The sequence below is a fragment of the Ancylomarina euxina genome (assembly GCF_003863355.1).
Lineage (GTDB): Bacteria > Bacteroidota > Bacteroidia > Bacteroidales > Marinifilaceae > Ancylomarina > Ancylomarina euxinus.
Genome location: NZ_QQWG01000003.1, coordinates 173,014 through 230,684 on the forward strand (window position 1 = coordinate 173,014; position 57,671 = coordinate 230,684).

Annotated in this window: 40 protein-coding genes (2 of these 40 only partly in view); 17 read left to right on the plus strand and 23 right to left on the minus strand. The window is 35.0% G+C overall.

Going from position 1 to position 57,671, the window contains the following annotated elements:
• The 9 genes from DWB61_RS04520 to DWB61_RS04560 form a co-directional block, all read right to left on the minus strand.
• Positions 1–970 carry the 5' portion of an endonuclease/exonuclease/phosphatase family protein gene (locus tag DWB61_RS04520; RefSeq protein WP_125029703.1) on the minus strand. Its footprint begins 20 nt before the window's first position, so the window shows 970 of its 990 coding nt (coding positions 1–970); its start codon is at positions 968–970; its stop codon lies beyond the left edge, outside the window.
• A 93-nt stretch (positions 971–1,063) separates the two neighbouring features.
• The gene (locus DWB61_RS04525) at positions 1,064–2,431 is read right to left on the minus strand and encodes a hypothetical protein (protein ID WP_125029704.1); all 1,368 of its coding nucleotides are present in this window, start codon (positions 2,429–2,431) and stop codon (positions 1,064–1,066) included.
• Positions 2,432–2,461: 30 nt separating this feature from the next.
• Complete coding sequence (locus DWB61_RS04530) at positions 2,462–3,511, minus strand: PorP/SprF family type IX secretion system membrane protein (protein WP_125029705.1); 1,050 nt, start codon at positions 3,509–3,511, stop codon at positions 2,462–2,464.
• A 37-nt stretch (positions 3,512–3,548) separates the two neighbouring features.
• The gene (locus DWB61_RS04535) at positions 3,549–12,998 is read right to left on the minus strand and encodes a T9SS type B sorting domain-containing protein (RefSeq protein ID WP_125029706.1); all 9,450 of its coding nucleotides are present in this window, start codon (positions 12,996–12,998) and stop codon (positions 3,549–3,551) included.
• 425 nt (positions 12,999–13,423) lie between these two features.
• Complete coding sequence (locus DWB61_RS04540) at positions 13,424–14,695, minus strand: hypothetical protein (protein WP_125029707.1); 1,272 nt, start codon at positions 14,693–14,695, stop codon at positions 13,424–13,426.
• A gap of 139 nt (positions 14,696–14,834) precedes the next feature.
• A complete protein-coding gene (locus tag DWB61_RS04545) occupies positions 14,835–15,125 on the minus strand; it encodes a hypothetical protein (protein WP_125029708.1) in 291 nt (96 codons plus the stop codon).
• Between the two features lie 44 nt (positions 15,126–15,169).
• Positions 15,170–17,599 (minus strand): ABC transporter permease, encoded by a 2,430-nt coding sequence (locus DWB61_RS04550; RefSeq protein WP_125029709.1) that lies wholly within the window; start codon positions 17,597–17,599, stop codon positions 15,170–15,172.
• A gap of 37 nt (positions 17,600–17,636) precedes the next feature.
• A complete protein-coding gene (locus tag DWB61_RS04555) occupies positions 17,637–18,299 on the minus strand; it encodes an ABC transporter ATP-binding protein (RefSeq protein WP_225423353.1) in 663 nt (220 codons plus the stop codon).
• A 70-nt stretch (positions 18,300–18,369) separates the two neighbouring features.
• Positions 18,370–20,718 (minus strand): ABC transporter permease, encoded by a 2,349-nt coding sequence (locus DWB61_RS04560; RefSeq protein WP_125029711.1) that lies wholly within the window; start codon positions 20,716–20,718, stop codon positions 18,370–18,372.
• A gap of 515 nt (positions 20,719–21,233) precedes the next feature.
• On the opposite strand from DWB61_RS04560, the gene DWB61_RS04565 reads away from it, so the two are divergent.
• The 3 genes from DWB61_RS04565 to DWB61_RS04575 all read left to right on the plus strand — a co-directional run bounded on the left by DWB61_RS04565 (position 21,234) and on the right by DWB61_RS04575 (position 24,513).
• Positions 21,234–22,610, plus strand: a complete 1,377-nt coding sequence (locus DWB61_RS04565; protein WP_125029712.1) for a sigma-54-dependent transcriptional regulator — start codon at positions 21,234–21,236, stop codon at positions 22,608–22,610.
• Between the two features lie 91 nt (positions 22,611–22,701).
• Positions 22,702–23,958, plus strand: a complete 1,257-nt coding sequence (locus tag DWB61_RS04570) for a sensor histidine kinase (protein WP_225423354.1) — start codon at positions 22,702–22,704, stop codon at positions 23,956–23,958.
• Between the two features lie 195 nt (positions 23,959–24,153).
• Positions 24,154–24,513, plus strand: coding sequence for a DoxX family protein (locus DWB61_RS04575; protein ID WP_125029714.1), 360 nt, complete (start codon positions 24,154–24,156; stop codon positions 24,511–24,513).
• A 70-nt stretch (positions 24,514–24,583) separates the two neighbouring features.
• Here the strand turns inward: DWB61_RS04575 and DWB61_RS04580 are convergent, their stop codons facing one another.
• On the minus strand, positions 24,584–26,026 hold the full coding sequence (locus DWB61_RS04580) for a monomeric [FeFe] hydrogenase (protein ID WP_125029715.1): 1,443 nt from the start codon (positions 26,024–26,026) through the stop codon (positions 24,584–24,586).
• A gap of 183 nt (positions 26,027–26,209) precedes the next feature.
• On the minus strand, positions 26,210–27,622 hold the full coding sequence (locus DWB61_RS04585) for a CCA tRNA nucleotidyltransferase (protein WP_125029716.1): 1,413 nt from the start codon (positions 27,620–27,622) through the stop codon (positions 26,210–26,212).
• 279 nt (positions 27,623–27,901) lie between these two features.
• Here DWB61_RS04585 and trxA (DWB61_RS04590) point away from each other — a divergent pair, with 279 nt between their 5' ends.
• The 7 genes from trxA (DWB61_RS04590) to DWB61_RS04620 all read left to right on the plus strand — a co-directional run bounded on the left by trxA (DWB61_RS04590) (position 27,902) and on the right by DWB61_RS04620 (position 35,151).
• A complete protein-coding gene (trxA, locus tag DWB61_RS04590; RefSeq protein ID WP_125029717.1) occupies positions 27,902–28,261 on the plus strand; it encodes a thioredoxin in 360 nt (119 codons plus the stop codon).
• Between the two features lie 57 nt (positions 28,262–28,318).
• On the plus strand, positions 28,319–28,765 hold the full coding sequence (trxA, locus tag DWB61_RS04595) for a thioredoxin (protein ID WP_125029718.1): 447 nt from the start codon (positions 28,319–28,321) through the stop codon (positions 28,763–28,765).
• A gap of 384 nt (positions 28,766–29,149) precedes the next feature.
• Positions 29,150–31,621 carry a TonB-dependent receptor gene (locus DWB61_RS04600; RefSeq protein WP_125029719.1) on the plus strand — a complete coding sequence of 824 codons (2,472 nt, stop codon included), beginning with the start codon at positions 29,150–29,152 and terminating at the stop codon, positions 31,619–31,621.
• Positions 31,622–31,692: 71 nt separating this feature from the next.
• The gene (gene pnuC / locus DWB61_RS04605; protein WP_125029720.1) at positions 31,693–32,292 is read left to right on the plus strand and encodes a nicotinamide riboside transporter PnuC; all 600 of its coding nucleotides are present in this window, start codon (positions 31,693–31,695) and stop codon (positions 32,290–32,292) included.
• Positions 32,293–32,328: 36 nt separating this feature from the next.
• On the plus strand, positions 32,329–32,955 hold the full coding sequence (locus tag DWB61_RS04610; RefSeq protein ID WP_125029721.1) for a thiamine diphosphokinase: 627 nt from the start codon (positions 32,329–32,331) through the stop codon (positions 32,953–32,955).
• 127 nt (positions 32,956–33,082) lie between these two features.
• The gene (locus DWB61_RS04615; protein WP_125029722.1) at positions 33,083–33,667 is read left to right on the plus strand and encodes a porin family protein; all 585 of its coding nucleotides are present in this window, start codon (positions 33,083–33,085) and stop codon (positions 33,665–33,667) included.
• A gap of 221 nt (positions 33,668–33,888) precedes the next feature.
• Positions 33,889–35,151, plus strand: a complete 1,263-nt coding sequence (locus DWB61_RS04620) for a DcaP family trimeric outer membrane transporter (protein ID WP_125029723.1) — start codon at positions 33,889–33,891, stop codon at positions 35,149–35,151.
• A gap of 573 nt (positions 35,152–35,724) precedes the next feature.
• Here the strand turns inward: DWB61_RS04620 and dacB are convergent.
• From dacB to DWB61_RS04640, 4 genes are all read right to left on the minus strand, one after another.
• Positions 35,725–37,152 carry a D-alanyl-D-alanine carboxypeptidase/D-alanyl-D-alanine endopeptidase gene (gene dacB, locus DWB61_RS04625; protein WP_125029724.1) on the minus strand — a complete coding sequence of 476 codons (1,428 nt, stop codon included), beginning with the start codon at positions 37,150–37,152 and terminating at the stop codon, positions 35,725–35,727.
• A 62-nt stretch (positions 37,153–37,214) separates the two neighbouring features.
• The gene (gene xseB, locus DWB61_RS04630) at positions 37,215–37,415 is read right to left on the minus strand and encodes an exodeoxyribonuclease VII small subunit (RefSeq protein ID WP_125029725.1); all 201 of its coding nucleotides are present in this window, start codon (positions 37,413–37,415) and stop codon (positions 37,215–37,217) included.
• A gap of 59 nt (positions 37,416–37,474) precedes the next feature.
• Complete coding sequence (gene xseA / locus DWB61_RS04635; protein ID WP_125029726.1) at positions 37,475–38,848, minus strand: exodeoxyribonuclease VII large subunit; 1,374 nt, start codon at positions 38,846–38,848, stop codon at positions 37,475–37,477.
• Positions 38,849–38,905: 57 nt separating this feature from the next.
• On the minus strand, positions 38,906–39,709 hold the full coding sequence (locus DWB61_RS04640; RefSeq protein ID WP_125029727.1) for a toxin-antitoxin system YwqK family antitoxin: 804 nt from the start codon (positions 39,707–39,709) through the stop codon (positions 38,906–38,908).
• A gap of 241 nt (positions 39,710–39,950) precedes the next feature.
• Between DWB61_RS04640 and DWB61_RS04645 the strand changes: the two genes are divergently transcribed.
• The 3 genes from DWB61_RS04645 (at position 39,951) to DWB61_RS04655 (ending at position 43,052) form a co-directional block, all read left to right on the plus strand.
• Positions 39,951–40,778 carry a thioredoxin family protein gene (locus tag DWB61_RS04645; protein WP_125029728.1) on the plus strand — a complete coding sequence of 276 codons (828 nt, stop codon included), beginning with the start codon at positions 39,951–39,953 and terminating at the stop codon, positions 40,776–40,778.
• 89 nt (positions 40,779–40,867) lie between these two features.
• Entirely contained in the window at positions 40,868–42,340 is a 1,473-nt protein-coding gene (locus DWB61_RS04650; protein WP_125029729.1) for a DUF5687 family protein, read from the plus strand.
• 4 nt (positions 42,341–42,344) lie between these two features.
• Positions 42,345–43,052, plus strand: coding sequence for an ABC transporter ATP-binding protein (locus DWB61_RS04655; protein ID WP_125029730.1), 708 nt, complete (start codon positions 42,345–42,347; stop codon positions 43,050–43,052).
• Between the two features lie 118 nt (positions 43,053–43,170).
• Here the strand turns inward: DWB61_RS04655 and dnaK are convergent, their stop codons facing one another.
• Entirely contained in the window at positions 43,171–45,072 is a 1,902-nt protein-coding gene (gene dnaK / locus DWB61_RS04660; RefSeq protein WP_125029731.1) for a molecular chaperone DnaK, read from the minus strand.
• A gap of 404 nt (positions 45,073–45,476) precedes the next feature.
• On the opposite strand from dnaK, the gene panB reads away from it, so the two are divergent.
• Positions 45,477–46,295, plus strand: coding sequence for a 3-methyl-2-oxobutanoate hydroxymethyltransferase (gene panB, locus DWB61_RS04665; protein ID WP_125029732.1), 819 nt, complete (start codon positions 45,477–45,479; stop codon positions 46,293–46,295).
• Positions 46,296–46,334: 39 nt separating this feature from the next.
• Complete coding sequence (locus DWB61_RS04670) at positions 46,335–47,048, plus strand: RluA family pseudouridine synthase (protein WP_125029733.1); 714 nt, start codon at positions 46,335–46,337, stop codon at positions 47,046–47,048.
• A 96-nt stretch (positions 47,049–47,144) separates the two neighbouring features.
• Here the strand turns inward: DWB61_RS04670 and cdd are convergent, their stop codons facing one another.
• Positions 47,145–47,630, minus strand: a complete 486-nt coding sequence (gene cdd / locus DWB61_RS04675; protein WP_125029734.1) for a cytidine deaminase — start codon at positions 47,628–47,630, stop codon at positions 47,145–47,147.
• Between the two features lie 254 nt (positions 47,631–47,884).
• Here cdd and DWB61_RS04680 point away from each other — a divergent pair, with 254 nt between their 5' ends.
• On the plus strand, positions 47,885–48,799 hold the full coding sequence (locus tag DWB61_RS04680) for a glucosaminidase domain-containing protein (protein WP_125029735.1): 915 nt from the start codon (positions 47,885–47,887) through the stop codon (positions 48,797–48,799).
• A gap of 90 nt (positions 48,800–48,889) precedes the next feature.
• Here the strand turns inward: DWB61_RS04680 and DWB61_RS04685 are convergent, their stop codons facing one another.
• Both DWB61_RS04685 and DWB61_RS04690 read right to left on the minus strand, forming a co-directional pair.
• Complete coding sequence (locus DWB61_RS04685; protein WP_125029736.1) at positions 48,890–49,279, minus strand: hypothetical protein; 390 nt, start codon at positions 49,277–49,279, stop codon at positions 48,890–48,892.
• Positions 49,280–49,290: 11 nt separating this feature from the next.
• Complete coding sequence (locus DWB61_RS04690) at positions 49,291–49,848, minus strand: RNA polymerase sigma factor (RefSeq protein ID WP_125029737.1); 558 nt, start codon at positions 49,846–49,848, stop codon at positions 49,291–49,293.
• A 247-nt stretch (positions 49,849–50,095) separates the two neighbouring features.
• On the opposite strand from DWB61_RS04690, the gene DWB61_RS04695 reads away from it, so the two are divergent.
• A complete protein-coding gene (locus DWB61_RS04695; protein WP_125029738.1) occupies positions 50,096–50,467 on the plus strand; it encodes a hypothetical protein in 372 nt (123 codons plus the stop codon).
• 71 nt (positions 50,468–50,538) lie between these two features.
• Here DWB61_RS04695 and DWB61_RS04700 read toward each other — a convergent pair whose 3' ends face one another.
• The 4 genes from DWB61_RS04700 to DWB61_RS04715 form a co-directional block, all read right to left on the minus strand.
• Positions 50,539–52,323: an acyl-CoA dehydrogenase family protein gene (locus tag DWB61_RS04700; protein ID WP_125029739.1), complete on the minus strand. Its 1,785-nt coding sequence runs from the start codon at positions 52,321–52,323 to the stop codon at positions 50,539–50,541.
• Between the two features lie 61 nt (positions 52,324–52,384).
• Positions 52,385–53,560: an acetyl-CoA C-acyltransferase gene (locus tag DWB61_RS04705; RefSeq protein WP_156190177.1), complete on the minus strand. Its 1,176-nt coding sequence runs from the start codon at positions 53,558–53,560 to the stop codon at positions 52,385–52,387.
• Between the two features lie 51 nt (positions 53,561–53,611).
• Positions 53,612–56,014, minus strand: coding sequence for a 3-hydroxyacyl-CoA dehydrogenase/enoyl-CoA hydratase family protein (locus DWB61_RS04710; protein WP_125029741.1), 2,403 nt, complete (start codon positions 56,012–56,014; stop codon positions 53,612–53,614).
• Between the two features lie 35 nt (positions 56,015–56,049).
• Positions 56,050–57,671, minus strand: the 3' portion of a protein-coding gene (locus DWB61_RS04715) for an AMP-dependent synthetase/ligase (RefSeq protein WP_125029742.1). The gene runs 151 nt beyond the window's last position; 1,622 of the gene's 1,773 nt are visible here — the last part of the coding sequence; the start codon falls outside the window, past its right edge; the stop codon is at positions 56,050–56,052.

A 57,671-nucleotide genomic window follows, 5' to 3' on the forward strand; every position in this document is an offset into this window, starting at 1 on the left:
CCCGCCAAAGATCAAGATAGATCGGAAGGTGATCACTAAATCCACCATGATATTTATAACCGATATAGGTTCTAAAAGGGCGTCTACCCTTATATGAATTATCTGTTTCTAATAAATAATCAGGAGCAAATAGATGCATGTTTTTAGGCTGTACTTGTAAAATACCATTTGCATTCATCAGAGCACCTGAAACTATAAACTGGTCTAACATACCCCAAACACCTTGGTATTTGTGAGATGCTATTGAGTTATTTTTTTCTAGAAAAGAGGCTAAGTTATATAGATCATTATCTTTAAATTCTTTGTTCGGAACACTAGCTTTTAACGTTTTAGAAAGGGATTTATTGTTGGGGTAATCGTTAAAATCACCCATGATGATAATTTTTGCCTTTGAACATTGGTTGAATATTGAATCGACCTTCCTCCTGAGGAGGTTAGCAGCAGCTAATCGTTTATATTCTGATTCGAGTTGTCCTCCCCATCTTGATGGCCAATGATTGACAAATAGGTGTAATGTATCGTCGGTGTGTGTTGCCCCTTTTACATATAATATCTCTCGAGTGGTGGAGTGATCAGAACCGTCATACGTTAGTTTTAGGAATAATGTATCGAGAGGGAAGAAGCGATCTTCTTGATATAATAGAGCAACATCGATACCTCTATGATCGGGAGATTCTTTGTGAATGATTTTATACCGAGCTTTTTTTAAGGGTGTAGCGTATAAAATTCCATTTAAAGTTCTTTTGTTTTCTATTTCGCATAATCCGATAATTTCGGGAAGTTCCCAACCTCCGACTGCCATAATAACTTTTGCGATTTTTGAACATTTGTCTTGGTATTTCTTCCAAGTCCAAAATTTTTTACCTTGAGGTAAGAATTCGGCATCATTTTTTAAACTGTCATCTTTGGTATCGAAAAGATTTTCAACATTGTAAAATAGAATTCGATAATCTGATCGTAACTCGTCCATTTCCGATTTTGATTGGGAAAAGGAGTTAAATGTGGAAATTAAAATCAATAAAAAACAGAGATTATTTTTCATTGTAAGTTCAATAAAATGAGATTATTCGTTCACTTCAATATATTCAAAACTCCCAATGTCTGGAGCTGTGTCAAAGAGTCGTGAATTACCATTGAAATCTAGAGGGTAGAAATTGGCGATGTTGAGTTTAGCCTTGTTGATGAGAGGTGAATTAGAACGTATATTATAATTGTGTTCATTTTTATTCATAAATTCAGGATCGGTATTGAAAATGCAGTTCTCTAAAATATTGGAAAAGTTATTCTGCTTTTCTTGACTCAGTCTGATTAATGTGTTTTTAATTTCAATGCCACCAGTTTGACAGAGTTCTATTTCATCAGACTTAGTTCCCCAAATAATACTATTATAAAGTTTTAATTCTTTCCCAGAATTCTCATTTGCTAAATAGCAGAAACTAGCATCCGTTCTTGATGAAAGTTGCCAGTAGTTGATAAAATTACAATGTGAGAATTCAAAATTGCCTTCACCTTCGAGGAAAACTGTTTGTTTTCCACAATTTGATATGATGACATCATGCATCTTTAAGTTAAAATTTTCACTTTTAATCCCTGTCGTGGTGAAGTTGAGGAATTGAGAATATTCAATTTCCAGATTGTTATCGTTTATTTCAGATTGAGCACTAATACCTTTTATTGCATTCTCCAATTGAAGATGAGAAATGAAATTGGCTTTACTTTCTGAATAAAAGAAAAGACCTTCCCATTGACCAGGAACATTATCATACAACTCCTCACGTCGATGTGAACCAAAAAAAACTGGCTCTTCAAAACTTCCTTGGATATTAAGATTACCACTAATATGCAGACCTGCACCTTTCTGAAAATAGACTTTTGTACCAGCTTCTATTGTCAGGTTTTGAGTTTTTCCTAAGAATAAATTCTCATCGATAAAATAAGGGCGATTTCTTGTCCATCCCTGAGTTTGAAGTTCATTGTTTTTAAAGCGAATAACGTCTTGAGCCCAGCTTTTAAGGAGGAATTTTTGAACCCTTGAATTGAATTGAAATTGTATATAATCTTCAATTAATCGGGGTGAATCTTGATTTTTGTCTTGCACGCTTAATTCAATAAAAATATAAAGACTATCCTTTGCCGGAATATAGACCTGTTTCGCCTTATTCCCAACCAATCCATTAATGTTTAATTGATAAGTTTCATCATCATTTACAAGTTCAATATTATCAATATAAATTGCTTTTGAAGATCGATTATAAACTTTCAGTTGTTTGGTTATTGAAGGAATTCCCGAGAAAATGGTATCGAAAGTTAAACTGTCTAATGAAAAGTTCAAGCGAAATTTAGGATCGTTGTTAAACTCTTCTTTATCATCACAAGCAATAATAAGGAGTATAAATGAAAGTATAATTAATGAGCGATTAGGAAATTTCATTCAGTTAAAATTTAAACGAAAAATAATTTTTTAGAAGAACATAAATTCATTAGTTTTCTTTTGTCTGATCTTACGACGTGTTTTAGCCGCTTCGTTTCTATTACGTCTCATCAAGTCTCGAATCATTGTTTTAGGGACATCAAAATTAAGACCAAAAGTAATTTCGTGAGTTCCGTTACTATTGTTGGCCAGTAGATTATTTGAATAATAATCGTATGAATAGCCTAAATAATATTTTGCAAAATTAACACCAAGCATTCCTACAAGTTGGTCATTGCTTCTATAGGATAGGGCAAGCCAAAAACTTCTTACATAAAGTTTAGCAGTAAGGTCAATATAATTTTGAGAATCAAGGGTTCTTCGAACTATAGCTGAGGGTTCTAATGCGACCTGATTGTTGATATTAAATGTATAACCAGCAGTAAAATAATAGTGTCTCAACATGATGTCATTGTTGAAACCAGCATCGCCCATCTTCACTGAAGATTCAAATAAGTGAGCAATTGATAAACCGATAAAATAGTCGTTATTATAAAGGTAAACTCCAAAATTTGCATCAGGAATATAAGATACAATATCACCACCTGTGTAAAGTGGGTCTCCTACAGGAATATAATCGCCATCGAATTTGTATTGGTAAAATACACCACCTAAACCGAAGGATAATCGCGTTCCTATTTTTCCAAAATACTGGCGGTTGAACTCCAGATGATATGCATAGGATAATTCTATACCCGTACGTGAGATAGCTCCATAATTATCATTGAAAACATAAGCACCCATTCCCAAGCCTCTTTGTGTATTCCTTTGAGCAAGAGGGTTTCCCACTGCATCGCAGGCTGTAGACCTTTCACCAAAGTTACGGTGAACACTTAAGGCTTGTGTTTCCGGAGCACCTTCAATACCTGCCCATTGTTTACGCATGGTTAAACGCAGAGGTGTGTATATTCGAGTTCCAGCCATGGCTGGATTGAATAAAAATCCATTCTCGACATATTGACTATACAAAGGGAGTTGTTGTGCCTTTGTCGAAACATGTAATGCAAATATGAATATTAGAGTTATAAAAAAATTTCTCATATAGTATGTTAGAGGCCTATGTGTCGATTAGTTTAATTTAACGTGCTATGGTTACTGTTCCTGTTAATGGTTTTGAATCATCAGCTTCAATTGCATAATAATAGGAACCGATAGGTAAATGTGATTTATTGTTTTTACCTGTCCAAGGATTTCCCTTGTATTCATTTCCTGTACCTGAGAATTGATAAACACTTGCTCCAAGTCGGTCGTAAATGACAATTGTGAGTCTTTGGATATATTCAATCCTTAGTATATCCCAGTAATCATTATAACCATCTTGGTTAGGTGTAAATGCCTTAGGTATCTCAATTATTCTATCATATAGATATTCTAAATTAATGATTGTGTCTGTTGCACATGAATTAACATCGCTAAGTGTTAATCTGTATTTTCCTCTATCAAGATCTGTAATTTCAAGATCGGTTTCTGTTAGAGGAGACCACATGTCAGCACCTGTTTCAATTTCCCAGCTTGCTGTATAATCAGGAATACCTCCAAATGCTTTTGAGAATATTGCGCCATCATTAGCACCCTCAACAGTTGGTCTGTTAGCTTCAACTCTTAGTAATAATTCCTCAGGCTCTTCAATGACAACGCTTGCTGTATCCTGACAATCATTCTGATCTGTTACAAGTAATTCGTACTTTTTAGGACGTAAATCACTAATATCTTTTGTTGTTTCACCATTTGACCAACTAAATCGATATGGAATTGTTCCACCGCTTACTGCTGCAGAAGCTTCTCCATTATTTTGAGCATAACAAATCACATCGTTAAAGATATTAATTTCTGCGATAAGTGTATCAGGTTGAGTTAAACTGACTGTATAAGTAAACTTACAATCTTCATTGTCGATAACAGTATAAGTGTAAGTACCAAATCTTAGATTGTAAATGTTCTGAGTTACCGCACCTGTACTCCAGCTTACAGTGTATGGCGTAGCACCTGATATAATTTCTAACTCAACCTCACCATTTTTATCGCCGTAGCATAAAGGCTCTTTTATTGTGTGACTGCCAGCAAATAGTTCTGGTTCTTTAACTTCAAAAGTATATTCTTCAGACATACAAGCTCGGGAATCTGTAACCCTTACTTTATATATTCCTGGACTTAAGTCACCCTGATCTTCTTTATCTAGACGACTAGGATCTATTCCTGTCCATGCGTAAGTATAATTAGGAGTACCTCCTTTGGGATAAATATTGATATAGCCATCAGTAAGACCATAACAAGAGATCTGATCGATTCCATATTCAACTTCAACCAGATCCGGTTGCTTTACTTCTTGATAAAATTTAATAACTTCTGTCGTAACATTATCAGTAATAGTAAGGATGTAGTTTCCTGCTTTTAGATTGTCGATTTTAAGTGGAGCATCTTTGTTTTTATAATAATTATCTGCTTCCCATGATAAGGTGTAATCACCGCTACCATCTTCTACAAGAACTTCAATAGAACCTTCAGTTCCACCATGACAAGTCGGTGTTGTTTTTGCAACAAGAGAAACAACCATTTTCTCAGGTTCGTATATTCTGGTTTCAATAATAGCTCTACATTCATTTGCATCAAGAACTTCAATGATATAAACGCCTTGTTCTAATATCCCAACAGTATAAATACCAGTTAGGTTGTTAAATGACTTTTTAGAATATTCATTCGGACCTGATATAAAGATGGTGTATGGCGGTGTACCTCCCGTAGAGGTAGCGGTAATGGTTCCATCACGTAAGCCAATATCACTAATATCGGTATGTGTTTCAGTAACTGAAACAGCATCCGGTTCATTTATGGTTACTGAACTGGATATGATACAACCTCTGGCATCAGTTACCTGATAGTTGTAATCTCCTTTGGCTAAATCGTAAATTTTATCGGCATGTGAGTAAAGACCTCTATCACCTTCCCATAGGATCGAATAAGGCTGGGTTCCACCAGAAATATCAAGTTGAATAGTTCCATTTGGTTCGTTAAAACAAGCGACGTCAGTTGAGCTAGTAGTTGTAACCAATGGGGTTGGCTCTAGAATGATAGTTTGGTCAGTCGCGGTTTGACCTGCCGATTGAACGCTTAGGTTATATGTTCCTGCAATTAAGGCAGAAATTGATTTGGTATTTGCTGTAAAACCAGATGGACCAGTCCATGAATAAAAGTATGTTCCATTGCCACCAATAGCGGTCGCATTTAGAGCGCCATCATTATAGGCTGTACAAGACACATCTTCCTGATCAATTATCTGAGCAACCAAAAGGTCGCCTTCAGGCAGCATAATGTCTTTTGTGATACTTCCACATGAGCTCTCGTCAGTAATTGTAACAGTATAAAGACCGCCGATTAAGTTTTCAAATAGAGCCTGATTTTCATCGAAGAAGGTTGGGCTAAATCGAGAATAACCATTGGGTCCTGTTACGGTGTAGGTATATGGAATAGCACCTCCCAAAATCTCTAATCTAAAGCTTCCGTCATTGGCACCAACTATACTGACTTCTTCTTCTACGACAAGCCCCAGTTGCAGTGGAGGGCTTTTTATGAGGCTAACTGTCCCTTCATAAGCACATTCCTTTTTATCCTTAAGAAGAAGGGTGTACTCACCAAAATCTAAACTCGTGTTGTTTTTAGTGTATGATCTGAAATCGTTAGGACCAGACCATGCAAAATTATAATCGCTGTTACCACCGTAAGGAACAATATTAATAATACCATCCTTCAGATTATTACAAGTTGGAGATATATTATCAGAGATGACAAATCCCAATTCAATTGGCTCTTTAATAGTGATATCTTGTAGTTTGATACAAGCATTCTTATCAGTCACTTGTAAAGAGTAAGTATTGGCAGTTAAATCGGTGAACTGACCTGTGATATTTGTTATCGTATTTAGTGTGTATTTATATGGAGCAGTACCTTTATCAGCTTCAACAAATAGTTCACCTGTTGCTTCGCCAAAGCAATTTGCATCGCTTACTGTAAGTTTATCTATGACGATGGCTTCTGGTTCAACAAGTTCAAATATGTCAGAGTAAACACAATTATTTGCATCGGTAATTTCAATGGTGTAATTTGCTCCTTCAACATCAGTAAGAGTAGGATTACTAGAGCTGAATCCCTTATCTGAAGTCCAGTTGTATGTATAAGGTATTATACCACCATTAACCTGTGGATCAATACTACCATTATTATCACCAGCACATAATATACCTGATGAGGCAAAATCGAATGTAATTTCTTCAGGAGATAATAATTCAACACTTTCTTCGTCAGATTTACAATCATTACCATCTTGTAAGTGTACTAGATACTCATCTGCTGATAAACCAGTATTATTCGCTGCAGCAAGACCACCATTGAGGTAATAGCTTAAGGTTCCAGATCCACCTGATGCATCAATAGCAATTTCACCATCCGATACATTAAAACACTTTAGATCTTTTTGAGTGATGCCATTAATGAACATTTCATAGGCATTAAATACGTCTACAGAACTTGTTTGATCACAACCCTTATCATCTTTAACCTGAACGAAATATTTACCAGGAGCAAGACCTGAAGCAAAACTTTCACCAGTCAGAATATTTGTTGAAGGAAAAATGTCATTATCATCAGAATCTGTCCAGAAGAAAGAGTAAGGCGCATTTCCATTCTGAGCTACAGCTTTAACAAAACCATCTTCATCACCATAACACTTTACATTAGTGGTTGTGAATTCTATGACAATATTCGAAGTTGTATTCATAACAACCTCGATAGTCGAGTAAAGTAAACAAGGTATACCACTTGGGTTATTATAGTTCAACTCAACTCTATAGAAACCTGATTGGTTAACAGCTATAGTTGCTGAAGTTTCTCCCGTTAAATCCGAGAAAGATAATGGTGCAGGAGCAGGTTCACTAAAAGCCCATTGGAATGTAGTTCTATCATTAATAGGGAAATAAGTCACGTGATCGAGTGTTGCAGTATTGCTACACCATTCCTCACGAACTGGTAATACATCCTTGAATGAAGGTGGTTCTTCATCATTATCATTAGCTGTTGATTCTAACCAACCTTGGGTGCTGCCATCTACATTGATAAAATTTCCAATAACCCTATGCGGAACATTAGCATCTGTCATTTTTATATTTTCTAGCGAGGCATGATAAATGATTTGTGGTTTGGTAGAATTAATGAAAGCGAGCTGACCATCTTCACTAGATTTTAAGTGGACATAGGAACAGTTAACACCTTCCATAGTAAGTTCATTGGTCAGGTTGATTGTTCTGCCAGCTTGTATTGTGTTCTCTCCATATCCTAATGTGAATTCAAGATTTGAAATGGTATGATCTCCAAATATCTGACCTTGTTGGCGGAAAATAATGGTTTTAAATTCTCCTTTACCCGTTTCAAAACCATTTCCATTGATATTAATCTCACCGTAAGCATCAAAAATAGCATCACCAAACTTCACATCATTTGTGCTCTCACAATAAATTCCTCCTTTTTTAGGGAAGTATAGCTCAGAATTCGTTGCTGTGAATACCAATGGAGAGCCTAGGAAAATCATATTCCATGATTTGAATTTCTCTGCATTAATAGTAATAATCGAACCTGAAATTGTAAGTGATCTGTTTGCTATTGGAGATGCGTTTAAAGATGTGAAACTCGAAATAGACATTTTCTTACCCTTAGTATTAAGAGAACCATTATCTAAAAATAGATCTCCTGTTGTCGTTAAAGCATTTTGTAGGATCCAAGATTGATCATCTCCATCGAAATAGACATCTCCATCTAAAGCTTTCCCTGCGAAATCAATAGGCTTGTCAGCTGTTAAACCATCACCCTTGAATTTTAGATCACCTGACATTTCTAAAGTCATATTTTCACTGAAATCAAGTAGTCCATGAACATCTAATTGATTTTGAACTTTGAAAATTGATGATGGATCTACATCGTCAGTCCATGTGATATTGTGGCATCTTGAATCGGAGTTGACAAGAACTGTTTTACTACCCAGGAATGAATTAGAGTCGAAAAAGACATTATCAAGTTCGGTAGGTATACATCCTTCAGATACTCCTCCGGAAGTTTTACTCCAGTTCAGGTAATTAGACCATTCATCGTTTAATCCGTTACCTACCCAGTATAAATCAACTGTCGTAATTGAGTTGACTGTCCAGTTTGTAACATTAGTGTGTTCTATAGAGTTGTTGGCTAAATAAGCTACTGAAGAACCAACACCATTAATATCCGTTAGTATAACAAAGTTTACGTTTATACTTGTTTTAACTTCTAAGTCAGCCTGCTTGCCACTTTTACTTCCTTGTATATCTATTGGGAAATTACAAGATCCAAGAGCTGTGAATTCTTCAATTGGAAAAGTTATGTTTGATTCAAATTTAAATGTATTTGGTTTTGTCCCTTTGTTAAGAGTTAGTTTACCAATGTCAACAGTTCCATTTAATTCTCCTCCTTGTTCAAAAGTAATATCATTGATTCGAGTTAAAAGATTTTCCGATTTAAAGCTACCCTCATTATTAAAAAGAATCACATTAAATGTGGCACTACTTGAAAATGCACCACCAATAAAGAATGCTTTTTCACTTTCTACGATAATCTGACTACCATCAGCTAAAAGTGTTAAAGTCTGTCTGGCGTTGATATCGGCAGCATCGATATTTACTGAAAAGCTATTCTCGTATCCAAGTACCGTAAATAATGAGTTCTGTATGTCTAAGGTTCTTTTTTTACCAGCAAAGCTTAAGTCAGATGATTCAAAATAGTTACATGATATATCGAAGCCTCCTGAGATAAAATGGCCATTGTCTAAAATTAAGTTTCCATCGACATCCAAATCGTTAGCGAGAGTCCATTCACCGTCAATTCCATCAAAAGTTACATTGTTTGGGAAATTAAAAGTATGAAGTTCCAGGCTGTTCCCTTTTTCTGTTGATCGGAAATAAAAGTCAACATCAGGAATGTCAACCGTTAAGGTTGGATTAAGATAGAGCGAGCCATAAATATAAACACTAGAAATATCTACAAGTCCCATTTGGAAGATAGGAGAGGTTCCTTCAGATCCTCTCCAATCCATCGTTCTGCATCGTATATCACCACTACCAGTGGAGACAATCTGATTCTTGCCAGTGAATGAATTAATGTCAAAGTAGACATTATCAAGAGCTGTCGGCACACAAGCTCCAGGTGATCCTCCAGATGATGTTGACCAGTGATTGGGATCGTCCCAGGTTCCAGCTCCACCTACCCAGAATAGATCTCTGGTTGTAGGTGTTGTTGCAAATGTCCAGCCATCATTGTGACCTAAGTCAATTGAGTTATTCGCTGTAAAAGTCGCTGCTGGTGTTGCAAAAACATCAAGCAAATTGACTTGAGTCACATTTATAGGATCACCATTTTTGCTGTTAAAAGTTGTTTCAGCACCTGCAGATAAACTGGAAATATCGATGGTTCCTTCACAGGCCCCAATAGCTGTTAAATCTCCAATGTTAAAGTTTTGTCCATCAGTGAATTTGTAGGTTTTACCCTGGTTCAGGATTAAATTCTCCACATCGAATCCTTCGTACAGAAAGTTGGCATTCGATTTAATATCAACTTGGTTGAAAGAAACATCTTTCCCTCGAATAGAAAAGAGTGCTGTCCCGGTTTCTTGATCAAATGTAATATTGTGAAAGTCGATGGCTTCAATTCCATTGGTAACTTCAACTTTCCCATTTTCACCGACAATAATTTCTGATGTCCCAGCATCAAAAGTTAGATTTTCAGGCGTTAGAAAAATACCATTTAGATTAAGAACAGATGCATCAAGTTGTAATGTTCTCACATCACTAAAGTTAGAATAGAGTTCATTACAGGTTATACTGAAATTATTAGTGACAAGATTTCCTCGTTCCAACTTGATATTCCCTGAGGTTTCAAAATTACTAGCAATATTCCAAGTGCCAGCTAACCATGAACCATCTTCTTGAATCTTCCCTTCAAAAATTACATCGTTTGATAATATGACTTGATCAAGCTTAACAGTGACAATGTTTTCTGATTTGAAATAAATGTCACCAGTATGTGTGAACGAAGCTGCTGGGAGTGATGTGAAATCAAGATTACCATAAATGCATAGATCACTACCGCCTTCAAAAATTAGGGAGGAAGCATTTGTCCATGTCATATTATTACATTCAGGAATGCGAGTTCCATTAATAGCAATTGTAGAACTTCCAACAATATTTACAGCATTAAAGAATACATTATCGACACGTGTAGGTACACAGCCTAAGTCCCAGTTGTTCGGATTAAACCAATCTGAATCATCAGCTCCAATCCAGATGAAATCTTGAGCAAGAGTCTTTTCTACGATATTCCAACCATCGTAGTTTTGAATACCAAAGGAGCTTTGGGCATCTAATCCACCGGAAAGAGTAATACCTCCGATAACCTCTAAGTCAGTAATCTGAACGTTAATTATTCTGTTCGAGTTAACATCAGATCTAATGTTTGAAATACCACCATTACCCGTTAGATAAATAAATTCAGAACAGGTTCCTTCGGCAATAAACCCATTGATGTTTACAACCTTTTGCTCGCTACCAGCTTCAAAAAGATAGGTTTTACCTGCAGAAAGGATGAATGTATCATAATTGTGATCTCCAGATATATTGGCACCTGCAAAAAAGTGTACTTCATTGAAGCTTACAATATCACCTTCATTAGTCAGGTTCGCCTTCTCCCTATTGTCTATGAAATAAACCTTGTTGTAAGTTACAGAACCATTAAGCTTATTGTAAAAGCCTGCAGTTTGTTCTATTAATTCAATGGTGTAATCACTTTCAGGAATATTGAACGAGTTTCCTTCTGCATCCCATGTTTTAAGGTAATTTCCGTTTAGTCTAAGAGTTGATGTACCCAGATTCAGTGTTCTTAGAATATCACCAATAGATACAAAACGGTTTAATGTTAAGTTGTTGTCATTCGAGTTAATTGTACCTGATTCAAAAAATAGGGTGTTGTCAGGTATTTGAAGTTCTGTGGCTAGTTGCCAGATACCACCTCTTGAAAAATAAACATCAGCTAAAAAAGGATTATCAATAGAAATCGTACCATTTCCTTCGAAATGTGTGGTTCCTAATAAACCCCATGTTGCACTTCCAGCAAATAAAGAACCAAAAATGCTGAGTTTGGCATTTCCAGATAAGGTGACGTCATCAGAAAGAATTAAATTTTTACATTCAGCGTCACTGTCAATTTCAACATTAAAAGCACCACTAATATTTACATTATCTATTCTGGATGGAACACATCCTTTATTCCAGTTACTTGGTGTACTCCATTTGTTATCAGTTGTTCCAGTCCAGCTGTAACTGTCAGGTGTTAAGGCAATGATGTTCCAGTTTGTATTTCCTCCAAGATCAAATGAATCATTGGCATCAAAGGGAGCAGCTGTTCCTGATGCACTCATGTTATTTATTTTAAGGAATTCTAAGCTGACTGCATTTGCTATAATACTTCCATTGCCACCAGTCCCTGAAATATTAATGTGTTCACTACAGGTTCCAATTGCTGTCCATGAATCGAGTACGGTTTGATCTGAACCATTTTGAATAGAATAGTCATTCCCTTTGGTAAAGATTAATTTTTGGAATCGATTAGGTCCCTGAAGGCTACCATCAGCCAGAAATTCAACATTATTAAAGTTGACCACTAAGGTTTGGTTAATAATGTTAGCTCCATTTTTCTGAAACTCGATATTGTATAGGTTTAGTGGAGCACTGCCTGATATAGCTATACTTGCACCAACTCCACTGGCAATCACGTTTGAATTTCCTGGGTTTAAATTGAGGTTGTCTGCATTAATCATTAAAACTGAAGCCCCCGATCCTGTTAGATTGATGGTTGAGTTATTTAAAGTCCAAGTTCTGGAAATAGGATTATCAGCAATAATTTGAGCACATGTAATGTCGGCTTCAAAGCTTAAGTTTCCTTGTTCGAAATAGATGATATGGTTTTGAACGTGCAGAGGGGTTTTGATGATCCAACCACCATTTTTTGTGAAATGAATATCTTCGTTGAACGTATGTCCTGCAAAGTCAATCTCATTATTAGGGCTTGATGCACTAAAATAGAGTGGTTTTAATAAATCCAGAAGCATGTCAGTGCCTAGTTTTAAACCACCATAAATAGTCAAAAAGTGTGCAGGATCATTATCCGCTTTAAGTGTAGGCAGATTAGTTACATTCGACCAATCCATATTCGCACATTTAGCGACATCGTTGATTACCACTTCAGCACCAGTAGTAGGGAATGAGTTTTCATCAAAGAATACATTGTCACTGAAATTTGGTACGGCAGCGTCAGGATTAACCTGTCCTCCAGGTTGATCACTCCAGTGTTGAATTTCATTCCAGTTTCCAGAGCCTCCAATCCAATAAAAATCTTTAGCATTAACAACGCTAGAAATGGATAGTAGGATGATAATGTAAATTAAGCTGATTGCTTTCGTATTCATAGCCAAAATCTATAAAATGCGTATTATTTAATCATATAAAATCAAGAGTAGATTCCTGTTTCCAAATAACAAAAAAAGGAATAGCCGTATATCATGTAAAAATAAGCTATTTAATTGTAAAAAGCATCAAAATCGTGACTAATGGAAAATATAGAAGATTATTTGTTGGGTTTTTTATTAACATATGTGAAGGTTTTAGGTTTTAAGGATGAAAGAACTTGTGTATTCAGTATTAAAATAATAAAAGATCCTTAAACAAGCATGCTGTGATTGCTTTATTATTCAAGTAGTTAGGATTGGGTGTGTTTTGAATTTGAGTGAATTGTTAGCAGAGGTAAATGACAAAACCACATGAAACTTGGGACTGTCAAGTTTCATGTGGTCTTGTTTTAGTTGTAAGTGCTTACTGATTGGGAGTGAGAATCTTAGTTTTGGAAAACGATTTTTTCGATTTCGTCCCATTTAAAGATACTGAATTCTTCAGACGAAGTGAAGATAAGTATTCCTGCATTTTTATTGGATACATCAGCCTGATCGCCCAGAAACAACTTCTCACCACTTTTTAATACAACTGCGGCATAATTATTTGCCATTGGTTTTATACTTTCAATATTTCTGAAAGGGATAGAGAATTTGATATCATCATTATAACCATTGAGTAATTCAGAATCCATAGCTTCATCCAAATCATAAACGATCACTCCTTCTAGTTCTTCGCCTGTTTTGGTGAAGACTTTGCCATATAGTCGTTCACTATTTGGGAATGACTTGTCGCATAGTGATTCCAGGGTTTTTTCTTCAAGAATCTCAAAGGAAATAAAATGTTTCCAGTGAAAATCAGCTCTTCCAATATTGGGAAGATTAACAATTATTCCTTTGTTACTAGAATTAACATCGTTAGTGCCGTATAGTTCTATTTCTCTGCCAGAAGCAAGTTTTACAAGACAGGCATTTTCTTGTTTAGTGATATTTTTTATCTTTCTGAAAGGAATCTTAAGATCACCATCAGAGGATTTTCCATCTAACTTATCATCTAATAATCGCTCATCGTGATCCCATTGAACAAAACCAGTAAATACACCTTGTGTTGTTGTTAGTTTGCCATAAATACCTTGGCCAAAGGAATCAGAGATCTTTTGTTTTGGACGGAAAAATTTGATCACATCTATTTTGTTCCAATTCAAACTAAGCATACCCAATTCAATATCTATAATTGAGATTCTAGTGTTAACATCATTCGAGCCTCCGCTTAAATTGATATATTTCTCAGACTTAAGTTCTAAGTTTACACTTTCTCTTCCTGTGATGGTTATGGATTTAATGTCTCCAAACCGGCACTGAAACTTTCTAGCCAGGTAATTTGTATTGTGTCTTTTATTATCGACGGAAACATTAATCCAATCTTTGTTGCTTGATCGAGAAGAGGATTTGTAGTTTGTCTTAAAATTCGATTTGTTTAAATATTTGAGATAGGGGTTGGATATCTTTTCCGAGTTAAAGATATCTGACAAGAAGACTTCTTCATCTCCCCATCGGATGGGACCTTCATAAGTTTTTCCTTCGATTGTAGTGATGCTACCATAAAGCATGCAATCGTTTTGTGCTGATACGGGAGTCGTTATGGTAATGGAACCAATCAAAAGAAATAATAAAAAGGAAACCTGATACCAAGATTGAATCTGCAGATATTTTTTCATTGTAAGCAAGCATTAAAATTCATATTGCCTATAAAACGAATAGTATGCTAAAAAGTTACAAGGTGATCTCAATAAAAGAGAAGGAAAAATATTCCTCGAAGGTTTTATTATTGAAACATCTTTGACATGATGATCTTGTTTAAATGTTTTGCTTTTTCCTAAATAAAATTTGAATGATTTTAGCTTTTTCAGCAGGGGTATATATTTGAATTAACTCCCAATCCTTATCATATTCGGCTATAGTTTTTTTAAGTTTGTAAATCTTTAGCAGATCCACAGTAATACCATCTTTTATATCCATATCATCAACGTCCCAAGGGAAAGATTCTAATCGGTATTGGAATTTTTGATTTGTCTTACCAATTTTCACTTCAACTTCTGCAAGTTCAGCTCCTATATCAATAGGTATGGGGATGCATAATTCTCTCATGACTTATTTTTATTATGTGACTGTTTATCTATTGAGTTATAATTCTATTCATATTTAATTGCCTTGGCAGGATCAGCTTCAGCTGCTTTGTACGACTGCCATGAAACAGTGAAAAGACCAATAATGAGTGAAATGATTAGTGTTAATATAAAGATCCATGCATGGATGTATATTCGATAAGGAAAATCTTGAAGCCAAATATTTAGTGCCCAATAGGCTATTGGAATTGCGATAATGTTAGCAATTATTATAAGTTTGAAAAACTCTCGTGTTAGGAGATAGACGATATTCCCAGTTGATGCTCCAAGGATCTTTCTTACACCAAGTTCTTTTGTGCGTTGTTCGGCCATGAATGATGATAAGCCAAATAATCCCATTGAAGCGATTAAGATGCTAATAATTGAAAAAACAATAAACATCAGAGTTAAGCGTTCTTCAGTTTTAAATCTGGTATTTATTTTATCATCTAAAAAGAAATAATTGAAGGAATGATTTGGACTAAATGTATTCCATGTTTTTTGGATATAAGCCAGCGTTTCACTCTGTTTGTATTGTTTGATTTTAATGTGTATCATTCTTCTATGCCTAGGAGATTCTGAAACAAACAGGCTGAGAGGTTCTATGGCTATACTTAGTGTTTGGTAATGAAAATCACTAATGACTCCAATAACTGTTCCTTTTCTAATATCTTTGTGTTCTCCGATAGAGACCCCAAATTGTAGTTTTTTACCTATAGCATTCACTCCCCAATTAAATTTCTGGCTGGCAGACTGGTTAACGATGAAAGCAGTGGTTGAATCTGTTTTTATTTCCCTAGAGAATGCTCTCCCTTGCATCAATTTAAGCTTCATTAAATTGATGTAATCGAAGTCGATGACATTAAAGTTTAATGCATATTCCTTCATCTTATTCTGGTCCTCATATAGGTGTAAGGTTTTTGAGTTTGAAAAACCAATTAGGAATGTAGATGTTGCAACAGCTTCAATATTCAGATTTTTTTTAAGTTCTGCCTTAAACTCGTTCATATTTACTTGCATTGAAGAGTCTAGAACAGGAGCAATAATGATATTCTCCTTGTTGAATCCCATGTCCTTATTTTTAAGGAAAAATAATTGGGATATGACAATTATGGTTCCGCTTATCATGATTGCAGAAACAGAAAACTGACAGATAACCAGAATTTGTCTCAAGAGTTTATTCCCAGTTCTGATTTTTCTAGTGCCCTTAAGGATAGGGGCTGGTTGGAATGCTGATAAATAGAAAGCAGGATAAGATCCGGAAACAATACCCAGAATAAATGTGATCGCAATAATAAATAAAAAAACATCAGGTGTTTCATAAATACTTAGAACCAAATCCTTGTTTACAACCAGGTTGAAAAGTGGAAGTATAAGTTCTACACTAATAATCGCTATAATTAATGCTGAGAATGTTAACGTTAAGCTTTCCAAAAGAAATAATCGTATAATGCTTTCTTTTTGAGCACCTACAACTTTGTGCATTCCGACTTCTTTGGCTCGTTTGCTCGATCTGGCCGTAGCCATATTCATATAATTAATGCCTGCAATCGTAAGGATGAATAGAGCAATAGCAAACAGGATGTAGATGTATTTAATATTACCTGTTGGTGCGTCCCAATTCAAATCTGACTTTAGATGTATATCAGCTATTTTTTGAAGAACAATTTTAAAATCAACCCCTATTTGATTCCCAAATTCCTTCATATACTTTTCGTAATAGAGTGGGAATTTCTTTTCTACATTAGCAATATTTGCATTGTCTTTGAGTAGAATAAACGTATAAATACTAAAATTCCAAAAGGCCTCTGGTCCAAGGGAGTTAAAGTGTTTTTCCTTATCACGTTCAACAAGCGTGCTTATTGAAAAGAGAATGTTAAACTTAAAATGAGAATTAGATGGGATATCTTTAATGATACCCTTGACTGTGAATTTATGAGTGTCATCAACTAGAATAACTTTTCCGATAGGATCTTCCGTGCCAAAGTATTTTTTAGTCAATGTCTGATTTATTATGACAGAGTTTGGTTCTGTTAATACTTTTTTCGGATCTCCTTTAATCAATTCATAAGAGAAGATATCAAAAAGACTCGAGTCTGTATAGGCGATACCCTCCTCATAAAAGTCTTTATCGTTATATTTTATTTGTTGTTTGCCAGATGGAATGAATCGAATGTATTCCTCCACTTCAGGGAAATAATCTTTGAAAGTAGGCCCCATAGGCAAAGACGAAGGTGCTATTCGATCTTGTTTACCATTTAGAACAAAATCTGATCCAATTCTATAAATACGCTCGTGTTTGATATTGTATTTGTCGTAGGAAAATTCATCACGAATAAATAGAGTAATTAAAATAGTACAGATTAATCCTATGGACAATCCTGCCATATTTAGAGCAGAATAGAACTTATTCCTCGATATATTTCTGATAATTGTTATAAAGAAATTCTTGAGCATAGGATTATTGTTTTGATTCCATTTTTTTTAAAGGGTTTTAGAGTTTTTGTCTCATGTTTTCAGTTACGATATGTCCATCAAAAAGTTGGATGATTCGATGAGAGCGATCAGCATCAGATGGTGAGTGCGTTACCATTACAATGGTAGTGCCTGCCTCATTAAGTTGCGTAAGCAAGTTCATAACTTCTTCTCCATTAGCCGAGTCGAGATTACCCGTTGGCTCATCGGCGAGAATCAGTTTTGGATTTGTAATCACCGCTCGAGCTATAGCTGCTCTTTGTTGCTGCCCACCTGATAATTGTTGAGGAAAATGCTTGGTTCTATGTGCAATTTTCATTCGATCCAAAACTTCATTAACACGTTTTTTGCGTTCTGAACTTGAAACTTTCATATAGAGTAATGGAAGTTCAATATTTTCATAAATGGTAAGTTCTTCAATTAAATTAAAACTTTGAAAAACAAAGCCAATATTTTCTTTACGTAGGTTGGTTCGCTGACGTTCACTATAGCCATCAACTTGTGCATCATTAAAAAATAGTTCGCCACTTGTTGGATTATCTAATAAACCTAAAATATTTAGGAGTGTCGATTTACCGCAACCCGAAGGTCCCATGATAGCAACAAATTCGCCCTCGTTTATTTCTAGGTTCACATTATTCAGAGCATTGGTTTCCACCTCGTCTGTTCTGAACGTTTTCATTAAGTTATTTGTTTTTATCATGATATTTAAAATTTCAAATTCTGAAAATATGTTGTTCCTTTTATTAAGCTTATTCGTATCTGATAGCCTTTATTGGTGTGATTGATGATATTTTATAAGTCTGATAAAAAACGGTAATAAAAGCGATTAGTATTGATAATAGTCCAGCTCCTAAAAATTCAAACCAAGAAATATGTATTCTGTATGCAAAGCCTGCTAACCACCATTGCATAAGGAAGTAAGTAGTAGGCCAAGCAATTAAGTTAGCTAATAAAATCCATCTCAAAAAACGAATAAGGAATGATTTGAATAGGTGTTGGAATTCAGCACCAAAAACTTTCCGAATTCCCATTTCTTTAAATTTTTGTTCTATAATGTATGATGATAAGCCAAACAATCCAAGTGAGGATATAATTATGGCAATTAAAGTGAAAGCGATAAATATCGAACTCATACGTGATTCTGCCTTATATAGATAAGAAAAATCGTCTCTTAAAAGGCGATGTGAAAAAGGTATTTTAGGATAACACTTTTTCCAGGTCTCACCAATTTTATTGATAATGGGTTGTTCATTGCCATCAGTTTTAATTGCAATATATTTAAACTCATCAGAAATAATAAGCATTATTAGAGGTTTTACTCCGACTTGCAAGCTGTTGAAATTAAAATCTTTGACAATGCCAATAACTTCACAGTCATATTCCCATATTTTAACTTTCTGACCGATAGTATAGCTCATTTTCATGGCAGAAGCTGCAGCTTCGTTTATAATTAGTTTTAAACTATCACCACCTTGTTTCGATGAAAATGCGCGACCATGAATAACTTCCATTTCAAAGGTTTCAATAAAATCATAATCAACAAAACTTAATTGAAATAATGTGTTATCAGCATCCGTCGATTTACCTTTCCAACTGACATCAGATGTCGAGTTCGAAAAATTAATAGGCATCTGATTCGCAGCTGTAACTTTAAGCACTCCAGGTATTTTAATTAAGTTTTCTTTTAAGTGAGAATAGTGCTCATGAAAATCATCCATCATTTCAATGTAGATGATGTTATCTTTCTGATAACCAACATCTTTGTCCTGGAGATAATCTAATTGTTTGTAGATGATACTTGTGCTAATAATCAATCCAACTGAGATGGTAAATTGGATGATAACCATCAGTTTGCGGAATAAATGAGAATCGCTATAAAGTTTACCTTTTAGAATCCTTATTGGTTTAAAAGATGACAGATATAGTGCTGGGTAACTACCCGAAATAAAACCAGTGAACAGAACGATAGCTGCAAAGGATAATAATAGCGTTGTGTCTGAAAATTTCAGGGATAGATCTCTTTGTGTTAATTCCTTAAAGAAAGGTAGAAGTAACTCTACTGATACAATTGCCAATCCAAAAGCAAGTAGGCTGATGAAGATTGATTCGGCCATGAACAATGCAAATAATCCTCTTTTGTGTGCACCAACCACTTTTCTGACGGCCACTTCTCTAGCTCTGCGTTCTGAACGTGCTGTAGATAAATTCATATAATTGAAACAAGCAATCAAAAGAATAATAAAAGCAACTAAAGAAAAAATCCGGACATAAAGTATGGGGCTAAGCTTTTTTCCACTGATGGAGTGTAAGTGGTAATCAGTAAATGGCTGAAGAGCTAGGTCTGCATTTGATTGTTCCAGATTTTGTTTGATGTACGGTTTAATAATTGTTTCCAAACCTGGAATATAGGTCTTTTTCTTAACTTGAATGAGAGTTAAGAAGGCGTGTGAATCCCAGTTGTTTAGGTTGAAGCTCCAATTCTCTTTTATGAAATTGAAGGGTAATAAATAATCGAAATAGAGTGAAGAGTTTTTGGGTGAATCCTTAAGTACTGCACTAACGTGATAGTTAATATTTGAATTTATACTGATGACTTTCCCTAAAGGATTAGTCTCACCGAAATATTTTTTAGACATCTTCTCGGTAATAACTATAGATCTTTCATCGGGCATAACCAAGTTTGGATCTCCAAGTAAAACCGAAAAACTGAACATTTTGAAGAAATCTGTATCGACACATAGGCCAGAACCTTCAATAAAAGTTGATCCCCCAATTGTTAGCATTAATTTACCCCAGGTTCTTGATATACGAGTAGCTTTATCAATCTCGGAGATATCTTCTTTTAGCTTTATAGCAAGTGGTGCAGGGGTTGCATATACGGTAAATATTTCCCCGTCTGCATAGGTTTGATTTTCATAAACGCTGTATATCTGACTCTTGTTGTCGTGAAAAGAATCAAAGCTAAGTTCATACTCAACCCAAAGTAAAATAAGTAAGCTACAAGTTATCCCGGTAGCCAAACCTAAAATATTGATCAGTGAGTATCCCTTTTGAAGATATAGCTTTCTGAAAACAGTATTTAAGAATATTTTGAGCATTAAGTAATTAGTTTGATATATATATGAGATATATTATGTTTTGTGTTTTTAAGTTTGGATGTGATTAATCTTTCCTAATTTGATTGCGTTATTTTCGACATTAAAATAGTATTAATTTTCATTAATAAATGTTATTGATAAAAGAGAATGATTGAATTTTCGGTTTTATGTTAGGCTTTCTGTGAGCTACTAACTGATTAAATTCACTTATAATTAAGTCTAGCTTTATTGTAAGATTAAATATTTTACATATGATGTAGTAGCTAGATTTGTGCCAAAGGGTTTTATGTATTGTTTGTTAGTATGTTGGGTGATATCGGTGTTTCTTTTAGTAGGCTGAAAATGATCGATATTAGAACAATGTTTGTACGAAATCGAACGTTTTTGTTTTGATTTTGAATTTTTAGTTCTACCTTGATGTTCGATTTTGGACACATCAAAATCAATATAATGATGAAAAGCTTTAGTTTGTCTACAATTTGGAGGCTAAAGCAATCGAGATATAAAAAATAGAAATAATGAGTAAAGTCGGAAAAATTTTAGCGATAGATGATAATGAGGATATATTGTTCTCTTTGAAGCTTCTTTTGAAACAGCATGTTGAATTAATACACACAGAGTCGGATCCTGAATTGATTCCAAAGTTGATGAAACAAGAAACTTATGATGTGATTCTTTTGGATATGAATTTCACAAAAGATGCGATAAGTGGGCAGGAAGGTTATCACTGGTTGAATCGGATTATTGAACTGGATCCTCGTGCAGTGGTTCTTTTTATTACTGCCTATGGTGATGTCGAAAAATCTGTAAAAGCAATAAAAGCCGGAGCAACTGATTTTATTTTAAAGCCTTGGCAGAACGAAAAATTAATGGCAACTATTTCTTCAGCGATTAAACTTAGAAAATCGAAGGAGGAGGTGACTCAACTGAAAACGAAGCAGAAAGAGTTAAATGCAGTACTTGATCAGCCATTTAATGATTTTATTGGCGTGTCACCAGAGATGCAAACTGTTTTTAGTACTATTCAAAAGGTAGCGGTTACTGATGCTAATGTATTAATTCTCGGAGAAAATGGAACAGGTAAAGAGTTAGTTGCCAGAGCTCTTCACCGTAATTCGGCTAGAAAGGATGAGGTCTTTATTAGTGTCGACTTAGGATCTATTAATGAGAATTTATTCGAGAGTGAATTGTTTGGACATGTAAAAGGTGCTTTTACTGATGCTAGAACAGATCGTCCTGGTCGTTTTGAAATTGCATCTGGAGGGACACTTTTCCTTGATGAGATTGGTAATCTGTCTTTACCTATGCAAGCTAAATTACTGACTGTTCTCGAAAGAAGAGAGGTGATTCGAGTTGGATCCAATAAGCCAATTCCTATTGATATTCGCTTGATTTGTGCTACTAATATGCCAATTCTTCAGATGGTTGCTGAGGAGAATTATAGACAAGATTTATTATACAGAATAAATACCGTAGAGATAAGTTTGCCATCACTTGGTGAACGATATGAGGATATTCCTTTGTTGGCGGAACATTTTTTACGGATCTATGCTAAGAAATACAAGAAGAGTTTTGGACCACTTTCTAAAGCTTGTATCAATAAGTTGTATGATTACTCATGGCCAGGAAATGTACGGGAACTTCAGCATTTGATGGAACGTGCGGTTATTATGGCGGATGATAATAATTTACAACCAAGCGATTTCCAAATCAATCCGGGACATTCACAGCAAGGAGATGTTGAATTAGATAGTTATAATCTGGAAGAAGTGGAGAAGAATATCATTCAGAAAGTATTAAAAACCAATCAGGGAAATATTTCGAAAGCAGCCGGAGAACTTGGTTTAACTAGAACATCCTTGTATCGAAGATTAGAAAAATATGGTTTATAAAAGTTTCAGACTTAATTTTGTTTTAAGAATAATAGCACTCTCCGTGACTATTTTTCTATTCGCTTTTGTTCTGTCAAAAAATAATTATTTTATGACGGCAGGCCTTATTTTTCTTGTTATTATCTATCAGATATACGAAATGATTAAGTATGTTGAAAAAACCAACAGGTTGCTTAAGAATTTCCTTGAATCGATACGATATTCAGATTTTACTAGAAATTTTAAGGTACAAGGTTTAGGAAGTTCCTTCGATAAATTGCAAGAATCATTTAATGCCGTTATTTCTGATTTTCAGAAAATAAGGGCTGAAAAAGAAGAGCATTATTTCTATTTACAAACCGTTATCCAGCATATTGGAATTTCATTGATTGCATTCCATCGTGATGGTTCTGTTGAGATGATAAACAATGCTTCTAAAAAACTGTTTCAAGTTAGTAACTTGGCTAAAATTCAAGATCTTGAAAGTTTTAGTCCCGAGTTCGTTGAGGCTCTTTTGAAACTGAAGCATGGTGAAAATACGCTTATTAAGGTTAATGATAATGATGATATTCTGCAATTAGCGATCTATGCAACTGAATTTAAAATAAACGATAGGCAAGTTATCTTGGTGTCAATCAAAAATATTCAGTACGAACTGGAAGAGCAGGAGATTGAATCCTGGCAGAAACTCATACGGGTTCTAACGCATGAAATTATGAATTCGATAACGCCTATTTCTTCATTATCAAACACTTTAACTACAATTCTCGATGATTTTGGAATGAATAATGTTAGTAAGTTTGATAAACATGATCAGGAGACTATTACTGAAGTAAAGATGGCTTTGTCTACGATTCAGAAGCGGAGTTCAGGTTTATTGCACTTTGTTGATACTTATAGGAATCTAACGAAGATACCTAATCCGAACTTTAGCATCTTTCCTGTAAAGCAGCTTTTCGACAATATTCATATGTTGATGAAAGAGGAGATGAAGAGACGAAATATTGAGTGTATTATAGAAATTGAACCTGAAACCATCGAACTTTCAGCTGATGAGCTTTTGATTGAGCAAGTTTTAATTAACTTAATAAAGAACTCTATACACGCCCTGGATCATACTGAGAATCCTCAATTACGATTGAGAGCTTATTTGAATAAAAGAGGACGTATTTCAATTCAGCTAACCGATAATGGGCAAGGGATTATAAAGGAGGTTTTAGACAAAGTTTTTATTCCGTTTTTTACAACTAAACCGAAGGGGTCAGGAATTGGCTTGGCACTCTCTAAGCAAATCCTTCGTTTGCATGGTGGAACCATAACTGCTCATTCTGTGCCAGACGAAAAAACGACTTTTACTTTAACATTTTAGCCTATGTGGTACTAAACACCTAAAGATATCGTATGATGAATAAAGGCAAGTGAGATTCGTTTCGCTTGCCTTTATTCTTTTTTTAACCAAGACTGTAATTGAACCTATAGTATTATTGCTGGTTTTAATTCTTTGTGTATCAGAATAAAATGGATATATTTATTTAGCGCTAGTATTAATAAATATCAAATTATGATGGAAAGATGGAACAAAATTATTTACTGGATTGGAACAGGACTATTATCAGTAATGATGTTAATGTCCGCATCAATGTATATTTTAAATCATGAGATTGTAAGTCAAACTTTTGTCAGCTTGGGATTTCCAATTTATATTATTTATCCTCTAGCTATTGCAAAAACATTGGGTGTTATTGCTATTCTTTCGAGGAAATCTAAGTTTCTTAAAGAGTGGGCATATGCAGGTTTCTTTTTTGATTTTGTATTAGCCCTGTCTGCACATTGGGTTGCTAACGACGGCGAATTTATGCCTGCTTTTGTCGCTCTAATTCTATTAATCTTATCCTATAGATTCGATGAAAAAGTTTTTGCTTAGTAATTGATTAAAAATCAACATATAAAAAAAAGTTGGCATTGAGCCAACCTTTTTTATTAAGAAGTTCTTCCTATAAATCTTCAGGAAACTCTTTTAAGTTATTTAGATATATTTTCATGCCCGTTTTAGGATCGTAATTCGAGCTTGGACCCGCAATACAGCCACCTTCGCATGCCATTACTTCGATGAAATTACCACTGGTTTTTCCAGTCTTAGCAAAAGCCTTAAGCATATTAATTTTCTTCTTATCTAATCCGTTTACGATAACAGGTTTAATATTAACATATGGTTTCACTTCAAGAACCGATTGTGCTACACCGCCGCTTGCAGCATAAGCGCGACCATGGTTCTTAATAGATCGATCGAGTTCAATAGGATTGCCATCGATGTTAATATGCCATCCTGCAAATAAACCAGAAAGTTCTTCAAATGTCATCACATAATCGACATTAGGGTCCGACATTCCTTCGCGTCGCTTGGCTATACATGGGCCTATAAACACGAATTTACCATTAGGATATTGTTTCTTTGCTAACTCAGCAGCATAATACATTGGACTCTTGGTATGTGATACATACTGCTCCATGATTGGAATATGTTTTTTTACGGCTGAAACATAAGCTGGACAGCATGAAGTTGTCATAAATGGAGCCTTATCTTCAAGACGTTCGAGTAGTTCGTCAGCTTCATTTATTGTTGTTACATTAGCACCCTTAGCAACTTCGATCACATCCTGGAAACCGAGTTCTTTAATAGCTCCAATAACATTTTCAGTTTTATATTTAAATTGACCATAAAGGGCCGGTGCAACCAAAGCGATTGTTTCCTGTTCAGATTTTAAAGATTTCATCACATCAATAATCTGTGAATTCTCCATAATTGAACCAAAAGGACAAGCTGTGATGCATTTTCCACAGTCGATACATTTATCTTCATCGATTTGTTCTTTACCATGCTCGTTTTTAGTAATGGCCCCAACAGGACATACATTTTCACATGGAACAGGCATAAATATGATTGAATGATATGGACAAACATTCATGCAAATGCCGCAGTTGATACAACTCTTTGGATCGATTTGAGCCTGACCATTTGCATTCCAACTTACAGCATCTTTAGGACAGTTCATCATACATGGATGAGCAACACAACCTTTGCATAGGTTGGTTACGATATATGAATTCTGAACACAGGATGTACAAGCTTCATCTACTACAGTTAATATTTTTTCAATTGGCTTTTCACGCTGCATAGCCTCTGTTGCATATTCAGCTAAAGTTTTGAGTTCATCGCGATCATCTTTAAGTTCGCAACCTAATAGTGGAATTAATTTTTCCTTAATTATCACTCTTTCTTTAAAAATACAGCAACGATCAGTGTACTCTCTGTTGCGTGGAGCCATTTCCAGAGGGACTCTATCAAGGTTTGTGATAAGCTTTTCTTCGTTAAAGAGTTCAGCCATATTTGCTACTAAATCTCTTCGGATAATCATGGTATTATCAACGTAAGCCATATTTTGGTATTTAGGTGTACTAGTTAGATTGATTTTGACGCCGCAAAAGTAGATATAATATGCTTTTTTTAGTGAAAGATTTATATGTTATTTAATTATGTTGTCATAAAATTTAGTTTAACAAAAAAGCTCGGATGATTCATCCGAGCTTTGTATGCCAATTATTTGATCTTGTAACTTTTTTTATTTCTTTCCGACAGCTTTTAAGCCGAGTTCTTCCCCTTTTTTAAGCATGAATTGATAGGCATCATCATAGTTATTTTGAATTTCCCCATCGAGAATGGCATCTTTTATTGCAGTTTTTATATCACCAATAACACGTGATGGAGAAAGGTTGAATGTGCTGATAATTTCTTCACCGCTGATTGGAGGTTGGAAATTGCGAATGGTATCTTTTTCTTCAACTTCTTTTAATTTCTGGCGGACCAATTGGAAGTTGTCAAGAAATTTTTTGACTTTGGCTTCGTTTTTTGAAGTAATATCAGCCTCACAAAGGAGCATTAATTCGTCAATATCATCACCTGCATCGAAAAGTAAACGGCGAATAGCAGAATCGGTCACAACCTCTTGTGCTAAAACAATAGGGCGCATATGTAATGAAACCATTTTTTGAACAAATTTCATTTTTTCATTCAAGGGCAGTTTCATATTCTTAAATATTTTAGGAACCATCTTCTCGCCAATAAAATTGTGAGCGTGGAAAGTCCAGCCAATACCTTTTACAAATTTCTTCGTTTTAGGTTTTGCAATATCGTGAAGTAAAGCTGACCAACGCAACCATAAATTGTCAGAATGGCAGCATAAATTATCGAGTACTTCAAGTGTATGATAGAAATTGTCTTTGTGACTAATGCCATTTCGAGTTTCTCGACCTTTAAGTTTCTGGAATTCGGGAAAGATGATATCAAGCAAACCTGATTCATCCAGTAGTTTAAACCCAATTGAAGGCATAGGTGACATCACAATTTTATTCATTTCCTCAATGATTCTTTCTTGAGAGATGATATGTATTCTATCCTTATTGGTTTTAATTGCTTCGAAGGTCACAGCTGAAATTTTGAAGTCTAATTGTGTAGCAAAGCGAATTGCACGCATCATTCTAAGCGGATCATCCGAAAAGGTGATCAAAGGATCAAGAGGTGTTTTTATAATCTTGTGCTGAAGATCCTCAACGCCACCAAATGGGTCAAGTAATTCGCCAAAATTGTCTTTATGCAAGCTTAAAGCCAGAGCATTAATGGTGAAATCTCTTCTTTTCTGATCATCATCTAAAGTGCCATCTTCCACTATAGGATTACGCGATTCTCTTTGGTAAGATTCTTTTCGAGCCCCAACAAATTCAACTTCAAAACCTTTGTATTTAAGCATGGCTGTGCCATAGCTCTTAAAAATAGAAACATTGGTATTGCCTGCTTTTGCAGCCACTTTTTTTGCCAATTCAATGCCACTGCCAATTACAACAACATCAATATCTTTTGATTCTCGTTCAAGAAAAAGATCTCTAACAAAACCTCCAATAACATAGGATTCAAGGTTTTCTTTAGTAACAATTTCTGAAAGTATAGGAAATATAGGGTGTGTTAAAAATCTCTTCACGTTCTTATCTTGTTTGTATATCAATACGGGAGTTTCAATTCAGTTTGTAAACGATTTACGCTCCACGAAGAGACAAAATTACAATTATTTAGGATGATTCTAAAATATAAGCTTAGATAATGTAGGGGCACCTGAAATAGAAGCGCTCTTTTTTGATCTAAAATCTTACTTTTCTTATTTATTAATAAGGCATTTTGTCAGTTTTTAACTGATTTTAATTTTTGGCATACTAATTGACATGTAAAAATCTATATATGTGTATTAATTAAATTTATAGTTATGGTAGAGCATTTAACATTAGCATCTTTCAAAGAAAAGGTGTTTGATTTCGAAAATAATAAGGATTGGAAATTTGAAGGTAATAAGCCTTGCTTAATTGATTTTTATGCCGATTGGTGTGGACCTTGTAAAATGGTCGCCCCTATTCTGGAGGATCTAAAAAAGGAGTATGGCGATAAATTAGAGATCTATAAGATTAATACTGAAGAAGAGAGAGAGTTATCTTCAATTTTTGGAGTTCAGAGTATTCCTTCACTCTTATTTGTACCTCAAGAAGGACAACCACAAATGGCACAAGGTGCTCTTTCTAAAGAATCCTTTAAGCAAGCTTTTCAGGATGTTTTGGGTGTGAGTGAATAATCTTTGAAAACGTGATAATTCAACTATATTTGAGCATTAATATTTAATCAGACTATTATGAGAATATTTATAAAATCAGCCTTTTTATTAAGTTTTGTATTGCTAGGACTAAGCAGTTTTTCGCAATCAAAAGTTATTGCTTTGGACGATAAGGGTTTTAAAGAAAAAGTTTTTGATTTCGAGAAAGAAAAGGAGTGGGTGTTTAAAGGTGATAAACCGGTAATAGTCGATTTTTATGCAACTTGGTGTGGTCCATGTAAACGAGTTGCACCAATTCTGGAAGAGTTACAAGAGGAGTATGGTGATGCTATTCAAATTTACAAGGTCGATACCGATAAGGCAAGAGCCGTTTCAGCTGCATTTGGTATCACAAGTATCCCTTCTTTCTTGTTTATTCCTGCCAAAGGTCAACCCCAGATGGCGAAAGGGGCTTTTCCAAAAGCGACCTTTGTGAAAGCTCTAACTGAAGTTATGGGTGTAAAGAAAGTGATTAAAGAGAAATAGAAGATCGTTAAGTCTTTAAATATGAGAGCACCCAATTGTATTGGGTGCTTTTTTGTGTTTAAAACATTTCGATACTATCACACATTCCTTGTATCTTTGCTGATAATGATAAATTTATGTCATTTCATTTCGAAATGAATTGAGACTTGTATTTTAAGCAAATCAAATTACCTTTGCGCACTAATAACAGTGGGGTGCCTTAAATAAACGGGCTGAGATTATACCCTAAGGAACAGATTCATTTCGGTTTCTTACACCTGATCCGGATAATGCCGGCGTAGGGAATTGCGAAAATACTATTCGCCTGATATCTCATCTTAAGAACCTCATTGCAATATTTTTTTATCGAATGCTGATTTTTCAGCCTAAAAAAACTTTATTGTAATGTCTACAAACAAATTCAATTCATTATTTACGAAAGTAGTTTTACTACTTATCTTTCAATTCTTCTGTTTTGAAGGATTTTCTCAGCTAACACTTAAGGGAAGGGTTTTAAATCAGGATGGCGATCCGCTTCCAGGTGCGGCAGTCGTTATCAAAGGGAGTATGCATGGCGTTTCTACAAATGCAGATGGAGAATATCAATTTGAAAACTTAAAATCTGGTTCTTATGAGCTTATGGCAAGCTTTCTAGCTTTCGAGCCTCAAACTCAGGAGATTGATCTTAGATCAGATTTAACTTTAGATTTTGTCCTTGAATATTCGGCTATACTTGCCGATGAGGTGTTGGTGTCGGCTACTCGTGCAGATGCTAAAACGCCAGTTGTTGTAACTAATGTAAGTAAGGAAGAATTGTCGGAAAGAAATTTAGGTCAGGATATTCCTATGCTATTGTCCTTAACACCTTCATTTGTTACTTCTTCCGATGCCGGAGCTGGAGTTGGATATACAGGTTTTAGAATTAGAGGATCAGATGCCAATCGTATTAATGTTACTGTTGATGGTATTCCATTAAATGATTCAGAATCACATGGTGTTTATTGGGTAAACATGCCTGACTTTACTTCATCATTAGATGATATTCAAATTCAGCGTGGTGTGGGAACATCGACTAGTGGGGCAGGTGCTTTTGGTGCAAGCATCAACATGCAAACACAAAATGTGAACACTCAACCATATGCTGTAATTTCTAGCTCGGCGGGTTCATTCAATACATTTAAGAATACGCTTAAGTTTGGAACAGGTTTAAAGAAAGGTTTTGCTTTCGATACCCGTTTATCAAAAATTACATCAGATGGCTTTATCGATAGGGCTAGTTCTGATCTGCAATCGGCTTATTTTTCTGCAGGATACTATGGTGATAGAACAAGTGTAAAGGCTAATGTAATCGTAGGTAAAGAAAAAACATACCAAGCTTGGAATGGTGTACCGAAAGTTCGTTTAGAGAACGATGAAGCAGGTATGCAACGTTATGCTGATCATGGTTTGGTCAGTCAGGAAGTGGTTGATCATATGCTAACTTCTGATTCTCGTACTTATAATCAATATACTTACAAGAACGAAACGGATAACTATTGGCAGAAGCATTACCGTTTGTTCTTAACACATTTGTTTAAGGATAATACCAAGTTCAATCTAGCTTTTCATTATACTCAAGGTGAAGGTTATTACGAGCAGTTTAAGAAAAATGATAAGCTTAAAAAATATGGTTTGTCTCCTATTCTAATTGGAACTGATACTATTAAGAAAACCGATTTTATTCGTCGTAAATGGTTGGATAATGATTTCTACGGGACTGTATTTTCTTTTTCGAAGAATATGCAAGGACTTGATCTAGTTGCTGGTGGTGGCTGGAACAAGTATGATGGTGATCATTTTGGTGAAATTCGTTGGATGAAAAATGCCGGTGATACCTTCTTAGGTGATAAGTATTACGACAATAAAGGGACTAAGGAAGAATATAATGCCTACGTCAAAGCGAATGTTGCAGTTGATAATTCCTTGAGTTTGTATGCCGATTTGCAAGTAAGAGGGATTGATTATAAAATTAAAGGGACTGACTCGGATTTAAGAGATGTGAGCCAAAAACACGATTTCTTATTCTTTAATCCTAAATTGGGTGTGAATTATGAATTCAACGAGAATAATCGTCTTTTTGCTTCGTTTTCAATAGCTAATCGAGAACCCAATCGTAGTAATTATACTGATGCAAAACCGGATAATGTGCCTACAAGTGAACGTTTGTACGATTATGAATTAAGTTATAAATTGTCTAAAGAAAACTTCCTTTTTGAGGCGAATCTGTTTTATATGGATTATAAAGATCAGCTCGTTCTTACTGGCGAAATTAACGATGTAGGGGGAGCTGTGATGGTCAACGTTGATAAATCATACAGAACAGGTATAGAGCTGAGTGCATCAACAAACCTTACCAAATATATTTCATGGAAAGGAAATTTATCTTTGAGTAAAAATAAAGTTAAGAATTTTGTTGAGCATGTTGATAATTGGGATAACTGGGAAACTGGCGAGCAAACGATTAATGAATTAGGAACTACTGATTTGGCTTTTTCACCCAATGTAACGGCTAACTCAATCTTCTCTTATAATAAATCAGGATTCGGAGTTCAGTTTATTTCTCAATATGTAGGTAAACAGTACATTGATAATTCATCGAATAATGACAGAAGTCTTGATGCTTATTCTGTATCTAACATGAATTTCTCGTACGAATTCAAACCTAAGTTTGCTGAGAGTTTAAAATTTAATGTTTTGGTAAATAATGTATTTAATGCAGAATATGAGTCGAATGCATGGGTTTACTCATACATTTATGGTGGCGAACGTTTTGCTATGGATGGTTATTTCCCTCAAGCAGGAACTAACTTTATGGCAGGTTTAAGCCTTACTTTTTAAGAAGAATAATTTATAAAAGACCTCAACCAAGCTGAGAGATCTCTTTCAGCTTGGTTATATAAAAAAATGCAATGTTAGATTGGATCAGTTCAAATAGTGTTGAAATAATAGGAACTCTTTCTGGGTTCATCTTTCTGTATTTAGAGATTAAGCAGAACAAATGGCTATGGCCTGTTGGTTTATTCTCTGCTGTGATGTATATCTATGTGTTTTTTGTTGCCAAGTTTTATGCTGATATGGGCCTGCAGTTTTACTATGTATTTATAAGCGTATACGGTTGGTTCCATTGGTCGCGATCGAAAGGGCAAAATGCAAAAGAATTACCCATAGTCAATTTAGGTAGGACTCTGTTTTTTAAACTTTTACTGGCAAGTTTATTCATCTATATCGCAATCTCCTTTGTTTTGGTCAATTATACGGATTCCCCAATACCTTATTTGGATTCATTTACAACCGCTTTAAGTATTGTGGCTACTTGGATGCTGGCGCAAAAGATACTTGAACAATGGTTGGTATGGGTTATTGTAGATGCCGTCTCTATGGGCTTGTATCTTTATAAGGAACTGTACCCAACTGCTATTTTGTTTGCCTTTTACACGGTCTTGGCTTTTTATGGCTATACCCAATGGAAAAAAGATCTTGCAAAGTCCAAAGCAATCGAAAGCAAATAGCTATTTTTGTGACTTATCATCTTATAAGATAGAAAAATGAGATCACGATCAGCAGTTATATTGGCCAATGGCAGCTTTCCCACCAATAAAATACCCTTAGATATCCTAAAAACTTCAGAGTTTATTGTTTGTTGCGATGGCGCGATTAATAAACTTGAGGCCGCGGATATAAAAGCTCATGCCATTGTCGGTGATTTAGATTCCCTTACCAATGATTTAAAACGAAAGTATCAGGATATTATTCATCATTTTTCAAATCAGGATACCAACGATTTAACCAAAGCTGTAAATTGGTGTTTGTCTAATAAATACAATGATATTACAATCGTGGGGGCTACTGGCGAACGTGATGACCATATGATTGGAAATATTTTTCTCCTGCCATCTTACACTAAAAAGATGAAAGTTAGAATGCTGACCGATTATGGTACGTTTACGCCTGTAATACGCTCCAGAAACTTCGATAGCTATATTGGTCAACAAGTTTCAATCTTCTCACCACAATCAGAAACGACTATTACGACTGCTAACCTACGCTACGAACTTACCAATCAAAAATTAGACATGCTGTGGCAAGGCACTTTAAACGAATCGATGGGTGATAGCTTTCGTATCGATTTTGAAGGGGATTCTCTAATTATCTATCAGGAGTATGAAAAATAATTTGTTCTGTGTTAACCATTTTTCCTGTGATGAATAGTACTTTAAAAACTTGACAGATTTGACAGATCATAATATGAAATAATTAGGATAAGTTTATGTCATTATAAACTAACCCTAAAAAAATATTATGAAGAAAATTTTAGTTGTTATTTTTGTGTTGATAGCTTCTTATAGTTACGCACAAGATCTTAAATTTGGCTTAAAGGCTGGTTTGAATTTTGCAAATACTGCGGGATCTGATGTTGAAAATAATAAAGTTAATACTCGCTTTTATTTTGGTGGTTTTTTAAACACGCCAATTAGCGATATTGTTTCTTTTCAGCCAGAATTACTAATTTCTATGCAGGGAGTTAAAGCTGATGAAGACATTTCTGATATGAATGTAGAAATTAACACAACTTATCTAAATATTCCTTTATTGTTTAAAATGCGTTTAGGGCCTTCAAATACAGCTCATTTTTATGCAGGTCCACAGTTAGGGTTTGTTTTAAAAGCTGAGCAAGAGGTTGAGATGGGTTCTACTACGAATACTGAGGATATAAAGGAATTCATGAATACAGTAGATTTTAGTTTAAATTTAGGCTTCTCGTTTAATGTAAGTGAAGATTTTGCTTTAGATTTAAGATATAATAGAGGTTTCACTAAACTTCTTGAAGATGGAGGGAAAGCTTATAACTCGGTAATTCAATTAGGAGCTTCTTACTCGTTTTAATTTGCTGAAAAATATTATTTAATAAACCTCTAAGTATTTTATTTCTTAGAGGTTTTTCTTTATCCATTAATGGCTGCCTTTGTTTTTTTTCGTACACATCCTCACATCACTAAATCACCACATTCTAGTATCCTCAAATCGTCACATCTTTCCTTTAACACATTTTAACTCTCATTAAAAAAACTATCTTTGCGGCAAATATAAAATTTTAAGCAATTGCTATGAAGCGCAACAACTACTTACTACTATTCCTTTTATTTTTTTGCAGCACAAACCTATTGTCTGCACAATCAACCGAAGAGAAAAAGCCTATTAAAGTAAAATTTGGTGGCTATGTACACTCTTTATTCTCATACGATACCCGTCAAACAGTGAGTGCTCGTGAGGGGCATATCTTTTTGTATCCTACCGATGAAGTATTAGATACCAATGGTAAAGATCTTAATGAAGGTGGTGTTTTCAATTTGGCTGCTATACGAACTCGTTTTAATGCAAAAATTACAGGTCCAGACGTTTTTGGCGCTGAAACCAGTGGTTTGCTTGAGGCTGACTTTATAGGTAATAGCAATACCGATGTTAATGGTGTGCGTTTGCGTCATGCCTATGTCAACTTATCATGGGGTAAAACTTCATTATTGGTAGGACAAACTTGGTCACCCTTATTTGTTACCGAGGTATTTCCTGGAACAGTAGGTGCCAATTCAGGTTTACCATTTAAACCATTTACTCGTAACCCTCAAATTAGACTGACTCATAAAACAGAGAATTGGAAATTCTTGGCAGCTTTAGCTACTGAACGTGACCATATCAGTACTGGTCCTGATGGTTATAGTAATAAATATCTACAAAATGCGGGTTTACCAATCATGCAAGGTCAAATTCATTACTATTCTGGGAAGCATATCATTGGTGCTAGTGCTGAGTTTAAGACAATCAAACCTACTTTAAAAACTTCAACCAATTATAAAGCTGAAGAAACGCTTTCTTCATGGGCAGTGATGGGTTATTTTAAACTAGATTTTAAGCCTCTTACTTTTAAAGCACAAGCGACTTACGGTTCTAACCTTACCGATATGTTAATGTTGGGTGGTTATGCTGCAAAAAGTTTAAATGCAATAACGAATGAAGCTTCTTATACACCTATTAAGGTATTAGGAACATGGTCTGAATTATCGTATAAGAAAAATGATTATGAATTTGCTTTATTAGCTGGTTATTCTAAAAACTATGGAGCAGACGATAATGTTGCTCTTGATCTTGAAGGTAAGCAAATGCTTTATAGTCGTAGTCAGAATATTGGAGAGTTGTACCGTATTGCACCTCGCGTATGTAAAAAAATCAATCAATTAAAAATTGAATTGGAAGTTGAACATACTGCTGCTGCTTATGCTGATGAAAATGGCATGAATGAGAAGGCTGAGGTGATTCATTCACATTGGGTAGCGAATACTCGTGTAATGCTTGGCTTATACTACTTCTTTTAAAAGATCTAAAAAAATATTACCACAAGGCTTCATTGGTTTTAAATCAATGAAGCCTTTTTGCTATCTGACTATATAAGATCGCCGTAGATGCTGGTTTGCAAAGAACTGCTACTCAGTTGGTGTATCTATCCATCCAGTTAAGACATTCCATAAGTCAGTTGATATGTTGCGTCATCCAGTTGATTTGTTCCGCTATCTAGTTATGACATTCCGCCGCTCGGTTGATCCGTTCCGCCACTCAGTTGATCCGTTCCGCCATCCAGTTATGACATTCCGCCACTCAGTTGATCCGTTCCGCCATCCAGTTATAATATTCCGCCGCTCGGTTGATATGTTCCGTCATTAGGTTATTACAATCTGTTATATGGTTGTAACCATTCATTCTTACTCTTTTAAAAACAGAAGAATATGAGTTGTAAAGTTTAGGTAATATAAAGCAAAAGGGTGATAGGGAATGTAAGTAGCTCCCTCTGTGCTGCAACCGTTTGGTTATTCTCTCAAGCTTTGAGATGCTAGTTGAAAGGGAGTGTTACTAGATTGTAATACGAAGCAGGCATATTACAGCTTACAAAATTAGTGCTGAGAAAGCTCAATAAGCAGTGATTCCAAGCTCTCATTTAAGAGTTTTGTACTACAAGAATAATTATTGATGATGAGGCTAATGGCGATTTGCTGTCCATTTTTTTTTGTGAGCAAACCAGAATAGGAACGAACACCTGTCATGCTTCCTGTTTTCGCTTTAAAATTCCCAGCTAAATCGCTCTGTTGACCAAAGCTTTTTAGAGTCCCATTTTTACCTGCTATGGGTAGTGAATTAAAAAATATCTCAGCATTTTCACTCTTATTCATCAGAGTCAATATTTGATTCAGTGCCTTTGCAGATATAGCGTTAAAGTGTGATAAACCACTTCCATCGAATAGAAATAAGCTTGTGGAGTCGATCCCCTTTGATTGCCAAAATTCTTTTACAGCCTCTAAACCTGATAGCCAGCTAGCTTCATTTTTTTTGCTCATTCCAATCTGAAATAGGAGATGATCAGCAAATAGGTTGATACTTTTTTGATTGGTTATTGCTACGATTTCAGATAAAGGTGGTGAATTAAATTGGACTAGTGTCTTTTGTGTTTTAGTCTTAAAACTTTGTTCTTTTATTTGGATTCCTCCTGCATAAAGAACATTTCTTAAATCTGAAAGCAGTACAATTTCAGGTTTAGAGCTGGCACCTTTAACTTTAAAGTCAGATCGGTTTTGAGGAATAGTTCCTTCAATAAGTCTGTGTTCACTTGCTGTTCCCCCAAAAATGTAAGCTCTGTCTTTATTGATAGTAGAACTCAATACCTCATTGGAAAAACTTATTCCATTTTGCTTACTATCAATCTTTTTTATCTCTGTAAGTGTACCAGCTTCTTTTGATTCAAAATGCAGGGTGTAAGTATTGTCCCTATAGCTTAGAGCATGAGGTACTGCCCCATAATAGTTGCCAATATCTTCCCAAATCCATGTTCGTGGAATTGAGCTTTTGAAGTAGCTATTATCAATTATAAGCTTACCATTAATCTGAGAAATCCCGTTGTTTTTAAGCTCCTTATATATTGAGGATATAAAGCGGTTGTTCTGAGGGAAATATTTAGAGGCCAAAGTAGGATCCCCATAGCCTTTGATAACGAGGTTGCCCATTAATACACCGTCTTTATCAATTCTACCCGTAATAAAAACATCCGTTCTAAATTGAAAATCAGCACCTAAAATTTCGAGAGCTGTAGCCGTGGTTACAAGCTTTTGAGTGGAAGCAGGTGTTAAACTTTTCTCAGAGTCACTTTCAGCAAGAAATTCACCCGTTTTCAGATCCCGAATCTCAATTCCAATACTAGCAGATTTAAAATGCGCTTGCTCCACAAAACGATCAACGATTTTTTGATCGCTTTGTTTTTGAGCAGATGCTGTGAAACAAACTAATAAAAGGTATCCGATGAAACTTAAATTTAGAGTAAATCGTGTCATTATGATGTGAGTAAATCTTTTGGTTGGTATGCGTCAATTCTTAATTCATAATCCGTAATTATTTACTCTTCCATTTCATTTAGAATGTTCTCAACTTCTTTTTCGGTATTGTGTAGTTTTTCTTTACAGATTTTCAGAAGCTCTGACACACGTTTCACTTTATCTGAAAGTTGATCCACATCTAATTCTTCGTTTTCGATTGCCTGAATCGTTTCTTCAATTTCACTTAGGGCTTCGCGGTAGTTTGTTTTCTTTTTAGGCATGGTATTAATTATTTATGATTTCGGAATCTAGATTGATGATTAAAAATTGAGATATAGTTTTATTTTTTTATCTGTTTAATTTGACTCTCAATACTTCCTTTTGCAAATTTGGTTTCTATGATATCGTCTTCTTTAAGTTGGCTGATATCTTTTATTATCTTCCCATTGCTAAGTGTTAAGGTATAGCCCTTTTTCAAAATATTTTCAGGATCTGCATATTTTGCACTCTGTTCGAAAAGTTCAAGTTGATGCTTGTGTTTATTAAAGAATCGTCGACTAACGTTTTTTTGTTTTAAAATAAACTGATTAAGCCTCATTTGCTCCATATCTAGCTGGTGCTTGATACTCAACTTTAAATCGAATGAGAAGGATTGTAGTTGATGTTTTGAGTTACGCAAAAGACTTTTACCAGAAGAAATAATGCTTTGTCTGAGCATATCCAATTGGTTGTTCTTACTCGCAAGAATTTGATGAACCAGTGGTGTGAATTTTTGAGAAAGCTGCTGTAGTCGATCAGACGATTCCATTAGAATATCTTGGACACCAGCTAAGAAATTTTCCTGTAACCCTTCGTGATAGGATTCACATTCATCGAAACAATCGATTAAGAATTCGGCAGCAGCAGTTGGTGTTTTTACTTTTACATTGGCAACCATATCTACAACACTCTCATCGCGTTCATGACCAATTCCAGAGATAACGGGTAAGGGAAATTGTGCGATGTTTTGAGCCAAATCATAATTGTCGAAACAATTCAGATCAGATGTAGATCCACCACCACGAATAATCACCACTACATCGAAAATGTCTTCGTAAGCGTATATCTTTTCGAGCGTTGCTATGATTGAAGCTTCAGCCTGATTCCCCTGCATAATAGCAGGAAACAGTTTGTGATGAAATTGATAGCCTTGGGCGTTATTCTCAAGCTGGTCCACAAAATCTTCATAACCCGCAGCTGTTGGCGATGAAATAAGAGCAATCGTTTTAGGAATTTCTGGAAAAAGAAGATCCCGATTCATATCGAAAACACCTTCTTGTTTCAATCTATCAATCACCTCTTTTTTCCTTCGAGCCATATCGCCCAAAGTGTAAGTCGGATCAATGTCTTTTATATTGAGGCTATAGCCGTATATTTCTTGAAATTCAATACTAACTTTAATTAAAACTTTAATGCCAGAAGTAAGGGTTTGTCCGGTGCTGGTTTTAAAATATGGATTTAGCATTCTAAAAGCATAGGCCCAGATAGTGGCTCTAGCTTTGGCGGTAATTTGATCTGTATTTTCGTCTTTTTCGATTAACTCCAGATAACAATGTCCTGTTTGAGTTTGCCTCAGTTCTGATATTTCAGCAACTACCCATATCTCATCCGAAAAGGCATCGGATAAATGCGATTTGATTTGATTGTTTAGTTGATATAAGGATATGCCTTTCACAGATTTGATTTTAAAGGTAAATTGATTCTAGGTTTTCGGTTATATTTTACAAAATAGCTATTTTCTTCTTTGTATCATTAAATATTCCGTTGGGTTCTCAATATAATGTTCCGGATCGATATCCTTGTTTTTGTTTGCTTCCAAAGCATCCAACTCTTGTTTCTGATTGGCATCTAACTCATCCTGATTATCTGCAACACCCATTTCGTAAGTTATCGTCTTGTCAATTTCCCCCTTTAGCGTATAAAATATCCATTTGCCATGTCGCTTGCCGTTCTTGTATAGGCCGTCTATTTTAGTAATCCCATTGTTATAGTAAGTTGTAAAATAGGCATCCAATTTTCCATTCGAGTAGTGGGCACTTATGTTTTTCTTTCCATCTTTATCATATCGTACCCACTGTCCATGCTTAAGTCCATTTTTATATTCATAGGTTTCGTATGTTATTTGGTCAGGGTAATAATATGTACTTAAGCCATCCTTTTTCCCATTTACAAAGAACTCTTCAATTCGGATTTGCTCATTCTTATCAAAGTATTTCCAAAGAGAATCTTTTTTCTTATCGATGTAATTACCACTAGCAGACAATTGCTCGTAAGAATTGTAGAGCTGAGATTTGGCTTTTTTGCCCTTGTTTGAAAAAAACAGACGGGCTTTAATTGCACCATTCTTGTGAAAGCGTTTCATTTCCCCTTCAGGATAGCCATCTTTAAAATTTCCTGCAAAAACCTTTTCCCCTAATGGAGTTATGTTTTCCCAGTAACCTTGTTTACGTCCTTGCTCGTCTTTTTTATTGATGTTTTGAGCAAATGTTGTTAAGGTAAATATGCAAAGTAAAACAAAGAAGAAATTTTTTTTCATGAATATAGTTTTTAAGGAATTGGCAATGAGTTTTATGACTTTTTTGGGACACTTATCCAAAAATACTAAGAATTTATGAGTCTGTTTTTTGTTTCATTATAAAAAATCAACAACATCCATTTTATTAATCAATAAATATTCTTTATGTTAGTGCTTGATTTAATATAATCATTAATTGCTAATTAATTCAAGTTTGTGCTCTTCAGAAAGTAAGGGTGTGTATTTATAAATTATATCAGTTATGAAATTAATAAAAGTTAGTCTTAGTTTTTTTTTATTGTTTTTTGCTTTACAAGCGAGTTCACAAATACATTGGTTAGACTCATATGAAGTTGCTAAGGAAGTCGCCAAAGAACAAAACAAATTGATTGTTGTAGACTGTTGGGCTACCTGGTGTGGGCCTTGTGTTAAAATGGATGATGAGGTATGGTCTAACGAGAAAATCACTCATTATGCCGATAGTTTCATTTTTGTAAAAATTGATTTAAGTTCTGGCTTTTCAAACCCGAACTTTATGGTTAAAGCAATTCCTAAGATTTTTGTTACAGATGCTTGGAATACTCAAATGAACGATTATACAGGCTATCAAAGTACATCTAGAATGAATTCTGTTTTGGAATCATTTTGTTTTGATGTTTCTCAAATTTATGATGTGAAAAAAGAAATAAAGGATGAGGATAATGATATTGAAAGTTTTGTGACATTGGCTATGAGGTATCAAGAAGCATTTTTAGATTTAAATAGAGATGCTCGAATTCCGCTTAAAAACCAAAGTAATTTATTTTTCAGAAAAGCTGAAAAGGAATTAAAGAAGAATGAAGATGGGATCTTTTTAGAGCGAGTGAATATTTTAAGCTGTATGAATAAGAATCCTAAAAAGAGATTGAAAATTCTAAATGGCATTAAGCCTGAAGATAAGAATAATCTCTTGTTGAAGAATGTGGTCTTGGTTAAAACGTATTTAGCATTGGAGGATAAGAAATCTGCTCAGGAGTATTACGATAAAGTTAAATCGGAGGAACTACCTTATTACGATTTTCTAAAAGAAGAACGAAGTTTATTAAACTAATAAAAGCATGTTGTAGTGAGTTTTCCATTTGTAAAATGGGACTTATAATTTAAGGAAATGAAAGATATTCGAAATTTAATTTTAAATAAATGAATTTTAATTTAATTAGTCATCAGCACAAGGCTGCAATGCGGTCTCCTATATATGGAAAGAGTATAGGTATAAAACTTCTTATGGGTTTTATTTTCTTTATCATCTCACTTGAGCTTTTGGGTTTTGCATTTTTTGTCGGTACGGCTTTGGCAAAACAAGGAGGGGATCCCTTAAATGAATTACTAAGTTATTTCATTTACTTTTTTGCGGCCATGTTGATTTTGCGATCATTAATGCAAAAATTACCAACAATGGCAGCCATGCCTTATCTTCTATTGCCAATCAAAAAATCACGTTTGGTTAATTTTATCTTAACTAAGCCTTTGTATAATATTCTAAATATTATTCCAATAATTATAATAGTACCCATTTTGATCCCACTATCTGCTTATCTTACTTCTGGACAGGTTTTATTGATTTTGGCTTCAATTATAATTTGTGATCTGTTTGTAAATTACTTGGCGATATATATCAAGCGTGTACAGATCAAATATGAAATTGTATTCTACATCTTTCTTCTATCAATTGTTCTATTTGGATTCGTTGATCATTTTAATCTGATTGATATTAAATCCTATTCTGCTTCTATTTTTCAGTCGATGATAGAGCAACCCGTTTTATTGCTTGTGCCTGCTGCGATGTTTTTGGGAGCTTACTTTTTAAATTATCGCTTACTGTTTGGAAATTTTTCATTGGAGGAATTCTCTAAAGGAACAGCTTCTGCCAAAGGTTCGTTGAGTAAGCTTACCTATTTTGAACGCTTTGGTAAAATTGGGGAGTTTATGATGCTTGAGATGAAAATGATTGTTCGTAACAAGCGTTCCCGTACTCTGTTGATGATATCCCCTTTGTTTGCTCTATATGGTTTGATGATTTATCCAAAGCCAGATATGTTAGAAGAAATTGCTATGATATTTGTAATTGGTGTTTTTATGACGGGAAGTTTTATGATGAACTATGGACTGTATTTATTTTCTTGGGAAAGTGCGCATTTCGATTTGATTTTAACATCTAATTCGAGCTATTTGAATTATTTAAGGAGTAAGTATCATCTGATGGTTTTATCATCATTAATAATGTACTTTTTGGTGTTACCCTATACTTATTTCGGTTTTACTATTTTGTTGGTAAATACGGTTGCCCTGATTTTTAATATTGGGGCTAATACCTTTTTTCTGTTGTACTTTGCTTGTAATAATAACAAATATATGGATGTGTCGAGAGGTGCTGCCTTTAATTATCAGGGAGTTAGTTCGCAACATTTCTTTTTAATGATTCCACTTATGTTGTTACCTCTTATTTTATATGCGCCATTCGGAATAATGGGCTATTCAACTTTGGGGCTAGCATTTATTGGAACAATTGGCTTATTAGGTATAATTTTCCATGAGAAATTACTTATAGCTGTTACAAAACGATTTATTTATAAAAAATATAAAATGGCCGAAGGCTTCAGAATTAAATCTTAAGGTGATGATAAAAATAGAGAATCTTAAAAAATCATATAATGGAGCTCTCGTATTAGATATTGAAGAGCTTAAAGTTAACCAAGGTGAAAGTTTTGGTTTGGTCGGTAATAATGGTGCAGGAAAAACAACCTTATTCAGACTTGTTTTGGATTTAATTAAGGCTGATACAGGCTGGGTTCAATCTAAGAATATTGATGTGAAAAGAACTAGCGACTGGAAAACCTATACAGGTAGTTTCTTAGATGAAGGTTTTTTGGTTGATTTCTTAAGCACTGAAGAGTATTTCAATTTTATAGCTAAAATCAATTCGGTCTCTAAATCAGAATTGGATGCTTTAATAAATCTGTTTTCTGATTTTTTTGGAGGTGAAATCTTAAATCAGAAGAAGTATATTCGCGATTTTTCAAAAGGTAATCAAAAGAAAATAGGAATTTTTGCGGCTATCATGAGTCAACCTGAAGTGTTAGTTCTCGATGAGCCTTTTGCAAACCTGGATCCATCATCACAGATTCGATTAAAGCAATTATTAAAAAAAATACAAAAGGAGAAAAATGTTTGTATGCTGATTTCTTCTCACGATTTGAATCATGTCACAGAGGTCTGCGAAAGAATCGTTGTTCTTGAAAAAGGGAAGATGATCAATGATATCAAAACATCTGAGGATACTCTAGGAGAACTTGAAACCTATTTTAGCTCAGAAGTATACTCGTAAATTTCTTTGTAAGTAAAAGTGAGCATATGAAAAACGCCAACCGAAATCAATCGGTTGGCGTTTCTATTATATATCAGTCATGTGATTCAATACTAAATCATCATTTCTAATTCATCACTTATTTCACTTCTTCGAAGTCAACATCAGTTACCTCATCATTAGCTTTAGCTTGTTGTCCAGCTTGAGCACCTGCATCAGGTCCTGGCTGTCCAGCTTGCTCTTGAGCATTGTAGATATCCTGAGAAGCCGCTTGGAATACTGTATTCAATTCTTCAATAGAAGTATTGATTCCTGCTAAATCCTGAGCTTTGTGTGCTTCTTTCAACTTATTAAGAGCATCCTCGATAGGTTGTTTCTTGTCAGCAGGCAATTTGTCACCAATCTCAGCTAATTGCTTTTCAGTTTGGAAGATAGTACTGTCAGCTTTGTTTAAAGTATCCACTTTTTCCTTAGCTTCATTATCAGCAGCTTCATTTTCCTTAGCTTCCTGTCTCATGCGAGTGATTTCCTCTTCAGATAGTCCAGAAGATGCTTCGATACGAATCGATTGCTCTTTTCCAGTTCCTTTATCTTTAGCCGATACGTGTAGAATACCGTTGGCATCGATATCGAAAGTTACCTCGATTTGTGGAACACCACGTTGTGCAGGAGGAATACTGTCTAATTTGAAACGACCAATTGTTTTGTTTCCAGCAGCCATTGGACGCTCACCTTGTAGAATATGAATCTCAACTTCAGGCTGATTGTCAGCAGCAGTAGTAAAAGTCTCAGTCTTCTTAGTAGGAATAGTTGTGTTGGCTTCAATTAATTTAGTCATCACAGAACCCATAGTTTCAATACCCATTGAAAGTGGAGTTACATCTAAAAGAAGAACATCAGTTACTTCTCCAGTCAATACACCACCTTGAATAGCAGCACCTACAGCTACAACTTCGTCAGGATTAACGCCTTTAGAAGGTGTCTTTCCGAAGAATTTTTCAACTAATTCTTGAATTGCAGGAATACGAGTTGAACCTCCAACTAAAATAACTTCGTCAATTTCAGATGTTGAAATTCCAGCATCTTTTAAAGCTAATTTACAAGGAGCAAGTACAGCTTGAATCAATTTATCAGACAATTGCTCGAATTGAGCACGTGATAATGTACGAACCAAATGCTTAGGCATACCGTCAACTGGCATGATATATGGCAAGTTGATTTCAGTACTAGTAGAGCTAGAAAGTTCAACTTTAGCTTTCTCAGCAGCTTCTTTCAAACGCTGAAGAGCCATAGCATCTTTACGTAAGTCAAGATTTTCGTCTTTTAAGAATTCCTCAGCCAACCAGTCAATAATGATTTGGTCGAAATCGTCACCACCCAGGTGAGTATCACCATTAGTTGATTTTACTTCGAATACACCGTCACCCAATTCAAGAATTGAGATATCGAAAGTACCACCACCAAGGTCAAAAACTGCAATTTGCATGTCTTTATCCTTCTTGTCAAGACCATAAGCCAAAGCAGCAGCAGTAGGCTCGTTGATGATTCTTTTTACAGCTAAACCTGCAATTTCACCAGCTTCTTTTGTTGCTTGACGCTGAGCGTCGTTAAAATAAGCAGGAACAGTAATAACCGCTTCTGTTACTTCTTGTCCAAGGTAATCTTCAGCAGTTTTCTTCATTTTCTGAAGAACCATAGCTGAAATTTCCTGTGGAGAATATTTTCTATCGTCGATTAAAACACGAGGTGTGTTGTTATCGCCTTTTACTACTTTATAAGGTACACGTCCAATTTCCTTAGTTACTTTATCGTGAGTTTCACCCATGAAACGCTTGATAGAGGAAATTGTTTTAGTAGGGTTAGTAATTGCCTGACGTTTTGCAGGATCTCCAACTTTTCTTTCTCCATTTTCAATAAAAGCCACAATCGATGGTGTGGTTCTTTTTCCTTCGCTGTTAGGAATTACAACTGGTTCATTTCCTTCCATTACAGAAACACAAGAGTTTGTTGTTCCTAAGTCGATTCCAATAATCTTACCCATTTTACTATTTATTTAGGTTTTTAATATTCGATTTTGTTTTGAGCTATGTTTTCGTGCTCGATTGGGTTTAATCAAAGGCTGTGCCAAGTTATATTTTGTCAAAAGCAATACATATTTGGCATTGAGATTGCCAAAAATAAGTATTCATCTGCCAAAACTGCTGCCAAAAAGACAGAGTTTAGATGTCTATCATGAAAAAATAACACGGGTTAGCAGATGTATATTGCAGGTATATATTGAATAGATGTTTTAAACTTTATTGATTCAATATATTCGCTAGGTCTATTTATCTCTATCTGTTTCAACTTATTTCAATCTTTTTCTAACTTTGCGGAATAAATTTGCAATACTTAAGTAGCTTTGCAGATTGAACTATTAAAAAAAAAAATTAGCAATAAGTAAAGATGTCTATTCATAAAGAGTCAATCAAACGAGTAACCACTCATATCCTTTCAGAAATGAAATTGAAGGGAGAAAAAATCGCGATGTTAACTTCTTACGATTTTTCAATGGCTAGTATTGTTGATAAGGCAGGTGTGGATGTGATTCTAGTTGGTGATTCAGCTTCAAATGTAATGGCTGGTCATGAAACAACGCTTCCGATCACACTTGATCATATGATATATCATGGTGCTTCTGTGGTTCGTGCAGTAAATCGTGCATTGGTTGTGGTCGATTTGCCTTTTGGCACCTATCAAGGTAATTCGAAAGAAGCTTTGTGTTCTTCTATTCGTATAATGAAGGAGTGTAGTGCAGATGCGGTTAAGTTGGAAGGTGGTCGTGAGATTTTAGAATCGGTAAATCGTATTCTTTCTGCAGGTATTCCAGTTATGGGACATTTAGGATTAACACCCCAGTCTATTCATAAGTTCGGAACTTATGCTGTTCGCGCAAAGGAAGAAGAGGAGGCTGAAAAGTTATTAGAAGATGCTAAGCTTCTTGAAGAGGCAGGTTGTTTTGCAATTGTTTTGGAGAAGATCCCAGCAAGTTTGGCAAGCAAAGTTGCTGAATCGCTTTCGATTCCAGTTATAGGAATTGGTGCAGGAGGAGGCGTTGATGGACAGGTTCTTGTGGCTCATGATATGTTGGGAATAACGCAAGAGTTTTCTCCACGTTTTTTGAGAAGATATCACAATCTTTTTGAAGAAATTAAAGGTGCTGTAGAGAATTATATCGGGGATGTGAAATCAAAAGATTTCCCTAACGAGAGAGAGCAATACTAAATTCATAATTATTAATTAATAATTATCAATTAAAAATAGATGGCAAGAGAAAAGATATTAGAGGTATTATATGAGGATAATCATATTATAGCTATAAATAAGCGAAGAGGTGATATTGTTCAGGGAGATAAAACCGGGGATGAGCCTTTAAGCGAAAGAGTAAAGGCTTATATTAAGGAAAAATATAAAAAGCCAGGTGATGTTTATTTAGGATTGCCTCACCGACTTGATAGACCTGTTAGTGGGGTTGTCATTTTTGCTAAAACAAGCAAGGCACTAACTCGTCTAAATGTGATGTTTCAGCAGAAAGATGAGCAAATTAACAAGATTTATTGGGCTATTGTAAGTAAATGCCCAAGACTTGAAGAAGAAGTGTTGACTCACTATATGTTGAAGAACGAGGAAAAAAATAAGAGTAATGTTTTCGATAAGAAGAAAAAGGGAGCTAAAGAAGCAATTCTGGAATATAAGCTTTTGACTCGAACACAAAATTATTTCTTATTAGAAGTGAAACTTCACACAGGACGTCATCACCAAATTCGTGGACAACTGGCAAAAATTGGTTGCCCTATTCGAGGTGATTTGAAGTATGGTTACCTTCATGCAAATAAAGGTAAAGGAATTGATCTACACGCTCGTGAGATTAGTTTCATTCATCCTATAAAGCAGGAGCCTATCACAATTAAGGCACCAATGCCTAAGAATGATAATCTTTGGAAAGAGTTATATCATCTTGTAATAGGTAAATCATAAATTTAGTAGAGAAGACTCTTAGATAAAACAAAATGGCTAAATCATCAGCATATGCTTGAGGATTTAGCCATTTTTTTTAGAATTTAAAGCCGATATTTATTCGTCAAGCATATCTTTTTCGAAATAAAGAGGAAGTAATTGCTTGATGTTTTCTATCTCGAATATTTGTTTTTGTCCGTAAAGGAAAACCTGCATGGGTGTATTGTGACGCTCTTCGGTTTCTAATAAAACCTGGCGGCAGCTCCCACATGGAGGTATAGGTCTTTCAAGAAATTGCCCATTATTATAACAAGCAATAGCGATACTTTTTACAGGGATATTAGGGTATTTCGAATTGGCATAAAACATCGCAACTCTTTCTGCACATAAACCGGAAGGATAGGCTGAATTTTCTTGATTACTTCCTTGAATAATTACACCATTTCCAAGTAGAATCGCTGCTCCTACACTAAATTTTGAATAAGGAGAATATGATGATTGTGTCGCTTCTTTGGCTTTATTAATCAATTCTTGATTGATAGAATCTAGTTCTTCAATTGAATTGTATTCTAGAACAGTTGTAATTAGTTGAGTTTTCTTCATTACCATACAAATTTCCTGATAAATAAATTTTTATTACAAATTAACGGAGAATAGTAGGATTGTATTTTGATTTCCTATTTTTATGGTTGTTTACTAGAAGTGGCGATAAAGATATAGAATTATTATCAATATTTTGTAAAGGTGGATTTTAATCCGGATTAAAACATGAGAGGTAATCCTTTCACAAGGCGAAAATTTCGAATTGAACTTATAAGAATACTCTAAAATTTTATTGTCATAAAATATGGTTGTGTATGAAATTATATAAATCACTATTACTACTAATTACTTGTTGTTTGTTTTCGACATTAGCTTTTGCAGAAAAGAATTCGAGACAAATTTATATAGCCAAATATAAAGAACTGGCTATTGCCGAAATGAAACGTACAGGAATACCAGCTAGTATTACTCTCGCTCAAGGTCTGCTTGAGTCGGGTAATGGGAATTCTACTTTGGCTGCAAAAGCTAATAATCATTTTGGTATTAAATGTCATGATTGGACAGGGCCATCTATTGAAATTGATGATGATAAGAAGAACGAATGTTTTAGAAAATATAAAGATCCTTATCAATCTTATAAAGATCATTCAGAATTTCTGACAAGTCGTTCACGTTATGAATTCTTATTTAAACTGAAGCCAACTGATTATAAGGGCTGGGCAAAGGGATTGAAGAAAGCAGGTTATGCAACTCATCCTAAGTATGCGCATATGCTTATTGATATTATTGAGGAGGAGGAGTTGTATCTCTTTGATAGTGATGCAAAGAAATATGAGTCTAAACGTTCAGAGAAATCATCATTTGAAAAGAATCTTGGCGATTTAGATTTAAGACTAGAGGTTGCTAATGGGGTGCATTTTGTTAAGGTTATTAAGGGGGATACCTTTTATAATCTGGAGAAGAATATGGGGATTAGTCGATCGAAATTGTTAAAGTATAATGAACTTCCAAAGGATTATGTCTTGGGAATCGATCAAATTCTATATTTTCATAAGAAGAGAAATAAGGCAGCACGTGGTTATAATTTCCATTTGGTTAAGTCTGGCGAGAATTTATACGATATTGCTCAGAAGTACTGTGTAAAACTAAAGAGAATTAGAAAATTAAATGGTTTCTCTAAGAGAGATGAAGTTTCAGAAGGAGATCGAGTTTATCTGCGAAAAAGATAAATTAATCTTAAAAATAAAGTTTAGGAAAATATAAAATGGGACAATCCAATTAAGAGGATTGTCCCATTTTTTTTACAGACTATTTTGAATTTATTCTTCTAATTGTTCTTTTGTTCTACTTAAAAGTAGAGAATCGGCCAGTTGAATGGCAGTCAAGGTGATTAAGCCAAATGCAAGAGGGTATTTAAATTTCAATACAAATTCAAGGAAGATATTAGCTTGCTCAGTTCTGAAATAAAATAAGAAGGCAACTGAAAAAGCTAGAATCACAAACAAGCCTAAAGACATCATCAGATGTTTCAATAAAGCTTCTCTAATCGATTTTCGTTTTTCAACAAGTTCAGTGACTTGATCTGCAAAATCGGTAGGAATAGAAATCTCAAAATCGTCCTCTAGACTTTCCTTCATCATTTGATCAATAAAATTCAATTCCTCTAAATTGAATTCGTCTTCTCTATATTTATCTAGATTCTTTTCCATATTAGTTCTGTTTATAGCGCCACTAACTCGCTGTTTTTAATCAATTCTTTTAATAATTTTCGAGCTCTAAAAATATAGTTTTTTACAGTCCCTTCAGGTAAGCCCGTTATTTCAACGATTTCTTTATAACCCATCTCCTCCAGATGATACAAACTTAATACGGTCTTGTATTGAGAGGGAAGTCGGTCAACCATTTGTCTCACATATGCCTTCAGTTCTTGTTTCTCAATTATATTCTGAGGATGATCATATGTTATCATGTCGTTGTGCAAAAATTCTCTTTCTGAGTCATCGATATCGGTTTCAGCTTTCTTTTTCTTAATGTGGTTGACTGCAACTCTGTAGGCAATTGTTGCTATCCAAGTTGAAAGCTTTGAATCTCCCCTAAACTCTGGTAATTTCTGATGCACTTTTATAAATACTTCTTGGCAGACATCCTCCAAATCTTCTTGACGGTTCAACAAACGGGCAGCCACGTGAAATACGAGTCGCTCATATTGCTTCACCAAAAACCGAAAGGCCTGTGGATTACCATTACATATTTGGTGTATCAGTTCTTTTTCCTTCATCTTCTGCTTGAGTAGACAAGCACTCGTTTAAATAGGTTGCAATAAAATGAATAAATTCTAAAAATATTTCTTGGATATTTTTTCAGCAGTCCTAAAGTTAGCTATTTAATGATGAAGATTGGATAAATGATAGAGTCCAAAAGTTTAATAATATGGATGTTCAAAAAAAAATCAAATATTTTGCAACATTTTAAAACTTTGTTAGGTCTAATAGGCAAACACATTGAAAAACTTAAAATTTGAAAATATGAATATCGGTGAAACTTTAATGTTGGTGGTAATTTTCTTTAGTATTATCACCTTTGTGAAAATTATGTCTTCTCATTTTTTGAAGAGAAAGATAATCAAAACGGGACATCTTGATCGAGCTGAGATTTTGGATCAGAATACAGACGTTGAAATTAAAAAACAAGTGAAGTACGATCAGTTTCCTGCTTTGAAATGGGGATTGGTTGCTTTCTTTGGAGGCTTAGGATTTATAGCAATGGAAGTCTTAGGTATGCAATACCCAATGTTTAAAGAATATAGAAGTGCTATGCCTTATGGAATATTCTTTGTTTCGGTTTCTATCGGATTCTTAGCGTATTATTTCATAATGAGTAAAAAAATGAAAGAATAATCTTTTTTGTTATAAGACAAAATAAACCCTCTCAAAAAATAACATTTGAGAGGGTTTGTTATATCTACTAGTTAAAAGCAGTGCTTGTTTTCTTCAATCAACTTATCAGCAATTAAACGGCGTTTATCTTTACTGTTTAAGCCAGAGTGTTTGGTGAATCGTTTGATACCAAGTAGCATCATTCTTAACTCATCACCTTCGGCAAAAGAGTTAAGAGCATCTTTGGCATTTTTATGAATTCGATCGGCTGCATCGTAAATAAAAACTTCTGCCATGGCGATTTGTTCCTTGCAATTTCCCTCACCTTTTAGTTCGATTAGTCGCTCAACTCTCAATAAAACAGAATCAGATAAGTAACAATCCGCTATGATGTCAGATATACCCATAAGGATTTCTTGCTCTGTGCCTAATTTCTGCATGAATTTTTGAGCTGCTGCACCCGAAACTAAAAGAGCTGCTTTTTTGAAGTTTGCCACAAGTTTATTTTCTCTAACGAATAAGCTCTCGTCAATTTCACCAAAATCAGGAATAGACATGAGTTCTTTAGCTACAGCTTGTGATGCTACCAAAAGTGGAAGTTCGTTTTTGAAAGCTTTTTTCATTAGGAAATCGACAACAAGCATGCGATTGATCTCGTTTGTTCCTTCAAAAATACGGTTGATACGTGAATCGCGATAAGCTCTTTCCATAGGAGCTTCAGAAGAATAACCCATGCCACCATAAATCTGTACACCTTCGTCTACAACATAGTCTAAAGCTTCAGAGCTTGCGACTTTCAAAATGGCAGATTCTGCAGCAAATTCTTTTTGAGCATGAATAAGGGCATCTTCTTTGCTCATTCCCGCAGCCATTAATTCAGTTATGTTGTTGTGTATATCATTGCTGCAGCGATAAATTGCTGATTCAATAGCAAATAGGCGAATGCATTGTTGTCCCATCTTGGCTTTTATGGCTCCAAAGTTAGAAATGCTCTTTCCGAACTGAACACGTTCGTTAGCATATGTAATGGTGTTGGTGATCACATTTTTTCCTGCTCCCAATACAGCAGCAGCTAATTTTAGTCTTCCATTATTCAAAACATTTAGTGCAATTCGGAAGCCATCACCTCTTTCGCCAAGAAGGTTTTCCACTGGAATTTTGCAGTCCTCAAAAAATATCATGCAAGTTGATGATCCTTTTATTCCCATTTTCGGTTCTTCCAGACCTAAACTGATACCATTGAATGTTTTTTCAACTATAAAAGCACTTAAGTTTTTGTCATCATCGATTTTTGCAAAAACAGTGAAGACATCGGCAAAGCCTGCGTTGGTGATCCACATTTTTTGTCCATTTAGGATGTAATGCTTACTATCCTTATCAAGTATGACCTTAGATTTACATGAACTGGCATCAGAACCAGCTCCTGGTTCTGTTAAACAATAAGCCCCTTTGTATTCTCCACTTGCCAGTTTGGGTAAATATTTTGATTTTTGAGTTTCTGTTCCATAATAAAGAATTGGAAGCGTGCTAATGCCTGCATGAGCTGCAAATGCTACAGCAAATGAGCTATAAGTTCCCATTATTTCGGTACTTAGCATAGAGGTATTCATATCTTGTCCAAAGCCTTCATACTTTTCGGGTATAGCTATTCCCAATAAACCTAGTTCACCAGCTTTACCCAAAAGTTCAACCATTAAACCGTCTTTCTTGTTATCGATTTCATCGAGTAAGGGAGCAACTTCTTTTTCGAGGAAATCACGGCAAGTTTCCTTGATCATGATTTGTTCTTCCGAAAATTCTTCAGGAATAAATATGTCTTGGGGTTTGGTTTCTTTGACCAAGAATTCACCGCCTTTGGGATATTTTTTCGTTGTCATATCTGAGGATTTATAGTTCTTACTACTTGATATTTTATAATTGTTTAGTTTTGGATATGCCTTAGAACACTTCGAATATTCCTGCTGCACCTTGCCCTGACCCAACACACATACTTACCATACCATATTTTTGCTTTTGTTTTTTCATTTCATGAATTAGCTGTACAGTTAGTTTTGTTCCTGTACAGCCAAGAGGATGACCTAAAGCAATAGCCCCTCCATTAATGTTGGTTATCTCAGGATTGATATTGAGTTCCCTCATTACTGCTAAAGCTTGTACAGCAAATGCTTCATTTAATTCTAACTGCTCAATCTGATTCATATTTATGCCTGATCTTTTCAAAACCTGAGGAATTGCTTCTATAGGCCCAATTCCCATATGTTTAGGCTCTACACCAGCAACGGCATAATTAACAAAACGGGCTAGAGGTTCTACATTAAGTTGTTTTAGCATTTTTTCAGATACAACTAAAACAAAGGCAGCCCCATCAGATGTTTGTGAAGAGTTACCTGCAGTCACAGTCCCTTTTAAATCAAACACGGGTCTTAGTTTACTCAAGCCTTCAAGTGTCGTATCTTTTCTTGGTCCTTCGTCTTGAGAAATGATATGTTCTTTATGTTCTAATATATCGTTCCCATTTACAAAATTTTCAATAAGAGTAATAGGAACAATTTCGTTAACAAATCGATTTTTACTAATGGCTTCAATTGCTTTTTTGTGAGAGTGATATGAGAACTCGTCCTGATGTTCACGAGAAATATTGTATTTCTTATGTAGAGCTTCAGCGGTTATTCCCATATTCCAATACCAATCCGGATTATTTTGAGCAATATTTAGATTTGGCACCACTCGCCATCCACCCATGGGTATCATTGACATAGACTCCGCACCACCAGCCAAAATACAATCAGCTAAGCCCATCTCAATTTTAGAAGCCGCAATGGCTATAGATTCTAAACCTGAGGAGCAATATCGATTCACAGTCATACCTGGAACAGTGACAGTATTGAGTCCTAGAAGTGATATCATTCTGCCCATATTTAAGCCTTGTTCACCTTCTGGCATCGCATTCCCAACGATAACATCATCAATTTGTTTGCTATCTATCATCGGAAAGCTATTCATGATATTTTGAACAACCCTTGCAGCTAAATCATCTGGGCGAATTAAACGTAGCTTGCCCTTTTTTGCTTTTCCTACTGCTGTTCTTTTTGCGGCTATTATATATGCGGTCATAATATTTGGTATTATAGGTTGATCTATAAAATAGGATGTTATCTTCTAGAATTAGTTTCGTAAAATTTTTCCTTTTTGCAATAGGCTTTGCATACGTTCCAAGGTCTTTTTCTCTTGACACAGTTTTACAAAGGTCTTCCTTTCCAGATTTAGAAGATAGTTTTCTGAAACCAGAGTGGGTTCATTGAGTTCACCACCACTCAATATTTTACCTAATTCGATTGAAAGGTGTTTGTCGTATTCTGAAATATAATTTCCCACTTGCATGCCATCTGCACCAGAATAAACCAGACTTAAGCCTTCGTTACCTAATACGGTTATGTCTTTAGGTGGGATAGGAGGCGTATAACCTTTTTCAATCATTAGCAGGGCAGCCTGTTTTGCATATTTCAGTTGGTGTTTTCTACTGACAACAATTTCATCGACATCCTTCCTGAGATAGCCTAAATCGAATGCCTCCCAAGCTGAAGTTGAAACTTTAGCTTGTCCGATGGTTAGGAATTTATCTCTAAATCGGTTGATACGAACATCATCAGTTTTGATCTCATTAGACAAGCGTAAGGCAAATTCTTTAGAACCTCCACCTGCAGGAATAACACCAACTCCAAGTTCAACCAAGCCCATATATGTTTCGGCATGTGCAATAACCTTATCACAGTGCATACTTACTTCACAACCTCCTCCAAGTGTCATATTGTGAGGAGCTGCAATAACAGGGAAAGGCGCGTATTTAAGTTTTAGCATGGTGTTTTGGAATGTTTTTACAACCATGTCCAACTCTTCAAATTCTTGTTCGATAGCCAGCATGAAAACCAGACCGATATTTGCACCTGCTGAGAAATGATCACCTTCGTTTGAAATGATAAGAGCTTGATGATCTGTCTCAGTGATTTCAATGGCTTTGTTGATGCCTTGAATAATTTCACTGCCAATGGTATTCATCTTAGAATGAAATTCTAAATTGATGATGCCATCTCCAAGATTGATAATGCTGCAACCTTCATTTTTCCATAAAGTTTGGCTCGAACGAATGTTTTTAAGAGAAATGAATTGTTCTGATCCAGGAATTGTGATGTGCTGATTGGTTTTAATATCGTAGTATTGATTCTGTCCATTCTTAAGCTGATAGAATGATTCTTTTTTATCCACCATTTCATAAATCCAAGCAGCTGGTTTTATACCTAGTTTTTCCATTTGCGGAATGGTTTTTTCGAATCCCAAACTATTCCAAATTTCAAACGGGCCAATTTCCCATGCAAAGCCAGCGCACATAGCTTCATCAATTTTATAAAGATCGTCTGTAATCTCAGGAATGCGATGCGAGATATAGGCGAATAATCCAAAGAATAGTTTTTGATAGAACAAGTTGATTTTAGAATCTCCTTTTATCAAACTTTTTATTCGATCAGTTAGGTTTGGGAGAGCTTTGGCCTTTTCAAATTCAGCTATTTTAAGTTTAAGCATTGGCTGATATCCAAAGCTATTTAAGTTTAAGCTTAGAATTTCACTCTCTCCATTTTCAGATTTCACTTTCTTATAGAATCCCTGTTTTGTTTTAGAACCTAGCCATTGTAGTTCTAACATTTTTTGAATGCTATCAGGAATTAAGAATGTATCTTTTCCTTCATCATTAACCAAAACCTGTTGTAAGTTTTGAGCGACAAAAACTAAGGTGTCTAAGCCGACAACATCGCAAGTTCTGAAAGTTGCGGATTTTGGTCGACCAATAATAATACCTGTTAGTTTATCTATTTCCTGTACGGAAAAATCCATTTCTTCCATTAAATGAACAACTGACATCATGGAATATATACCAACTCTGTTGGCAATAAATGCAGGTGTATCTTTGCAGCTTACAACTGATTTTCCAAGAAAACGTTCTCCAAAATGAGTGAGAAAATCGATAAGCTCTTTACTGGTTTCTTTTGCTGGAATAATTTCCAATAGTTTTAAATATCGTGGTGGATTAAAAAAGTGGGTTCCACAGAAATGCTGCTTGAAATTATCACTTCTTCCCTGTGTTAATATTTGAATGGGGATACCTGAAGTATTGGTTGTAATTAAGGTGTTTTCTTTTCTATAGAGTTCAATTTTTTCATAGAGACTCTTTTTGATTTCAAGGTTCTCAACAACAACTTCAATCACCCAATCGCAACTTTTTATTTTTGGAAGATCATCATCGAAATTTCCAATATTAACTCTTTTAGCAAATTCCTTTTTATATAAAGGATCAGGCTTTAATTTCAGAGTTCGATTAAAAAGTTCGCTTGTAATTCTATTTTTTACCTGTGGGTGATTCAAATCAAGCCCCTGTTTTTTTTCGTTCTCATTAAGTTCTTTTGGAGCTATGTCAAGCAATAAGACTTCGATACCAATATTGGCAAAATGACAAGCAATTTGAGCTCCCATGACACCAGCTCCAAGTACTGCAACTTTTTTTATCTTGAAATTCATAGTTAGAAATTTGCGTGTGGTTTGATAGAATATGATTAGTTGGTGTAAATATCTTTTATGATATCCCGATATTTTTCTCTTAGAACCTTACGTTTTAACTTGAGAGTAGGTGAAAGTTCTCCCGTTTCTGGTGTCCAGGTATCTGTTACAAGTCGCATACTCTTTATGCGTTTGGGATGATCAAAAGTCTTGTTGTTTTTAATTAACTCTCGCCATATTCGTTTTTTGATTCTATCGTTATTAATGATCTGCTCCCTATTGGTGTAGGTGATGTACTTACGTTTGGCATATGATTCCAAAAATTCGAAATTAGGCGAAATTATTACCGCAGGGAATCGTTCCGATTCGCCAATTACAATGACTTGATCTATAAATGGAGATTCCTTAAGTTTATTTTCCATGACTTGGGGAGCAATGTAAATACCTCCAGAGGTTTTGAAAATTTCTTTCTTTCTATCTGTTATTTTTAGAAATCGTTCTTCTTGGATACAGCCAATATCTCCAGTATGAAACCAGCCATCTTTATCGATTACTTGTTTAGTAAGTTCAGGATCTTTATAATAGCCCAGCATAATATTGGGACCTCTGGCAAGAATTTCACCATCATCGGCAATTTTAACCTCTACATCTTTGATAAGTGGCCCCACTGTTCCAAATCTAATGTCTGGCCATTTGTTTTGATTTGCGGCAATAATAGGAGAGGTTTCAGTTAAACCATATCCTTCCTGTACAGGAATACCAGCTGCCCAAAACAGCCGTTCTAATCGAACTTGAAGAGCCGCACCTCCTGAACACATAAATATGATGTTCCCACCCAATGCTTCTTGCCATTTGCTGAAGATGAGCTTTCTAGCAATTTTCAGTTGGAATTCATACCATTCTCCATTAGCTCTGTTTAATTCGTATCGATAACCTAAGTTTACGGCCCAATTGAATAAAGAACGCTTTACAAAGCCTAGACTTTTACCCTTAGCCATAATTTTATCGTATACTTTTTCTAATAAACGAGGTACTGTTGCAAAGCCATGAGGCTTTATTTCTTTTAAGTTATCGCCAATTGTATCCATGCTTTCGGCGTAATAAATACTAATACCCTTGTACTGATATTGGTAATTAACCATCCGCTCATACACATGATTTATGGGTAGGAAACTAAGAGCTTTATGAGATGAATTTAAAACGAGTCGTTCGGCAGAAGCCAGTACATTACTAAGGAAGTTGTGATGTGAAAGCATAACCCCTTTAGGTGTTCCTGTTGTTCCTGAGGTATAAATGATCGTTAATAAGTCCTTTGGAGAGATATTTTTCTTGATCTCGTGAAGTTTATCTTTTTGATTGACCTCCACTTTTTTTCCTAGTTCAACTAAATTTTGCCAATTAGTGACATTATTGATCTGATTAAATGAGTATACCTTTATAATTGCTTCTTGGTTGCCTACAGCTTCCTGAATTTTGGCATAATGCGTTTCATTTGCAACGAAAATGGCTACAGGCTTGCAATGCTCAATAATATAATTGTAGCTCTTGCTTCCAATAGTAGGGTAGAGTGGAACGTGAACCAATCCGGTTTGAGATAATGCCATATCCAAGAAATTCCACTCAGGGCAATTATTTGAAATGCTTATGACACGGTCGCCTTTTTTGAAACCTAATTCAA

Excerpts from the sequence above, each read along its gene's own strand:
- DWB61_RS04525 (WP_125029704.1), bottom strand. The coding sequence starts at position 2,431 with ATGAAATTTCCTAATCGCTCATTAATTATACTTTCATTTATACTCCTT.
- DWB61_RS04530 (WP_125029705.1), bottom strand. The coding sequence starts at position 3,511 with ATGAGAAATTTTTTTATAACTCTAATATTCATATTTGCATTACATGTT.
- DWB61_RS04535 (WP_125029706.1), bottom strand. The coding sequence starts at position 12,998 with ATGAATACGAAAGCAATCAGCTTAATTTACATTATCATCCTACTATCC.
- DWB61_RS04540 (WP_125029707.1), bottom strand. The coding sequence starts at position 14,695 with ATGAAAAAATATCTGCAGATTCAATCTTGGTATCAGGTTTCCTTTTTA.
- DWB61_RS04545 (WP_125029708.1), bottom strand. The coding sequence starts at position 15,125 with ATGAGAGAATTATGCATCCCCATACCTATTGATATAGGAGCTGAACTT.
- DWB61_RS04550 (WP_125029709.1), bottom strand. The coding sequence starts at position 17,599 with ATGCTCAAGAATTTCTTTATAACAATTATCAGAAATATATCGAGGAAT.
- DWB61_RS04555 (WP_225423353.1), bottom strand. The coding sequence starts at position 18,299 with ATGAAAACGTTCAGAACAGACGAGGTGGAAACCAATGCTCTGAATAAT.
- DWB61_RS04560 (WP_125029711.1), bottom strand. The coding sequence starts at position 20,718 with ATGCTCAAAATATTCTTAAATACTGTTTTCAGAAAGCTATATCTTCAA.
- DWB61_RS04570 (WP_225423354.1), top strand. The coding sequence starts at position 22,702 with ATGACGGCAGGCCTTATTTTTCTTGTTATTATCTATCAGATATACGAA.
- DWB61_RS04575 (WP_125029714.1), top strand. The coding sequence starts at position 24,154 with ATGGAAAGATGGAACAAAATTATTTACTGGATTGGAACAGGACTATTA.
- DWB61_RS04580 (WP_125029715.1), bottom strand. The coding sequence starts at position 26,026 with ATGGCTTACGTTGATAATACCATGATTATCCGAAGAGATTTAGTAGCA.
- trxA (WP_125029717.1), top strand. The coding sequence starts at position 27,902 with ATGGTAGAGCATTTAACATTAGCATCTTTCAAAGAAAAGGTGTTTGAT.
- trxA (WP_125029718.1), top strand. The coding sequence starts at position 28,319 with ATGAGAATATTTATAAAATCAGCCTTTTTATTAAGTTTTGTATTGCTA.
- DWB61_RS04600 (WP_125029719.1), top strand. The coding sequence starts at position 29,150 with ATGTCTACAAACAAATTCAATTCATTATTTACGAAAGTAGTTTTACTA.
- pnuC (WP_125029720.1), top strand. The coding sequence starts at position 31,693 with ATGTTAGATTGGATCAGTTCAAATAGTGTTGAAATAATAGGAACTCTT.
- DWB61_RS04610 (WP_125029721.1), top strand. The coding sequence starts at position 32,329 with ATGAGATCACGATCAGCAGTTATATTGGCCAATGGCAGCTTTCCCACC.
- DWB61_RS04615 (WP_125029722.1), top strand. The coding sequence starts at position 33,083 with ATGAAGAAAATTTTAGTTGTTATTTTTGTGTTGATAGCTTCTTATAGT.
- DWB61_RS04620 (WP_125029723.1), top strand. The coding sequence starts at position 33,889 with ATGAAGCGCAACAACTACTTACTACTATTCCTTTTATTTTTTTGCAGC.
- dacB (WP_125029724.1), bottom strand. The coding sequence starts at position 37,152 with ATGACACGATTTACTCTAAATTTAAGTTTCATCGGATACCTTTTATTA.
- xseB (WP_125029725.1), bottom strand. The coding sequence starts at position 37,415 with ATGCCTAAAAAGAAAACAAACTACCGCGAAGCCCTAAGTGAAATTGAA.
- DWB61_RS04640 (WP_125029727.1), bottom strand. The coding sequence starts at position 39,709 with ATGAAAAAAAATTTCTTCTTTGTTTTACTTTGCATATTTACCTTAACA.
- DWB61_RS04645 (WP_125029728.1), top strand. The coding sequence starts at position 39,951 with ATGAAATTAATAAAAGTTAGTCTTAGTTTTTTTTTATTGTTTTTTGCT.
- DWB61_RS04650 (WP_125029729.1), top strand. The coding sequence starts at position 40,868 with ATGAATTTTAATTTAATTAGTCATCAGCACAAGGCTGCAATGCGGTCT.
- DWB61_RS04655 (WP_125029730.1), top strand. The coding sequence starts at position 42,345 with ATGATAAAAATAGAGAATCTTAAAAAATCATATAATGGAGCTCTCGTA.
- dnaK (WP_125029731.1), bottom strand. The coding sequence starts at position 45,072 with ATGGGTAAGATTATTGGAATCGACTTAGGAACAACAAACTCTTGTGTT.
- panB (WP_125029732.1), top strand. The coding sequence starts at position 45,477 with ATGTCTATTCATAAAGAGTCAATCAAACGAGTAACCACTCATATCCTT.
- DWB61_RS04670 (WP_125029733.1), top strand. The coding sequence starts at position 46,335 with ATGGCAAGAGAAAAGATATTAGAGGTATTATATGAGGATAATCATATT.
- cdd (WP_125029734.1), bottom strand. The coding sequence starts at position 47,630 with ATGAAGAAAACTCAACTAATTACAACTGTTCTAGAATACAATTCAATT.
- DWB61_RS04680 (WP_125029735.1), top strand. The coding sequence starts at position 47,885 with ATGAAATTATATAAATCACTATTACTACTAATTACTTGTTGTTTGTTT.
- DWB61_RS04685 (WP_125029736.1), bottom strand. The coding sequence starts at position 49,279 with ATGGAAAAGAATCTAGATAAATATAGAGAAGACGAATTCAATTTAGAG.
- DWB61_RS04690 (WP_125029737.1), bottom strand. The coding sequence starts at position 49,848 with ATGAAGGAAAAAGAACTGATACACCAAATATGTAATGGTAATCCACAG.
- DWB61_RS04695 (WP_125029738.1), top strand. The coding sequence starts at position 50,096 with ATGAATATCGGTGAAACTTTAATGTTGGTGGTAATTTTCTTTAGTATT.
- DWB61_RS04700 (WP_125029739.1), bottom strand. The coding sequence starts at position 52,323 with ATGACAACGAAAAAATATCCCAAAGGCGGTGAATTCTTGGTCAAAGAA.
- DWB61_RS04705 (WP_156190177.1), bottom strand. The coding sequence starts at position 53,560 with ATGACCGCATATATAATAGCCGCAAAAAGAACAGCAGTAGGAAAAGCA.
- DWB61_RS04710 (WP_125029741.1), bottom strand. The coding sequence starts at position 56,014 with ATGAATTTCAAGATAAAAAAAGTTGCAGTACTTGGAGCTGGTGTCATG.